At 30.3% G+C, this 57,671-nt stretch carries 61 protein-coding genes and 1 CRISPR repeat array (1 of these 62 only partly in view); of the genes, 19 read left to right on the top strand and 42 right to left on the bottom strand.

What is annotated here, in order from left to right; translation table 11 throughout:
• Positions 1-944 carry the 3' portion of a tyrosine-type recombinase/integrase gene (locus NHF47_RS07210; protein WP_252764293.1) on the top strand. The gene continues 274 nt to the left of window position 1, outside the view, so 944 of the gene's 1,218 nt are visible here — the last part of the coding sequence; its start codon lies beyond the left edge, outside the window; the stop codon is at positions 942-944.
• Here NHF47_RS07210 and NHF47_RS07205 read toward each other — a convergent pair.
• Positions 937-1,218 carry a hypothetical protein gene (locus NHF47_RS07205; protein WP_252764292.1) on the bottom strand — a complete coding sequence of 94 codons (282 nt, stop codon included), beginning with the start codon at positions 1,216-1,218 and terminating at the stop codon, positions 937-939. The two genes, NHF47_RS07210 and NHF47_RS07205, sit on opposite strands and share 8 nt — an antisense overlap.
• A gap of 174 nt (positions 1,219-1,392) precedes the next feature.
• Between NHF47_RS07205 and NHF47_RS07200 the strand changes: the two genes are divergently transcribed.
• Complete coding sequence (locus NHF47_RS07200) at positions 1,393-2,259, top strand: DUF2806 domain-containing protein (protein ID WP_252764291.1); 867 nt, start codon at positions 1,393-1,395, stop codon at positions 2,257-2,259.
• 55 nt (positions 2,260-2,314) lie between these two features.
• Here NHF47_RS07200 and NHF47_RS07195 read toward each other — a convergent pair whose 3' ends face one another.
• The 17 genes from NHF47_RS07195 to NHF47_RS07115 all read right to left on the bottom strand — a co-directional run bounded on the left by NHF47_RS07195 (position 2,315) and on the right by NHF47_RS07115 (position 14,795).
• Positions 2,315-4,501, bottom strand: a complete 2,187-nt coding sequence (locus tag NHF47_RS07195) for an LPD29 domain-containing protein (RefSeq protein WP_252764290.1) — start codon at positions 4,499-4,501, stop codon at positions 2,315-2,317.
• Between the two features lie 21 nt (positions 4,502-4,522).
• Complete coding sequence (locus NHF47_RS07190; RefSeq protein ID WP_252764289.1) at positions 4,523-5,005, bottom strand: hypothetical protein; 483 nt, start codon at positions 5,003-5,005, stop codon at positions 4,523-4,525.
• 2 nt (positions 5,006-5,007) lie between these two features.
• Entirely contained in the window at positions 5,008-5,196 is a 189-nt protein-coding gene (locus tag NHF47_RS07185) for a hypothetical protein (protein WP_252764288.1), read from the bottom strand.
• A gap of 30 nt (positions 5,197-5,226) precedes the next feature.
• Positions 5,227-5,541 carry a hypothetical protein gene (locus NHF47_RS07180; RefSeq protein ID WP_252764287.1) on the bottom strand — a complete coding sequence of 105 codons (315 nt, stop codon included), beginning with the start codon at positions 5,539-5,541 and terminating at the stop codon, positions 5,227-5,229.
• Positions 5,538-5,867 (bottom strand): hypothetical protein, encoded by a 330-nt coding sequence (locus NHF47_RS07175; RefSeq protein WP_252764286.1) that lies wholly within the window; start codon positions 5,865-5,867, stop codon positions 5,538-5,540. The genes NHF47_RS07180 and NHF47_RS07175 overlap by 4 nt, the downstream gene beginning before the upstream one ends.
• A 10-nt stretch (positions 5,868-5,877) precedes the next feature.
• A complete protein-coding gene (locus NHF47_RS07170) occupies positions 5,878-7,605 on the bottom strand; it encodes a hypothetical protein (RefSeq protein ID WP_252764285.1) in 1,728 nt (575 codons plus the stop codon).
• Positions 7,606-7,665: 60 nt separating this feature from the next.
• Entirely contained in the window at positions 7,666-8,205 is a 540-nt protein-coding gene (locus tag NHF47_RS07165) for a glycoside hydrolase family 108 protein (protein ID WP_252764284.1), read from the bottom strand.
• 100 nt (positions 8,206-8,305) lie between these two features.
• Complete coding sequence (locus tag NHF47_RS07160) at positions 8,306-8,680, bottom strand: carboxypeptidase-like regulatory domain-containing protein (RefSeq protein WP_252764283.1); 375 nt, start codon at positions 8,678-8,680, stop codon at positions 8,306-8,308.
• On the bottom strand, positions 8,680-9,429 hold the full coding sequence (locus NHF47_RS07155) for a hypothetical protein (RefSeq protein ID WP_252764282.1): 750 nt from the start codon (positions 9,427-9,429) through the stop codon (positions 8,680-8,682). The genes NHF47_RS07160 and NHF47_RS07155 overlap by 1 nt, the downstream gene beginning before the upstream one ends.
• Before the next feature lies 1 nt (position 9,430).
• Complete coding sequence (locus NHF47_RS07150; RefSeq protein ID WP_252764281.1) at positions 9,431-9,616, bottom strand: hypothetical protein; 186 nt, start codon at positions 9,614-9,616, stop codon at positions 9,431-9,433.
• A 1-nt stretch (position 9,617) separates the two neighbouring features.
• Entirely contained in the window at positions 9,618-10,493 is an 876-nt protein-coding gene (locus tag NHF47_RS07145) for a hypothetical protein (protein WP_252764280.1), read from the bottom strand.
• A 16-nt stretch (positions 10,494-10,509) separates the two neighbouring features.
• On the bottom strand, positions 10,510-10,782 hold the full coding sequence (locus NHF47_RS07140) for a hypothetical protein (protein WP_252764279.1): 273 nt from the start codon (positions 10,780-10,782) through the stop codon (positions 10,510-10,512).
• A gap of 1 nt (position 10,783) precedes the next feature.
• Positions 10,784-11,155: a hypothetical protein gene (locus tag NHF47_RS07135; RefSeq protein WP_252764278.1), complete on the bottom strand. Its 372-nt coding sequence runs from the start codon at positions 11,153-11,155 to the stop codon at positions 10,784-10,786.
• An 81-nt stretch (positions 11,156-11,236) separates the two neighbouring features.
• Positions 11,237-11,824, bottom strand: a complete 588-nt coding sequence (locus NHF47_RS07130) for a hypothetical protein (RefSeq protein ID WP_252764277.1) — start codon at positions 11,822-11,824, stop codon at positions 11,237-11,239.
• Positions 11,825-11,885: 61 nt separating this feature from the next.
• On the bottom strand, positions 11,886-12,353 hold the full coding sequence (locus tag NHF47_RS07125) for a hypothetical protein (RefSeq protein ID WP_252764276.1): 468 nt from the start codon (positions 12,351-12,353) through the stop codon (positions 11,886-11,888).
• A gap of 29 nt (positions 12,354-12,382) precedes the next feature.
• Positions 12,383-13,240 (bottom strand): hypothetical protein, encoded by an 858-nt coding sequence (locus NHF47_RS07120; RefSeq protein ID WP_252764275.1) that lies wholly within the window; start codon positions 13,238-13,240, stop codon positions 12,383-12,385.
• Complete coding sequence (locus NHF47_RS07115; protein ID WP_252764274.1) at positions 13,233-14,795, bottom strand: transglutaminase-like domain-containing protein; 1,563 nt, start codon at positions 14,793-14,795, stop codon at positions 13,233-13,235. Before NHF47_RS07115 ends, NHF47_RS07120 begins: the two co-directional genes overlap by 8 nt.
• A 270-nt stretch (positions 14,796-15,065) precedes the next feature.
• Here NHF47_RS07115 and NHF47_RS07110 point away from each other — a divergent pair, with 270 nt between their 5' ends.
• On the top strand, positions 15,066-15,263 hold the full coding sequence (locus NHF47_RS07110; protein WP_252764273.1) for a hypothetical protein: 198 nt from the start codon (positions 15,066-15,068) through the stop codon (positions 15,261-15,263).
• A 497-nt stretch (positions 15,264-15,760) separates the two neighbouring features.
• On the opposite strand, the gene NHF47_RS07105 is transcribed toward NHF47_RS07110, so the two are convergent.
• From NHF47_RS07105 to NHF47_RS07040, 14 genes are all read right to left on the bottom strand, one after another.
• The gene (locus tag NHF47_RS07105) at positions 15,761-16,012 is read right to left on the bottom strand and encodes a hypothetical protein (protein WP_252764272.1); all 252 of its coding nucleotides are present in this window, start codon (positions 16,010-16,012) and stop codon (positions 15,761-15,763) included.
• Positions 15,987-16,172, bottom strand: coding sequence for a hypothetical protein (locus NHF47_RS07100; RefSeq protein ID WP_252764271.1), 186 nt, complete (start codon positions 16,170-16,172; stop codon positions 15,987-15,989). Before NHF47_RS07100 ends, NHF47_RS07105 begins: the two co-directional genes overlap by 26 nt.
• Positions 16,173-16,177: 5 nt before the next feature.
• Entirely contained in the window at positions 16,178-17,227 is a 1,050-nt protein-coding gene (locus tag NHF47_RS07095) for a hypothetical protein (protein WP_252764270.1), read from the bottom strand.
• Positions 17,224-17,571: a hypothetical protein gene (locus NHF47_RS07090; RefSeq protein ID WP_252764269.1), complete on the bottom strand. Its 348-nt coding sequence runs from the start codon at positions 17,569-17,571 to the stop codon at positions 17,224-17,226. Before NHF47_RS07090 ends, NHF47_RS07095 begins: the two co-directional genes overlap by 4 nt.
• A complete protein-coding gene (locus tag NHF47_RS07085; RefSeq protein ID WP_252764268.1) occupies positions 17,571-17,756 on the bottom strand; it encodes a hypothetical protein in 186 nt (61 codons plus the stop codon). Before NHF47_RS07085 ends, NHF47_RS07090 begins: the two co-directional genes overlap by 1 nt.
• Before the next feature lies 1 nt (position 17,757).
• Entirely contained in the window at positions 17,758-18,033 is a 276-nt protein-coding gene (locus tag NHF47_RS07080; protein ID WP_252764267.1) for a hypothetical protein, read from the bottom strand.
• 23 nt (positions 18,034-18,056) lie between these two features.
• Entirely contained in the window at positions 18,057-18,857 is an 801-nt protein-coding gene (locus tag NHF47_RS07075; RefSeq protein WP_252764266.1) for a DNA adenine methylase, read from the bottom strand.
• A 4-nt stretch (positions 18,858-18,861) separates the two neighbouring features.
• Positions 18,862-20,607: a hypothetical protein gene (locus NHF47_RS07070; RefSeq protein ID WP_252764265.1), complete on the bottom strand. Its 1,746-nt coding sequence runs from the start codon at positions 20,605-20,607 to the stop codon at positions 18,862-18,864.
• A gap of 228 nt (positions 20,608-20,835) precedes the next feature.
• Positions 20,836-21,048 (bottom strand): hypothetical protein, encoded by a 213-nt coding sequence (locus NHF47_RS07065; protein WP_252764264.1) that lies wholly within the window; start codon positions 21,046-21,048, stop codon positions 20,836-20,838.
• 6 nt (positions 21,049-21,054) lie between these two features.
• Positions 21,055-21,300 (bottom strand): hypothetical protein, encoded by a 246-nt coding sequence (locus tag NHF47_RS07060; RefSeq protein ID WP_252764263.1) that lies wholly within the window; start codon positions 21,298-21,300, stop codon positions 21,055-21,057.
• Between the two features lie 107 nt (positions 21,301-21,407).
• Positions 21,408-21,617: a hypothetical protein gene (locus NHF47_RS07055; protein WP_252764262.1), complete on the bottom strand. Its 210-nt coding sequence runs from the start codon at positions 21,615-21,617 to the stop codon at positions 21,408-21,410.
• Between the two features lie 98 nt (positions 21,618-21,715).
• Positions 21,716-21,928, bottom strand: a complete 213-nt coding sequence (locus tag NHF47_RS07050) for a hypothetical protein (protein ID WP_252764261.1) — start codon at positions 21,926-21,928, stop codon at positions 21,716-21,718.
• A 512-nt stretch (positions 21,929-22,440) separates the two neighbouring features.
• Positions 22,441-22,788 (bottom strand): hypothetical protein, encoded by a 348-nt coding sequence (locus tag NHF47_RS07045; RefSeq protein ID WP_252764260.1) that lies wholly within the window; start codon positions 22,786-22,788, stop codon positions 22,441-22,443.
• Positions 22,789-22,928: 140 nt separating this feature from the next.
• Positions 22,929-23,159, bottom strand: a complete 231-nt coding sequence (locus NHF47_RS07040; protein ID WP_252764259.1) for a hypothetical protein — start codon at positions 23,157-23,159, stop codon at positions 22,929-22,931.
• 139 nt (positions 23,160-23,298) lie between these two features.
• Between NHF47_RS07040 and NHF47_RS07035 the strand changes: the two genes are divergently transcribed.
• From NHF47_RS07035 to NHF47_RS07025, 3 genes are all read left to right on the top strand, one after another.
• A complete protein-coding gene (locus NHF47_RS07035) occupies positions 23,299-23,784 on the top strand; it encodes a helix-turn-helix domain-containing protein (RefSeq protein ID WP_252764258.1) in 486 nt (161 codons plus the stop codon).
• Between the two features lie 48 nt (positions 23,785-23,832).
• Positions 23,833-24,708 carry a DUF5677 domain-containing protein gene (locus NHF47_RS07030; protein ID WP_252764257.1) on the top strand — a complete coding sequence of 292 codons (876 nt, stop codon included), beginning with the start codon at positions 23,833-23,835 and terminating at the stop codon, positions 24,706-24,708.
• A 138-nt stretch (positions 24,709-24,846) separates the two neighbouring features.
• Positions 24,847-26,871 (top strand): hypothetical protein, encoded by a 2,025-nt coding sequence (locus NHF47_RS07025; protein WP_252764256.1) that lies wholly within the window; start codon positions 24,847-24,849, stop codon positions 26,869-26,871.
• A gap of 63 nt (positions 26,872-26,934) precedes the next feature.
• Here NHF47_RS07025 and NHF47_RS07020 read toward each other — a convergent pair whose 3' ends face one another.
• Genes NHF47_RS07020 through NHF47_RS07010 form a run of 3 tightly spaced genes read right to left on the bottom strand, consistent with a single transcriptional unit; the run spans position 26,935 to position 27,709 of the window.
• Positions 26,935-27,135 carry a hypothetical protein gene (locus tag NHF47_RS07020; RefSeq protein ID WP_252764255.1) on the bottom strand — a complete coding sequence of 67 codons (201 nt, stop codon included), beginning with the start codon at positions 27,133-27,135 and terminating at the stop codon, positions 26,935-26,937.
• Positions 27,125-27,547 carry a hypothetical protein gene (locus NHF47_RS07015; protein ID WP_252764254.1) on the bottom strand — a complete coding sequence of 141 codons (423 nt, stop codon included), beginning with the start codon at positions 27,545-27,547 and terminating at the stop codon, positions 27,125-27,127. Before NHF47_RS07015 ends, NHF47_RS07020 begins: the two co-directional genes overlap by 11 nt.
• 6 nt (positions 27,548-27,553) lie before the next feature.
• The gene (locus NHF47_RS07010; protein WP_252764253.1) at positions 27,554-27,709 is read right to left on the bottom strand and encodes a hypothetical protein; all 156 of its coding nucleotides are present in this window, start codon (positions 27,707-27,709) and stop codon (positions 27,554-27,556) included.
• Positions 27,710-28,062: 353 nt separating this feature from the next.
• Between NHF47_RS07010 and NHF47_RS07005 the strand changes: the two genes are divergently transcribed.
• The 11 genes from NHF47_RS07005 to cas9 all read left to right on the top strand — a co-directional run bounded on the left by NHF47_RS07005 (position 28,063) and on the right by cas9 (position 44,539).
• Positions 28,063-29,988 carry an AAA family ATPase gene (locus NHF47_RS07005; RefSeq protein WP_252764252.1) on the top strand — a complete coding sequence of 642 codons (1,926 nt, stop codon included), beginning with the start codon at positions 28,063-28,065 and terminating at the stop codon, positions 29,986-29,988.
• Positions 29,989-30,246: 258 nt separating this feature from the next.
• Complete coding sequence (locus NHF47_RS07000) at positions 30,247-30,930, top strand: hypothetical protein (protein ID WP_252764251.1); 684 nt, start codon at positions 30,247-30,249, stop codon at positions 30,928-30,930.
• Positions 30,931-31,151: 221 nt separating this feature from the next.
• Positions 31,152-31,970 (top strand): alpha/beta hydrolase, encoded by an 819-nt coding sequence (locus NHF47_RS06995; RefSeq protein WP_252764250.1) that lies wholly within the window; start codon positions 31,152-31,154, stop codon positions 31,968-31,970.
• Positions 31,971-32,014: 44 nt separating this feature from the next.
• Positions 32,015-32,812: a hypothetical protein gene (locus tag NHF47_RS06990; RefSeq protein ID WP_252764249.1), complete on the top strand. Its 798-nt coding sequence runs from the start codon at positions 32,015-32,017 to the stop codon at positions 32,810-32,812.
• An 11-nt stretch (positions 32,813-32,823) separates the two neighbouring features.
• Positions 32,824-33,318 carry a hypothetical protein gene (locus tag NHF47_RS06985; protein WP_252764248.1) on the top strand — a complete coding sequence of 165 codons (495 nt, stop codon included), beginning with the start codon at positions 32,824-32,826 and terminating at the stop codon, positions 33,316-33,318.
• Positions 33,319-33,518: 200 nt separating this feature from the next.
• The gene (locus NHF47_RS06980; protein WP_252764247.1) at positions 33,519-34,265 is read left to right on the top strand and encodes a phosphatase PAP2 family protein; all 747 of its coding nucleotides are present in this window, start codon (positions 33,519-33,521) and stop codon (positions 34,263-34,265) included.
• Between the two features lie 320 nt (positions 34,266-34,585).
• Positions 34,586-35,230, top strand: a complete 645-nt coding sequence (locus tag NHF47_RS06975) for a VOC family protein (protein ID WP_252764246.1) — start codon at positions 34,586-34,588, stop codon at positions 35,228-35,230.
• A gap of 93 nt (positions 35,231-35,323) precedes the next feature.
• On the top strand, positions 35,324-35,776 hold the full coding sequence (locus tag NHF47_RS06970; RefSeq protein ID WP_252764245.1) for a hypothetical protein: 453 nt from the start codon (positions 35,324-35,326) through the stop codon (positions 35,774-35,776).
• A gap of 340 nt (positions 35,777-36,116) precedes the next feature.
• Entirely contained in the window at positions 36,117-38,333 is a 2,217-nt protein-coding gene (locus NHF47_RS06965) for a TonB-dependent receptor (protein ID WP_252764244.1), read from the top strand.
• A 215-nt stretch (positions 38,334-38,548) separates the two neighbouring features.
• Entirely contained in the window at positions 38,549-39,976 is a 1,428-nt protein-coding gene (locus tag NHF47_RS06960; RefSeq protein WP_252764243.1) for a site-specific integrase, read from the top strand.
• 192 nt (positions 39,977-40,168) lie between these two features.
• On the top strand, positions 40,169-44,539 hold the full coding sequence (cas9, locus tag NHF47_RS06955; protein ID WP_252764242.1) for a type II CRISPR RNA-guided endonuclease Cas9: 4,371 nt from the start codon (positions 40,169-40,171) through the stop codon (positions 44,537-44,539).
• Positions 44,540-44,671: 132 nt separating this feature from the next.
• A CRISPR array of direct repeats spans positions 44,672-45,232; the repeat unit is 36 nt; unit sequence GTTGTGGTTTGATTAAAGTTTGGAAAACACGATATT.
• 112 nt (positions 45,233-45,344) lie between these two features.
• Here cas9 and cas2 read toward each other — a convergent pair.
• A complete protein-coding gene (gene cas2 / locus NHF47_RS06950) occupies positions 45,345-45,674 on the bottom strand; it encodes a CRISPR-associated endonuclease Cas2 (protein WP_252764241.1) in 330 nt (109 codons plus the stop codon).
• The gene (gene cas1 / locus NHF47_RS06945) at positions 45,665-46,600 is read right to left on the bottom strand and encodes a type II CRISPR-associated endonuclease Cas1 (protein WP_252764240.1); all 936 of its coding nucleotides are present in this window, start codon (positions 46,598-46,600) and stop codon (positions 45,665-45,667) included. The genes cas2 and cas1 overlap by 10 nt, the downstream gene beginning before the upstream one ends.
• A 431-nt stretch (positions 46,601-47,031) precedes the next feature.
• On the opposite strand from cas1, the gene NHF47_RS06940 reads away from it, so the two are divergent.
• On the top strand, positions 47,032-47,505 hold the full coding sequence (locus NHF47_RS06940; protein WP_252764239.1) for a hypothetical protein: 474 nt from the start codon (positions 47,032-47,034) through the stop codon (positions 47,503-47,505).
• A 163-nt stretch (positions 47,506-47,668) separates the two neighbouring features.
• Here the strand turns inward: NHF47_RS06940 and NHF47_RS06935 are convergent, their stop codons facing one another.
• Positions 47,669-48,376 (bottom strand): IS1 family transposase, encoded by a 708-nt coding sequence (locus tag NHF47_RS06935; RefSeq protein ID WP_308219259.1) that lies wholly within the window; start codon positions 48,374-48,376, stop codon positions 47,669-47,671.
• Between the two features lie 275 nt (positions 48,377-48,651).
• Between NHF47_RS06935 and NHF47_RS06930 the strand changes: the two genes are divergently transcribed.
• Positions 48,652-48,789, top strand: coding sequence for a hypothetical protein (locus NHF47_RS06930; RefSeq protein ID WP_252764238.1), 138 nt, complete (start codon positions 48,652-48,654; stop codon positions 48,787-48,789).
• Positions 48,790-48,856: 67 nt separating this feature from the next.
• Here NHF47_RS06930 and NHF47_RS06925 read toward each other — a convergent pair whose 3' ends face one another.
• From NHF47_RS06925 to NHF47_RS06910, 4 genes are all read right to left on the bottom strand, one after another.
• On the bottom strand, positions 48,857-49,408 hold the full coding sequence (locus tag NHF47_RS06925; RefSeq protein ID WP_252764237.1) for a hypothetical protein: 552 nt from the start codon (positions 49,406-49,408) through the stop codon (positions 48,857-48,859).
• 10 nt (positions 49,409-49,418) lie between these two features.
• Positions 49,419-52,787, bottom strand: a complete 3,369-nt coding sequence (locus NHF47_RS06920) for a DUF6443 domain-containing protein (protein ID WP_252764236.1) — start codon at positions 52,785-52,787, stop codon at positions 49,419-49,421.
• Between the two features lie 11 nt (positions 52,788-52,798).
• Positions 52,799-56,182, bottom strand: coding sequence for a hypothetical protein (locus NHF47_RS06915; RefSeq protein WP_252764235.1), 3,384 nt, complete (start codon positions 56,180-56,182; stop codon positions 52,799-52,801).
• A 12-nt stretch (positions 56,183-56,194) separates the two neighbouring features.
• Positions 56,195-57,671, bottom strand: a 1,477-nt coding sequence (locus NHF47_RS06910; RefSeq protein WP_252764234.1) for a T9SS type A sorting domain-containing protein, incomplete at its 5' end; no start/stop codon positions are given.

The raw sequence follows: 57,671 nt of genomic DNA, 5'->3' as shown, positions 1-57,671 counted from the left end.
GTTTCAATCCTTATGAGAAAAGTCTTTTAGACGAAGAAATCAAACAATATACTATAAAAGAAGCTGTAGACTACGCTTTAAAAAATAAGAAAAACACACTTTCTGAAAACTCCTACAGTGATTTTAAAATTAGAATTAACAAATTTGTTAGGTGGCTAAATGATAATCAAATCCATGAATTATTATCTATTGAGCATATCAATAAGAAGATTGTAACCATCTATCTAAATGAAATTTTAGAAAAAACGAGTGCTAGAAATAGAAATAATACTCGTAGTAATTTATCTGCTTTATTTCAGCTTCTTGAAGATGATGAAATTATCAAAACAAATTTTGTTTCTAAAATTCCAATTTTAAAGACAAAAACCGAACGAAATAAAACCTATTCAAAAAAGCAAGAAGAAGCCATTTTTGAAAAACTAAATCAAGATTTGATTTTAAAATTATTCGTTCAGTTTATATCCTATAATTTTTTAAGACCAGTGGAAGTCGTAAGATTGAAAATAAAAGATATAAACATTGAAGAAAGAAAACTATTTGTTCGTGCTAAAAACAAAATTGACAAAGTAAAAATTATTCCTGATGTTCTGATCCAGGAACTACCTGAATTAAATACTATAAATCAAGAATATTTTTTATTTACACCCAACTCTATTGGTGGTGATTGGGCAACTAAAGAAACTAATAAAAGAGATTATTTTTCAAAACGTTTTAACGAGGTCATTAAAAAACCTCTTAAACTAGGCGAAGATTATGGTTTGTATAGTTTTCGACATACATACATTACAAAATTGTACAACGAATTAATTAAAAATTCAACTCCATTTGAAGCGAAAAGTAAATTGATGCTAATTACTGGCCATACAACCATGACAGCTTTAGAAAAGTATTTAAGAGATATAGACGCTACGCTTCCTGAAGATTATAGCGATTTAATCAAATAGCCTTCCACCCTATTCTATAAAAATCATTTACTTGCTTTATAAAAAATTGGTGGGGTACTTCTTTATGGCGTTTAAAGAGGATTCTTAATTTCCATTCATTAACCGATTCAAAATCCAACCAAACCGCAGTTATCTTTCTGTCTTTTTCAAGTTTTACTATGTCATTAGGCCTATACTTATAAGCTGGATTATATAATTGCACATTTCCATGTAGGTTGGAATTAACCTGCTTAAAAATTGTAAATATTTTATCTAGTTGATCGGGGGTTATCATTTTACAAAATTAGATAAGAAAATTGAATTTGTTTTCTATGTTAATAAGTTATTGGATTTTGAAAAACATTAGATTTAGAAATTTTAAATGATAAAAATGAAACTATTTTTAATTGTGTACGTATAAATAAATATTAAGACTTTATGTACAATTAATTAGTATCAAAAATAAATCATGACAGACCCAAAATCATTGTTAACAGCAATTGAAAGTGCTTCAAGAGTAGCTAATACAAATTTGTTTACAACTATAATAGATAAAGCTGTTGGTTTTCGCTTAAGCAAATGGGCAGCCGAAGGTGAAGTTAGAAAAAAAATAATTCATGACGAATATGAAAAAGCAAAAGATAATGGTATAATTGGAATGCAGTATATTGAATATATGAGAAGTACTGAAAACTTAATAAATATTGCCGTTAAGAGTACTAAATATATAGACGAGAGAAAACCTAATGATATTAAAATTGATAACGATTTTTTTTGGAATACTATTGATCATGCAAAAACAGTTTCAAATGAGGAAATGCAAGAATTAATAGCAAAAATAATAGCTGGTGAGTACAATAAACCAGGAACTTATTCTATGAGAACATTACAAACATTAAAAATGCTTGGAAAATCAGAGTTAGAATTATTTGAAAAAGTTTGCGTATTATGCATTAACGATTACATGATTCCTGAACAAATTTTTTTTAATAGTGAATCTTATTTCAATCAAATTGATTTAGAAGGTATTCATTATGGTATATTTCAAGAATTACAAACATTAGGATTAATTTTACCAAATACTATGTCTCAAGAAATTTCGAATTTAGATAAAAAGAAAGTTTTAGTAAGATATTTTGATAAGAGAATGATTTTTGAAGCACTAACCAATAATTTTAATATTAGATTCCCTGGGTTTTATGAATTATCTACTATTGGAAAACAAATTTCCGAACATTTAAATCCAAAATATAATCCTATGTATTTTCAGTGGCTAAATGAAAATTTTAAAATCTCTAACTACAAATTAGTAGATTCACAACAAATAAAAAAATAACATTTAAAATATTAATAGATTAAATCATATATAAAAATAATTAATCAAAAAATTTTTAAACCAACTCCCTACTAAAAATATTATACTTCAATTCTCCCAGTGGGATAGATTGATATCTATGTTTATCAAAATAGGCGTAACTGTTTTTATAATCGGTTGCGTCTTTTTCAACTTTCATAGTCGCATCCGCATCGAATTGTGAAGCGGAACCACCACGCATTTTTCCATCTTGCGTTCTTTGGTAAATCACAAAGAATAATTTACCATTGTAACGCTTTCTAATATCTTTGTCTAGGTCAATTCCATTATAGAGCTTTCCAAAGCTATCAATAAAAACAATCTCATAGTTTTCTATGATTTCATACAATTTACTAGGCGTATCAGGTAAGGAACCCATTGTGTGTACTTTATTTTTATTTTCTTCGCTAAGGTACTCATCTCTTTTTCCAGTAAACAAACTAGAATCAGGATGCTCTTCTAAGGATAAAAACAAAGGATTATAACCTGCTGAAGTCACCATATTGATGATTTGGAATAACAAACGAGTTTTTCCTGCTCCTTGTGGTGCGTCGATTGTAACGACTATACTTTCTTGTGGTTTTACTTCCAAATCTCCTAAAAACTCACCTAACGGTCCATAAAAATCAAAGTAATTGGCATTACCATTATTGCCACAATCGGCCATGGATTTTACATAGGGATTTGTTGGTTTTGGAGCTGTTACTTTTCGCTCAGGCATACTAACATTTCTTACTTCTGAAGTAGTTGGTGTATTTTCGATTGGTAATTCTCCTTTTACTTCTTGAGTTGGTAAAGATTGAACAACTGGAGCTGAAGGCTGCACCACAATTGGATTAAAACTCGTAGCCGTTTTTACGTTACTATTTGGAATAACAATCGTTTCCACTGGAGCATTTTCAATTTCAAAATGAGTTGGTAAAGAAGAATTTAAAGAACTTACTTCATCTTGTTTGGCATAATCAATTAAAACATCAATAACCTGGTTCGATTTGGATTTATTGAAAATATAACCCGAATGCTCTTTTCCATCGTGCTTGATTGTATGACTATGTTGTCCTCCAAGCTCTTCTAATTCTCTTTCGATTTCTCCTAAATGACCGATAACAGCCACCGTATTTTTTCCATGATCAAAAAAGACAATCTTATTTTTTACAATCGTCTTTTCTTTAACCATTTTAGTTGGATAGATTTTTGGCTTTTTGGTATTGTATTCTTTGCCTTCAAAAGTATAGGTAAAATAAAACTTATTGCCTTCTTCATCACGAACTGCTTTCAAATTTTGAATGGACTCTTCGTTTTGAGTTACAAAATTCTTATTTCCTTTAGTTAAATAATAAAACAATTCACTCCAGGAACTGTAATGCATAAAAGAAGTTCCAAAGTACTTGTAATAGCTTTCTTTGGTACCATCCATAACAGGAACATCCGCATAATTGGCTACTTTACTTACCTCAGTAGCTAAACGTATTTTAAAGCTCTCGGATAAATTCTGATCTACAAAAACATATTTGTATTCATACAAGCGATATCCATCCAAAACAATGCCATTGAAAGCTTCATCATGATAGTTATACATATCTGTCATTCCATCAAAACGGCCATACTGCAAACGCTTTAATTCGCTTTCTATCATATCCGATTCAGGTCCCATAACATAACTTACATGCAAACTGCTTCCACCTGAATAAAAATCACTTCTAACAGTAGCTTTGATGTTGTATTTTTCTTTCAAGTACTTTTTAATCAAACTCGTTGATTTTCTAACACCTGCTTTTATCCACTCTTCAGGTTTAATGATATCTTTTTCAAAAGTTTGTTCCTGGATCTTCTTTGGCTCCACTTTGGCTGCAACTTGTTTTTTGACACTTGCTTTTTTAACAACCGGACTTTTTACTTTTACAGGTTTTGATTTCTTCACCTTTGGCTTTTCGACTTTAACCACGTTTCCGTTTTCAAACTTCCAACCTTTCTTTAATCTGCCACATTCATCTAAAGCTAATTTATAATTCCCAACATGTCTTGGAGCATTTAAAGCACCGCCATCATATTGATTAACCGTTAAAGTAAAATAATCCGATTCAGGATATTGGTTCAATAACCTGGATAATCTGTAAACAATATTCACTTCGTTTTCTTCTTTGGCTTGAAGTAATATCGATTCGATGTGTTTTCTTTTAACTGTGTTTGCGTTTAAATTATTAAATTTCTCTATTAGTGTCATGGTAAAGTGGTTAAATGGTTTTTATTGTAAAGGTTGTTCTAATATGTAAGTTTGTCCAAGTGCTTCGACTACTATTTCAGTTTTCCACTTGCTGATATCGGTGAATTGTTCAAAATCCAATAGTTCATTTACAAGGTGTAAATAGTTGGTTTCAATGGTAATATCTTTAATGATGGAAGAATTAAAAGCTAGTATTTCAATTTGTGTAATATCCGAATTGGCTTCTCCAATCAATACATTTTCGCGATATACTTTTATCTTTTTAACTGCAACTAAGCCCAAAGTATTTACTGTAAAATCGTATTGCGTGGTATTGGTAAACTTCACCGAAATATCAAAAAGTAACTTGGTTCCTTTAACTCTAACATTATAAATGCTATTGATATTGAATAGTAAATTATTAATCACCGTTTGATAGTCGGCAATCTTTTTGGAGCCATAAGCAGTGATTAATCCGAAAGCTGCTAAACCAATGGCAATTTTTGTTTTTGTAGTTAGTTTCATAATCAAGGTTTAAAAATTAAACTGAATCGATACCCTAAGAAAATCACAAACAAAACACCCAGAAAAGCAAAAACTAAAAGCCATTTGGGATAGACTTTCTTTTCTACGACTCTTACAACTTCTTTTGTGGAATGCTGCTTTTTTTGAAGTTTAGAAATACTATCGGTTTTGGTATTGATGGTTTCTTGCATATTGGCAATGGTGTACAGCAATTGTGTCTTTTAATCATAAAACATTTTATAGCTGTTTTCTCCGCTTTTCTTATAAAAATTAATTGACTTTAAAGCGTTTCTATATTTCTCATTACACAAACTATCACAATCTTTGCCTTGGCCTGTTTCTAAATTGGGTAAATACATTGCGCTACTATCACTGACCGCCTTAGAAATTTCTACTACTTTATTTACATATGTGTCCTGGACTAAACTATCTGATTTTATCTCTATAGTTTTAGTCTCAGTCACTTTTTTGGAACGACAAGATATTGTCAAGCCAACAGTAAATAATACCATTAGAGATGCAATTATAGTTTTCATGATTTTCCTATTTTGTTATTACTGCATTTTGAACATTGGTTTTTATATAGAAAAAGTTCTCTTTCTACTTTGTCTAATTTGGCTTCAAGCTTTGCTATTACGCTATTGCTTTTCTCCATTTCCTGATCCATTCGGAGCGTTAACTTATTGATTAACTCAAGTGCTTTATCGGCTGTGATAATCTTTTCCTGTTCACTTTTTGAAACTTCCTGATTGGATAAAGCTTCCATCTTTTTTATTTCTGCTTTTCGAGTTTTCCAAGCAATGAAAATGGCAACTAAGGTGGTTGAACCAAATAGATAGTTAAGTATTTCTGATAAGGGCATATGCTAAATTTTAAAAAGGGGTTTCTGCTATTTTTTTCCAGTTATTCGTTGCAAAACAGATATAAATAAATCCATCACCAGGAACTCGTATTTCACCTTTTGTTCCAACAGCTGTAGCGCTTGTTGGAGCAGCAACTGTGCTAACTTTCGTTATATTGTCCAATCCCATTATATTCCCTGAAGTATCACGACCTAAAACTTGAGCCGAATTATCAGTAGTTGGTTGAACATGAATTTTTAAGGTTCCGTTTGAGAAAATGGTAAACTTTTCAGTAAGAGCTGCAAAGGATGCTCCTGTTCTAAAAATGATGTTGTTATTGTTCCATGTAGCAATATTCAAGGTTTTATCAGAATAAACTAATCCGCTTGACTTTAACCAGGCTACAGAATATCCAGCACCATAATGACTAATTCCACTATTATTAGAATACAATGGTCCTGGACCTTTTACCGTAATATTAGCTTGAGCCGAATTCCCTAAATCATCATCATTAAATACTGAAAAACCAATATTTTTATTGACACTTCTTTGCACATGATATCCTGTAATAGTATCATTTGACGGTTGTAACCTAGTTCCATTATAGGCATCCAAAGTAAATTCTTCAAGAACTATTTCTTTTGATTTAGGCTGTTTATTTCCAGTGTAATTGTAATTGATAGAACCAACTGATCCATTTCCATTAAAAAACTTTTGAGTTGGAATTTCTTCCGTTAGATCGGTAAAATTATCGTACTTGATTTTTAATAATTTGGGTAAATAATCTGGATCATAAATATTCGCTTCTCCATTGAGATAAATATATCCGTTTGGCATCATCGAATTATCATCGGTTACAGTCATTCCGATATTAATACAATCTTCCAATACTAAAGTTATACAATCAATACGACAAATGAATTTATTGTAAAGGGAAGTAATTACAATCTTACCGTTGAAAATGGTCATCCAATGCGGATGCGGTCTTTGGGTTCCATCTAAGGTTGTAATGAGTTCCCCTGAATTTCTGACTTCTGTACCATCTAAATTCAAAACATCAATACCAATTCGATTATAAACTCCTGTAGATCGGTTTACCCAAACAATGAAAATTTCATCATTGTAGATGTAAAAAGGATACGGTGAATTGATTCTTTTGGCAGCTGTGGTTCCAGTAGTGTAAATAATTTGAACTGAAGTAAAGGATAAATCGACTTTTACAAGATATGCTCCTAAGTTACCGTTAGAAATTAGCGTATAAATATAACCTCTGTACACTTTTAAAGTATCGGTTGAACCAATGTAACCCGCTGCATTAGGTAATTGAAAATAGGTTTGCTCTTCTAAATTATAGGGATTGATTTTTCCTAAAATAACAGGTTGACCTGTTACTCGATTCGACAAATACAAATAGTCTTCATAGAAAACCATACTGTGAACAAAAGTAATTCCAGTTAAAGCTTTGTAATTAATCGCTTCATAGACTAACTTATTAGATTTAATTTGGCAATTAATTAGTGAAACAATGATATTATCTTCTCCAAAATTACACGTCAAAAAGAGGTCATTACCATTTCTGACAATCTCGTTAATGTTAGTAATAGTTGTTCCTGGTATCGATAGAACAAAAGTTCGATAGGTATTGGTTTTATAAATAAGTTCATTCCCCTGAGCAGAACCAGCGATATAAAAATCCGAAGGTAAGTCTTTGGTTGTATTATTGAATATTTTGCCAATAGGTATAAATAAATTATTCATTTCTTATCTTTTTAATAGTTAGGGCTGTAAGGGTTATAAGTGCTACACTTCCAAAGGTGATTACGCTTTTTTTTTAAATACAAAGGATTTTAAACGGGTCATCCATGATCTGTAAAAAGAACTTCCTAAGCTTTTATAATAGGCGATTCTTGCTTGCATATACAACTCATGCAATCTTTCTTGACTTACCGAATTGACAGCAGTTAAAGTTTGGTTTCCAATGACCCCATCTTCTGACAAATGAAATCCGAAATAATCATTTAGTACACTTTGGGCTATCATTGCTGCGGTTCCAGTTCCTGCGTTTACTCCATGATCGATAATAATGTTTGCAATGGATTGATTACTAAAAGAACTCCCTTTCATTACATTCCAGTACCATTGTTTGTAAATTTCAACTGCTACTGATTTTGGCATATTCATCATATCGGTTTTACTCGGTGGTCTTTTAATCCAACGCTCATAAGTTTTTGCAGAAATACCCCAATTAGTACCTACTAATTGACCTAAACTATTGTAATTACCTGAATCGTTTTCAAGCTCTTGGTAACCACCTTCCACATTGTGAAGTATTTTTAAAAAATCATTAAAATTTGCCATAATCATTATACTTTTAAAATTGAAGCAAAGGGCATTGCTGCCCTGTGCTGTCAACCTCGCTACTAATACAACTACTAAAAAAGAAGTATCTTAAATATTTTTATTTCGAATACACACTATACCCAAAAAGAGCCGTTAGAACTGCAATGCACAACCAACAAGGTTTCTTTTTATAGGTTCCCGTATAACCAGGTAAATTCGTAAATGCATCTTTCATTACAATGGTTTTGTAATTTAGATTCAGGACTATGTCTGTAACCTGCTCTTTCCCTACATAGCTAATGGCTACCTTAGAGTAATTATTGATACTAAAATCCGATATAGAAAAATCACCTTTTGCATCGGTTAGAACTCCGTAAGGCACTCCATTAAAACTTGGATAATCTAAAATGCTCACGTGTGCTCCCTCGAGCGCTTCCCCAGACTCATCTACAACTTTGCCCTTAAAACCAACTGTATTTGTTTTTGTTTCCATTATATCTCTATATTAACTTCTTTGTGTGCTACCCAACCATAACCGTAAAAGGTATCTAGTGACCAGGCTACATCGACCACATAATAATACTGTCCGCTTGTAACTCCTCTATACACTTTGATAATTTCTCCAATGGTTTGTGAGTACTTCATAAAGTCTCGTTTTACACCACTATTTTGATACTCACCGTTTGCTTCACTAGCTTTATAGATAGTAGTGCCGTTTGGGTTTAAAACCTGAATAGTGGTACCAACTGAAAAGGGTATTTGTGGTTTAATACTTCCATCAGGATTAAACTGACCTTCATACTCCGATTTAGCTCCCAATGAATCAAAGAACTTTTGTAGCTCTCTATTGTTTAATTCGCTTAGAACATCAGTTAGTAAATTGCTATCGAAAAGCACTTTGTAGGCTTTTATTACGTTTTCCAAAGAAGAAACTTTTAAAGCTAGGCTATTGAGTTGCGCCTCATCGGTTCCATCAGGAATGGTAATGGAGCCAAACGGCCACGCATCAATTTTGTCAATGGAAAACATGGCTTTGTACATCACCATAGCTGCTTGCACATCAGGTAGATGCGCATATTTCTCCACAAACTTTTGCTTTTGCCACTCTTTATATTTTTTCCAACCATAATACCCCGCAAAGGCAATACCACCACCAATAACTAATGTTTTTGTGGTTCTAATCACATCGGGATTTGTGGCTACGGCAGCAACTGCTAAAGGGTTTGATAGTTGTTTTTTCATTTTATAAGAAGGTTTTTAACATAGTAAATTTGGTAGCCGAACTTAAATAAGCTCTTGCTTTACTATTGTCTGATAAAGAAGTCAATCGCTCTAATTCTTCGGTTGATAAAGCTTTTAATTTCTCAATTGCTTTTACTCTTTTGAGTTCGTCAATCGAGTTTTTTCCTGTTATAATTACATTAGCCATTTTAGATATTGTATTTGGTTATTAATTGTTGTAATTCTGTTTTAAATTGCTCATTACCCATGAAGTTTAAAGTTGCTCCCACAAAGTTTACATCTTGATCAGTAACTTCATTTGCAGAAATGTAATCCACAAAATCCCGTTTTACTTCAGACAAATTACTTTGAGGACTATTTAATCCTGGAGTGGGTATTTGTCCGCTTTTCATAGCAGCCATATTGGCAAATACTTCAGGTGCTTTTTCAATAAGTTTCTCAAAGGCAGGAGAATCCAAAAAGGATTTGTTTTCCATTTTTGCAAGTGTGATTGCCATGGTTTTTTCCTGCTCTGATATCGCTAGTTTACTTTTGAGTTCTCGGTTTTCAATTTCTTGTAAATCAAAATCCTTTTTAATTTTTCTAAGTTCTTCTGTGCGCTCTTCCAAGGTTTCTTTCATCGCTTCGTACTTATCAGCTTTACGAACCATTTCTTTGGTTTCAGGTGCCGATAATCCAAAAGGATTGCCAAGAGCTCCATAATCCACTGGACTAGGATTTGGATAAGAAAAAGCTTGTGGCATGGCTTGGGTACTGGGTAAAGAATTGTTTGGTGTTACAGCTGGCAGATTTTGAGATTTATCACTTTCAACATCAAATTTTATGGTGTAACCCATACCATTTACTTTCACATTGGTATTGCCTTGCTTTTTGCGATGCTCGATCCAGGCTCTTGTTTTGGTACTTGGATTTAAAGACAAAATGTATTGTTCTAAATCTTCGTTTGGAATGTCTTTATAATACACATTTTGACCAATGCGTGTGTCGTTATTTAGATTGGTAATCCAAATAAAATTCTCTGGATTCTCTTTTAAAAAATTAATTGTATTTTGAATTGAACTCATAATATGTAGCGTTATATTATTGATTGCATGAATTTTCAGATACTCTAAGGCATCTAAAGTGTAGGTTTTTGCCTGTTTCTGATAGAAAAGTAATAGAGACGTTATTGCCTTTGTCGATTGCTAATCCATTGGTATGAATGGGAAAGCTTTCCTCTTTTTCATACGTAATACCATCAATAATAACGGCTGCATCTCCTAAGTTTTGGAATACAGGATTGATGCATCCATCTAGTGGAAAGGCATCCGTACTTTGATTAATGGTTGCTCTAACGTAGTTTACTTTTTTCATCTTAACAGCTGCTTAATTCTTGGTTAGGTACTACGGCAAATAATACTTGCACAGTAACATCATTGGCTCTATTAGGCGTGTAAGCGGTAAGCCTAACATTGTACTCATAGCCTCCTGAGAAATCCACAGGACGTAATGAGTTTAAAAATCCTCCTCCTGGTTGTTGTTTGGAAAAAGATAAATCACTCGGACTTAAAACTTCATTTCCATTGTTCAGAATCGATAGATTGATTAATTCACCTGTTGCATTTCCAGTATTTACTTGCGCAATACCAATTACTTTTCCATCAGGTAATTTTATCGAGGTAGAATCTACGGTAGAGTTTGCAGCAGGAAGTGTAACCTTAATGATTTTGGTTTCAAACTTTTTCATAAAACTTTAAATTAAAAAAGCCTTACCTTACAATAAGACAAGGCTTTTTAGTTATGGTTGTGGTAAAATGGTTCGGGAATATTATGCGTCTGACTTTTTAGAAGTCTGAGCACCATTGATTCGTAAATACACGTAGTGTTTTACACCTGAATCTAAAGTTACTCCTGGAGGGAATTTAATCTTTAAAGTGATCTCTCTATTATCCGCGAAATAATGTAAGGTTCTAAGTTCTTTGTAAGCATCAGCTACTTTTAAACCGTTTACATTGTTTAAATCTTTAACCGGCATACGGAATACTTCACGTCCTTCTTGTTCGGCAATAAAGATGGCATTTTTCAACTCTTTTGGAGCAGCTGTCACATAATCAATGCTTCCTTCTAATCCTGAAGCAGCATTGGTTGCATAACCTAAAGAAACTTCATCAAAGACAAAAGCTCTACCTGTTTTTAAACGGTTTTTATCAAAAGAATTGATGCCATCAATCCTTTCTGCTGTTGCATCTAAAAGATCAATTGTTCCTCCTCCTGAAATCTCTTTTTTAAGTTCTAAAACTTGGTCTTGCAAGGCCACATTTTTATTAGCAAAATCGGATTGCAATTGATTTGATAATCTATTTTGAATTAACATTAAGAAGTTAATCGCAATATTGAAAAATACTTTGTTATTCATGGTTTTGTGGTATTAAATGGTTTTTGTTTTTACTTTTTTTTTAAATGATTACGTGATTGAATTAAACTCCTAGCGGTGCTTTACTTGGTAATGAAACGGGAACTGCTCTTTCCGTTGAAGAAGTTCCTGCATTCCAAGAATACGAGCTATTCAACATTTTTGCGCTTACTGGAGCAGGTTGTGTGATGGTTTCTGCATTGTGTCCTACAACGGCATTGATAAACTTGCCAGTAGTTTTACTGTTGTCTTGTTGATCAATTGCAGGAACTAACAAATCGGTAACCGCATCGGTTCCTTGTTTGATGGCCATTCCTACTAATGCCGATTGAGCAACTTCTCCTGCGGTTGTTTTTGTGTCAATACACGCAGCTCCAACTAAGGCAGCTACTGCAATTGCACCTTTTTTGTAAGAGTTAGTGCTTTCAGGCATAACTGCCGCCACACCGTCTGAAAGCTTTGCTCCAATAACTCCTGCACCAATTTTAGTAGCTTGACCTACTACTGTTTTTTGTGTCGGTTTCTTAAACATGGTTTTTGTGGTTTAAATGGTTTTTAAAATTATTTAAGGAGTTTTCTGACTATTAGGCCAACTCCAAAGCCTATTACGAATTTCTTTAAAATGTTTTTAGTATTTTGTGTTGTCGATGGTTGCGAACTATTTCCAGTGGTATCTGTTGGATTAGTATTTCCATCTGCATCAACATTGGTACTCGTATCATTATTTCCAATAGTAATTTGTTTGGGTACATACACTTCAATGTTTGCATTAAAAGTGTTGTAAATTCTTTTCAGTACTGGTTGTAATTCGGTTAAAACACCACCTGAAGAAATTAATAATTTTACTATTGCTTTTTCATAATTAGTTTGCGCTTGCATTTGTGAACTAACTACTTTTAAAATAGGAATTACCATGGTTTCAATTAGTAAATCTCTAAGCTCTAAAGCAGGTTTTGAAAGTCCTTTGAGCTCGTTGTATTTGTGATACTCTTTTAAAAGAGAAACTCTTTTTAAAATGGTATTTATTTTTTCCAATTTCTCTTCACTAAAAGCTTGGTTTTCGATTGCCAAAACTTCATTTGTGATGTCTTGAATAATCAAACTCAAATCATTTGAAAAATCATCAAGTACTATTTCTTCATTCAAAGTAGGTTCGTACAAACCTCTAGGATCATTCTGTAGATTAGACAAAATCTCATCATACTCGTTGAACGTTCCTCTTTGCCAAAATTCACTTCCTCCTGATCCAATGTCTTGAGCCAAATTGGCAAAACTTCCAATTTCTGAGGATATCCCAAAAGTGGCCGTATTTACCGAACTATCCACAAAACTCGCTACTTTAACAATGAGTCTTTTTAAAGCTCTACCCAGCCATCCGTTAAGTTGTTCCTGGTTGTGTATGTAGTTGTAATTATACATTGGCAACGGTTTTAGTTTTATCATCTCCTTTTAGCATATAGGCGCCTGCTGCCAAAACCATAACTACTCCTGCGGCAGTTCCAAATCCTGCTTTACTTACTTTGGGAGTGTTTGGATAATCGATGTTTCCAGAACCTCCAGTATTCTCAAAATCTCCAGTAGTATTGCCTGATGTGCCATCACCAGCTCCAAGAATTGAAAAGATAATCGGTGCAGTAGTTAACAGGGTTTGCATTACACTAGCTAAATTGATACTTGATGAGGCTACATCGCTATTTAAAGCGCTTTCGATTTCAGGTGTTATAATAAAAGCAGGGATTTCTTCCGTTTTTGGTTTGTTGTTTACAGAATAACTATGTTCAGAAGCGACTATGTTTACTCCTAAATTCGTTCCCCATAAATACACTCCATCAAAATAATCTTGTGAATTGGCATAATGCGTGAAATTATAAGGGATTCTATCAGGGCCAATTTCAAAATACGTTACAATGTGTTTTTCAAAAGCCAGTCCTAAAACTTTCCAAATTTTATTGTCTAAAAATGAAAGCAAAAACTCAAAGGATGCATTGGAACAAGGATTCCATCCTTCACGAAATTTTGTGATATACGTTAGTATTAAAGCATTTCTTTTTAACCAATATTCTGAATAGATTTTATGGACTTCTTCAAAGCGTTTTTCTTCAATAGCTTTGTTGTATTTAGCTATGATAGATAAAAAGTATTTTGTGATTTCAGGGATTAATGCTTGTAAACGGTTAGCATCAAAAGCGGTTCCGCCCCAACATTTAATAGAATTAAATAGTTTAGAAAGGTTTAAGTCTTTGAATAATTTGGATATCCAATCAAAATTAACATCGCTTCCTTCTTCACTAGCTGCTAAATAATGAATCGGGTTTTGATCCTGGCAACTACATGCTAACATTTGGTAATCGTATGTATTGTCCAAATACATTTGATTTTGGTTTTCTTCGAGTGGACTAGCAAGTCCTATGTGTGTTAATCCTGACATACTTAAATCGTATTTTTCATTATAATTAACTTCTTTGTCATCATGTGTTGTAGCGTCAATCACATAGTAGCTTGAATTTGTGGGTACAATTACATAAACATGGCCCCAATTGTTTGAACCTCGTAGTTTTACCTTTCTAAAATAATGCGGTATATCCAAATTCAGTAAAAGACAGGATGCTAAAACACTATACGATTTGCAGTCTATTCCTTTCTTTCTGTAATACCAGGCACTACTTGGAGCAAATAATTTTTGAACGTTAGTATCTATGTTATACTGAAAATGGGAATACAACCATTTATAAATATTAGATACTGTTTCTTGGAGTGTAGCTCCTTTTAAAAGTGGAGCAACTTTTTCCAATTGTTTGTAATACTTTACGGTCCATTGTTGCATAAATTGGAGTGTATCATAGGTATTGCTATCATCATTTTCTTTGTCAAAATGATGCACGCTATTTTGAAACTTAGGTATCAATTTATCATACTGATAACCGTTTTTCAGTGGCCTGTATAATGCCTTATTTACTTCTGATATGATATCCATAATTTAAAAACCTATTACATTAATAGTAACTACGCCTGTAATAGGCTTGTTTAATCTAACTAACCAATTTATTTATGTCAACGAATCTGAGTTCAAAAGTATAGCGGTAAAAAATAACGAAGTCAGGATTTTCTAGGATTTACCAAGATTTTACAGGATTATCTAACATTTTCCACGATTTTCTACGATTTTACAGGATTTTCTACGATTTTTAATTTTATGGAATTGATAATTTTGGTTATTTTTGGAGAACCATTTAACCACCTAGTTATGAATATGAAAGAAGAGTATACTTACAAAAGAAAGCAGGAAATTTTTAAAGAGTTTCCTAAAGTTCCCGAAAAGTTTTTACGCAATTTGATTAACGAAACTATTTCTAAAGTTAGTGGTGTGCCGTTAAAAGAAGCAAAGGATCGTAAGGTGGTATTTCCTAAAGAAGTTGAAATTATTTATAAGGAGTTGGTATAATTTTTTAAAAAAATGGTTGTTTTTTTAAAAAATTATTACCACATTTGTTACGTAATAAAAAAACCGCAAAGTGCGCCAACACTTTACGGATTTTTTAAATCACCGATTGATAACTCTTTCGATGACAACTTTAATAATGACGGATAGAAAAACTTTAAGGATTTCCGTCTTCCAATTTACATTTGGTCTTTGGTTTCTCAAACGTCTAGACCGCTTTTTAAAAAAACTCATTGTATATGAAATTATAAATTACTTATTTATATATTCCATAATTTTTATTTAAGTCATTTACAAACTTAATAAATCTTTATAAGAACTCTATAATTTTCAAATGTTTTGTTTTGAACAATTTAATCAACAATTATCTAATTCCTAAATATTTATTATTAAGTTATTTTTATCGAATTTTACATTTAAGCCGCTTTTGTAACATTACCTTAAATTGATACTACATCATTAAAAAATTAGTTTAAAACGGCTTATTTTAAGTCAAAAAGTTATTTTGAGTAAAAAATGATTTTAAGCCTATTTCTTATCAAACGTGTCGTTTTATACTTGCCATTACCTAAAACTTCTTTAAAAAGCTTTGTTTTGATTTCTTCGTCTTGTAAAAAGTTAGAAAGCTTGTTTGCAGAAGTAATTTTGGTATTTTTAACGTGATTCTCTTTTGGATTTTCTAAAACCAAAATGATAAAGTTCTTATTAATTTTTGCGTTCAATGGCTTATCGGATTTTAGTGCTTTTGCCATGATATTCTATTTTAAGTTCATTATTTTTTTGCTGTTCATTTTCATATCTTATTTTGTAATAAATTAGTAAAACCGATAAAGAAATAAATAACATAAGCCACATCGTAACTACAAAACCAATTGCAATGGCTTGCAGTTTTTTTAATTGATTTTCGTTCATGATAATTAAAAGATTTTTGATTTAATTCCGATAAATTCAAAGACAAAGCGAAATCCTGTCTTATCCATTAAGTGGTTGTAGATTTTCTGATGTGTATACTTTAACCTATCAAATCTTTTTTCGATTTGTTTTGGTGAACCTATTAAACAAAAAATACATCCTGAACGTTTCTCAGGTTCAACTCTTATTTTTGATAGTGTTCCATCATTTTCAATAAACTCGACTTCTCTCGAATAATAAATTGGTGCAAAATTTAAATTGAATTTATTGTGATAAGCCCAAATATCATTTTCAGTCCAAATTGATATAGGCCTACTCATTGGATTTTCTCCAAATGAATTACAACCTGTTTTTAAGTAAGATATTCTACGCATATCTCCTTCTTCAGTAGTAGTTGCTGTAATTGGTTTTCTTTTGGATATTTTTTCATACCTTCTAAAAGGCTCTTTCTTAAAAATATCGCAACATTTATCACTAACTTTAAAAGGAGCATTAATAAGAGGTTTCCATCTATTTGCTAATTTGAATGAATTAGAGATTGTTCCATCTGATTTAATTCCTGAAAGGTATAATGTTCTACTTTTTTTATTTCTATCAGTAGGGTTTCTTAAATCTTTAATCATTCTTGAAGTCTTTTTACTTCCGATCAGAAAACCCACATTGTTTATTACATCAGTCCATTTCATTTTTGGTTTTAACCAAATAACATTTTTAAACCCTTTAACATGTTTTCTAATATCTGGAAACTCTAAACCTGTATCACAAAAAACTTTAGGTGGCTTAGATAATGAATTAATCTTTAAATAGTTTTTAAGAAATAAATATTCAAAGTTTAAATATTTATCAAGTAAACCATCATGTAGATTAGTGATAATATCATCCAATACTTGACTATCTTTTCCTCCACTGAAAGATAAATAAACACATCCTTTGTATGCTTCAAAATAGTCGATGTATCTTTCTAATGTCCAAGTAATCTTTTCATCTAAAGACAAGGATTTTCTGCGTTTAAGCTCATCATTTGTTACTAATAATTTCAATTTACTTTCACTCATAATTGCAAACTTTTTAATTGTTGATCCAGGGTAAATGAGTATTTGGTTTTAACGTGGCGTTCAAACGTGGCGTTACTTTTGTTTTGCCAAAGACAAACTTTCAATAAAACGGCTGCTTCTGAAGCTTTTAACGTGATAGAATAACCTTTTTTAGGCTCTTGATTTTCAATCTTATTTCTAAAATTGAACCATAATCGCAACGCTAAATCAACGTAGATAATCGCATTGAGAAAATCGGATTGCGAACGTAAATTGGATGCTAACGAATTTTGATATTCGTGTAATTCATTTTGTAATACATGAATTTCTTCTTGTGTTACATTTTGTATTTTTATTGTTTTCATTATTCGTAGATGTATTTAAGCGAATTACTGGCTACATCATAAATCTGAATTTTAGTGTAACCATTGATTTTTTTAGACAACCTTTGAACCATGGAATAAATGATGGTTTCATCGGGTTTACTGTTATGCTTAATGGGTGAATACCAAACTTGGTTAGGCGTTCCTTTGGGAAACAAAACCACCATTTTAAGCTTGCTTTCTGTTTTGCTCCAAAATGGCATGGTGTCTCTTTTTTAAGTTCGACTTCATCTTTTTGTACTTCGCATTGGCTTGTTTCTGAGTGTGCGCAAAGACAATGACTTTGTTTTTCTCAAAATAGAATTTCTTATTTCCTTTTTTCAAGAGCTGCTTCTCTTTGCAGTTGTAAAGCCATTGTCTTACTTTTGGAAGAATGACACTTCTAACGAATAATGAAACGAGGTAAAGGGTTGCTAAATAGCAAATGATGTTAATTGTTTTCATGTGGTTAAATGGTTTTTTAAATGTTAATAATTCATCCAAATAATTTCTAATTGTTTTTCTTTTTTCATCGAATGGCCGATTGGCTTTAATCTCACCATTCTCCAATCTTTGTATAATTCAGAATAAAGTTTTGATTCATACATTGATACCATGGCCTTGCCTTTTATAGAATTGAGTTTTTGTGATAAATCGTAATGATTTTCATCCGTAAATTCATGAGTGTACATCTTTTTGTAATTTCTTTCACGGAGTTCGTAAGGTGGATCTACATAGAAAAATGTTTCTTCAGTATCATATTTTTCTAAAACCTTAGAATAGTCCAAACTTTCAAACTGAATCTTTCTTAATCTTTCCACTATTTCTGGCAACTTATCTATTGCATTAGTGAACTTTGCTACATTTTGAGAAACGCCACCATAACTGCTAGTAATACAAGCATTAAATCCAGTGTGTTCTTTTAAACCTGAACCTTGAAAACTCATTCTACATCGAACAAAAAAGCGTCTTGCTATTTCAACATCGTTTGAATTATCATTTATGGGATAACATTTCTTATATTCTTCTCTGTGGACCGGAGTCATTTTTAATGCATAAAATAACTCTTCAGGTTTATCTCTTAGAACTTTAAAAAAGTTCATAACATCACCTGAAACATCGTTAGCGGTGTCTAGTTTTGAAGGTTTTTTGTTGAGCGTTACAACCATGGACCCGCACATTAAATCAACAAAAGAAGTATGCTCAGGAAAATGGGAGTATAATTCGTTGATAAAGTTGTACTTACCTCCAAAATAATTGAATGCTAAAAGTTTTTTTTCTTTAATCATGTGGTTAAATGGTTTTAATTTTCTTTGGTGAATAATTCAATAATTTCTCTGTAAATTTTAATCGGTATTGTTCAGGAAGATTGTTTTTGATGTAATCAAACGTATCGTTTAACGAGAGTCGGTTATTCATAAAGCGACTGATCACTAAATCGAATTTCTTAGCAAAATTGATTCGTTCTTTACGTTTCTTTGCGTTTAAAATGATGACGCTTTCGTTGCTAATACGTTCCTGAATGTCTTTTTTATGCTTTAAAAAAGCCTTTTTGGTATACACAAAACCAATTTCTTTTGCTGTGGTTCTCGTTGGATCTAGGTATTCATGTGGAAATAATGGTCGCACTCCTGTTTTGGCAAACCATTTGTTGGCATGGTTGATTCTCCAACGGTATTCTTGCAGTTTATCGACCATCAAATCTTTGTGATACAAATGACCGTTAGGATTTAAAAATTCTTTGCTGAGCAATAAATCGTACGCTTTAAGCCAGGAACCAAAATAAGGCTTGTTATTTTTGTACAACTTGGCCAAGCTTTTTAAAATTTCTTGGATTTCGAGTTCTCTAAACTCTTCTCGAGTGATGGTTCCTTCTTTGGATTCCAAATACATCGTTCGGATATCAATAGGAACCCAGTTGTTGTAGTTGCCTTTCGTTAAATTATTACAAAATTCAATCTTGGTTTCGATTAATTTTTCGAGATTTTCCGAAACTTTAACAGTTTTCGCGGCCGCCCTAGTTTGTTTATTTTCTAACTGTGAAGTGGTGTTATTGTAAAAAGCAAATGAAGTATCAGGCGAAGCCGTTCCTTTCTCCAGAGAATTGTTATCAACATTCTCTTTTATGTTATTATTATTTACTTTTGTTACAGTAATCTCTTTGGTATTGCAAAAACTTTTAGCGGTTCTCGTTGTAACGCATTGATTTTCAAGGGTGGTTAATTTTTCGGTTTTGAGGTCTAAAACGACCAAAATTTCGGGGTTGATATGCACTTTTACACCTCTTTTGTGGCCACAAAAAGTATAATCAAAAAATACACCTGCATCAATTAAATGCTTTCTGTGGTTCTTAATCGTTTCATTGGTTACTGGAATACTCTTCACACCATTTCGTTCCAACTGCGCTATCTTAACGGAGTTAATCTCGAGCATCTTTAACGGTCTTTCTTGGGTAATACCTAAATCTTGGATTACTTTAGTATGTTGTTTTAATTGCTGTGCGTATTCGTGTAGAATGTTTTGGAAAACAAGTTCGGTAGCATACTTAATAATGTGCAGCTTCTTTTTAGGTAACTGTATGCCTTTTTCAGCGAAAAGCTTATCCACTTCTTCGTTATAGAAGGAAGCGGAATAGCTTTTGAATTTCTTTACAAAAACACGTTTAAACGTTTCTTGTATTTGATCAAGTTGTATGGCTTTGCAGCTTTCGTTGTATTTGTCTATGGATTCATTTTCAATTTTACGTTTTGCATTGATTGCATCTACAAACACTCGGAACTTATCCATAGTGGCTGCAAAGGATTCGCTCTCTATAATGGGCCAAATTGCTTTTAACGGTCGTTCGTTAAACGCAGAAGCAACGTAGATTTTCTTTTTTTCTAACGTGGGTTTAACGTCTTTAAACGTTTCGATAACGTCACGTTGTATGACGTTAACGGGAACGTTATTTTGCGTTACAGGAGTTATTTTACCAAAAACATTGATATGAAATAACTCTCCAACTTTCATTGGATTGCTATTTTGATTGGAGGATCTCATATCAATTTTTATTTTCTAATTTGATATAGATGCTAGCGCTAAAAACAATTATGGCAAACACTGCTAAACAGGTTACAAATGAATCAATATCTTCTTTGAGAGTGGCTTCGTTAGATTTTCCTGTTATCCAAAAATAAAGGAATAGTACAAGTAGAAATACTATGTAGTATAGTATGCTTTTAAGTGGTGAAAATTTCATGGTACGTGTGGTTTAAATGGTTAAATGGTTTATAAAATTTCGGGTTCCTGGACCTGAATGTTATAAGCTTGTTTGAATTGATTTTTTTGAACCTCTTTTCGTTGTTCTTTGAGGTACAGACTTACATGTCTTACAGCATCAATTTCGTTGTCTTTTTCTAAAAGTTCTTGCAAGCTTTCAATAGCTGTGGTGTAGCGCGCTTCTTTTTCGTTTAAATGCTGAATGATTTTTGAATTACTCATAATTATTTACTTTTTTAAAATTAATTGATGTAAATTAGACTCTAGGTACTCTCTAGGAATTGAAATAATTGATTGTCTTAGGTATTCAGAGGTAAACAAAAGAACTATTCCTTTGTATTCATATACAATTTTGGAATATTCATGAGGGTTAAATAAGCAGTTATTCAAACCAATTATAAACTTTTTAATTTCGTGTTTATCAAATTTCAAAGTGATAGTATTAACACCGTTAATGATTACAATTTTCTTCATAAGTTTTAAATTTTAACCTTTCAGAAGAGAGCGATGTTAACCCGCATTCGCTCTCAACGTCAAGGATTCACACGTTTTGTAACGTGAAGTGGTATTTTTAAAATTGGTTAAATGGTCGAGAGTAGCTCTGTAATTACGTTTTTCCTGAAGGCATCAGGATTATACTTTTGTAAGTAGCTTTCTAAACCAATGGTATTGGCTACTTGAAACTCACGTTTAACGTTATCCATCATTTGTTTTTTGCGGTAAATGGCTTGTGCTACTTTGTCCAATTTTTTAAAAGCAGCTGTTGCTTCTATTAATTTATTATTTATCATAATTTTTACTTAATTTTGGACCGTTAAGCTGTGGTGGCTTAACAATCTGCACCGTTCATGGTGTGGTTAAATGGTTGAGAGTGGAGTGGTATCCACTCTCATTTTTTATTGGCATTTCGTTTTCTACTACTCATAAGTTGCAAAGCGATATCCATATATTCTTCTTTACTTTTTACTCTTGATTTCTTTTCCTTTTTTGGTTTACTAGGTTGTTGCAACGCTTTAATTTCTTGCTGTATAATATCTATAAATCGCTCTTTCTCAACTTGTGAGAGCGAATTAAAGACGGTATATACAGTTTCTGCGTACATTTTCTAATTATTACTTCTTTATTAAAAACACAACCCATATATTTGTAATTCAAAAGATTAATATTGACAGTATTAATCCTTTTTTAAAACCATTTAACCACAAATACCAGTTACACTATGAAAAGACCAGTATCTCGATTTTAATAGCATTTTATTACAAAATAGGTAATGAACTTACCTTTAGAGAGTTTGCAATGCCTACTCTTTAGGGTTGTGTTTATATAGCATTAAATCAATATTGTTAAGCTTTTAGCTTACTTCATTTTTATTTCTATTCTTAAAACAGCCCTTATACTTGTAATTAACGATTACGATTTCAAACATTTTTTAACCATTTAACCGCGCCTATAAGGGCTTTTATTTTATGAAAAATCAGTATTCATTCCTTTTTGATTGTGAAAACATCTACAACAAAATCACGTTTTATCTTAAAATTTCAACCTCATATACTGAGGAAAACAACACATTATCTTACGATGATTTAATAACTTTTAATGATTTATTAAATTCACTTAGGACGGAACTTCATATGCAAATAGCCGAGCATATGGAAGTATATCAAAATCCAATTGACTTATATATTTGCCAAGCGATTGTTGATGGATATACTGCAAGTTTTGTAAACTTAATAAACTTGGAAATTCTTCCATCTTCTTGATGATATGAATATGTGTTACTAAATAATTTCGCAAATACATTTCAAAATTGCATTCATTAACAACATTAATGATTTGCTTGTATGACAATTGAAGGTTTTTGAATTGATTTAAAAAGATTGAAATTAAAATCTCATTCTCAAAATCATTTCTTAAAATGCTGTTCTCATTAAGCATTTTATTTCTTTTTGAAACGTTTATCATTTTATTTAGTTTTAAAAAAAACACAACCCATTTAGTTGATCACGGATTAATGTTACCGCATTAATCCTATAGTTAAACCATTTAAACCACATTGACCATGGACAAACTACAATTTTCAAGTGTTGTGATTTAAGGTTCATTTATGGGTTGTGTTTATCATTTATAGTATTTATTTCTACTTCTTCCTCGTTTGGCACAGTTTTAGTTTTGGTTCTAGGATAAATAATTTTATCTATTGCATGAACGCTTAAACCAAACTCCGTAGCAGTTACTGAAAGAGCCTCATTCCCTCTTCCAGTAATCTTTTTCAGTTCCTCATAACGAGATTTAATTTTCTCATCCCTCTCTTTTTTAAAATCTGCTACAGTCATTATTTTTTCGTATTTTGATACGACAATATTACGTATATTTTTTGATACATCGCATTTTTTACGATAAAAATATCATAAAAAATACGTTAATATTTTTAAGTAATTGATAATCAGAATTTTAAATAATCGTATTTTTTACATGAAAAACTATATTTCTGAAAATATTTCTTATTTAGTTACAAAAATGAGAGGTTCTCAAGATGATTTAGGTTCTATTTTTGACCTAAAAAGAGGAACTATTAACACATATATTTCTAAAAAAGCGCAACCTAAAATTGAAACAATTCAAAAAATTTGCGATTACTTTGAAATCTCAATTGATGCTTTCATAAATACATCTTTAGAAGAAAATGATGGTGGTAAAATCACTAAAAAAGATACAACGTTAAACGATGTAAATACAGGTGGTAATGAGCAATTCGCTAAAGAATTACAATTACGTGATGATTTAATTGCATTCTATAAAGAAAAAGTAGAACGATTAGAAAAAAGTAATTCGGAAAATGAAAATGAGGATATGTTGTTTAAAATGGTAAAAGAAATTCACCACATTACACTAAGAAACGATATCAAACAATCGATAAGCGATTCGACAAAAAAGGATTTACCCGAGAAATCTGTCTAAAGATTAATTTAGAAATATAAAAAAAAAAACTTCGTATATACTCCCAAAATGGGGTTGATTGGTGCTAGTTGTAGCGCAAATATACTAGTTACCAGTAATTTGACAAAACCGATGACAAATGAAAAAAATAATGAACTTTTAGAGTTAACTGAATCTTATAAACGGTTCACCAAATTTGTTATTTTGACATTTGACCAGAGTAGTTTAGATACAAAAAATCAAATCTTAAGAAATTTTATAGCTAAATCACATTCTCTGATTAACAGCATTTCTCTTTTATTAAAAGAAGAACAAGAAGGAGAAGCAATGGCTCTATACAGACTTTTAATCGAAAGATATTTTTATCTTGAATATTTACATAAAACCAATTCTTATCAGGCATTTAAAGATTGGTCTTTTATTAAAACATTTGAGTCGAGGAATAAAATGAGAAGTAACTCGGAATTTAACAGTCCAAAAACCAAAGAATATTTAGTTGATAGCAAAGAACAAGTAAAAAAATATCAAGCTCTGAAAAAGGAAAAAAACCAATGGATTGAGCCCAAAATAGAAAACTTTGCAAAGGAAATTGACTTTTCTTTTCTATACAGTTTAGGCTATGATTTAGGTTCATCTTTCGTTCATCCAAGAGCTGATGAAGGATATTGGGACGCTTTAAGAATAGTGAAAAACGAAAGAATGGTTGAATTCAAAAAAAATAATATTCTTCGGAACTCAATATTATTAGCAAATGGAATGTTAATCAACGCATCTAATCGCTCTGATTTTGAGTTTGGAGAATATTTAAATTTTTACTGTAATTCAATTTTTGATTATTTAGTTGAGGACAAAGAATTACCGAACTTAAAAGATATAGAAAAAATTTTCTTTGCGAATATGATTGCGAAAATAAAAAAAACTACTGTTAACAATGGTTACAAGTAATAGCTAGTTCAGTGTTATTCCTAAAATTTTCCGAATTTTCTAAAATAAGTTTATATTTGTTATGGTTTGGTATTTGTTTACACCACTTCTTGTAGCGAAAAAACGTTGCCCACAATACTGAAAAAAGAACTATAAATAATGATTGTACCTGTTGAAAATATTGTTGAAACTGTTGATTTAACAGCTGATGATGTTCTATTACCAATGATGGAATGTATAGTAAATTCTGTTATTAGCTTGCAACAATCGGACAAACCAAATGATGAAAAAAATATTCAAGTAAAAATCATTCGTGGTAGTTCACCAAAACAAGCAAACTTCGAAAATATAAGAACTATTGATAGCATTGTCATTACTGATAATGGAATTGGATTCAACGAGAAGAATTACAAATCATTTGAAACACCTTTCTCAAAAATAAATAAAGAATTCGGCTGTAAAGGCATTGGTAGATTTACAGTTTTAGCCGCATTTGAAAATTTAAAAGTAAAAAGTAACTATTTTGAAAATGGAGGTTGGCATTATAGAGAATTTGAATTTAACTCAAATGACGAACTCAAACCAATAAAATCCGAGATTTCTGACAAACAAGAATCAAAAACAACTGTTGAATTAAGTAATTGCTTTAATGAAATTATTAAAGAAAAATCTTCTTTATCATTAATTCAGATATCAGAAAAAATTATGGAACATTGTTTAATTTATTATCTCAATGATTCCTTACCAAGTATTGTCGTTTATGATGAAGAAGGCAGAGAAGCAGAATATATAAATGACCTTTTTGCAAGAGTTTCAAAAGAAAAAGAAAGAACATTTACTGTAAAAAATCATCCTTTTAAAATTTACATTACTAAAACGCCAAAAGAAGGAAACAGAAAGAACAATTACGTTTATTATTGTGCTAATTCACGAGTAGTTGGTAATCCAAAAAACATTAAAAATTTCAATAGCCTATTCAATTATCCAATTTCTAAAAACGGTAGTTTATATTTTTTAGATGTATATGTAGTGTCGGAATTTTTAAATCAAAAAGCGTTTAGCGCTAGAAACGGGTTTAATATTCCAAAAGAAAACGAAAATCTACTTTTTAACAATTCAGAACAGGTTACATTTCAAGATATTGAAGAAAAACTAACAGAAGTTTTAGAAGATGAATATGATCAATTTGTAAAAGACTCTAAAATTAAAAGTCAAAAGCAAATAGAAAATTACATAATTGACAATGCACCTAGATACAGGAGTTTTTTAAAAAATCCTGCAATTTTAGATTCTATTCCACCAAATCTTTCAGAAGATAAACTTGAGGAACATCTATATAGGATTTCATATTCGGCACGTAAAAAAGTTGAAAATCATATTGAAAAATTCATTTCAGAAAAACACATTAGTGAAGAATCAATTGAGAAAATAAAAGATGATATAAGAGAAAAAACTGCATACGACATTGACAGTTTAGCAGATTATATGACAAGACGTAAAGCAATAATCCAATTGTTCGAGAAATTTTTAGATGCTGATGAAGAAGGTAGATATAAACTTGAGGAAGATGTTCACAACATAATTTTTCCAATGGGTTTAACCAATGACCAAACCTCATACGAGAACCATAATCTATGGTTATTGGACGAAAGGTTTATTAATTATAAGTTTATCGCTTCAGATAAATCAATAACATCATTTTCACAAAAGAAAAGTAGTAAAGAACCTGATTTACTTTTGACTGATAATCCTGGAATGTTTGATAATCCAATTAGTTTTGGAAATAGAAGTGCAGGAGAAGTCAATTCAATGGTGATTTTTGAGTTTAAGCGTCCAGGAGAAATTGCTCATCAGAAAAGCAAAGGAGATTATAGATGGCAATTCTCTGATTTAGTGGAACCCTATTTTGATGAATTTCTTTACAAACAAGACAAAAAAAATTATAAAGGAAATCACGTAATAATAACGGAAAATACTCCAAAATTTGGATTCATAGTTTTAGACGTAATTCCACCACTTTTAGCGAAATTTAACGAAGGAAAAGGATGGAAGAAAACGCCATTTGGGACTTATTACAAAATTCAGTCTGAATTGAATATGCATATTGAAGTTATGACGTTTAGAAAATTATTAGATATAGCCCAAAACAGACATAGTGCTTTTTTTGACAAACTTTTCGCATAAAAAGAAAAGTACTGTAGGTAACAACCTATATAAAAAAAGCTGTTTTACAACAGCCTTTTCCATTTAAAATTCAATCTTAGTAATAAAGTCATCTAGAAAATCATTTGGTCTCTTAGAGTCCAATTCATCTAGTTTGTTTTTAATTTCAAAAAATATTTTATCCGCTTCAATTTTAGATATAACACCATCCTTTAAATCTCTTATTGTACTAAGAGTTAAAGAGTGTAAAATCGACAATTCAGCATTGATGTTTTTATTTTTCATCTTTGTGAATTGCAATTTTTAAATCAAGTAAAGCTTCAAGAACATTCACCTTGTTTTTATAATAATTTTCCTTTTTGATAAATCGATCTACAAAAATGATAAATACAACAAAACTGATACAAACTGCTGCTGCATAGTACCAGGAATAACCCATGTCATCTTTATCTGAGCTTAACACCCAAAAAAGGTTTGCAGAATAGACAAAAATTGGAAAAATATAACTAGATCTTAAAGGTTTGAAATTAGCACCAATTGCTAGGATAATTGGAGACAAGGTTGTGGTAAATGCATAAATAAAATTAGTGGTAGAATTGTATTCAAAATTATAATCCAATTCAATTCCTAATTTATCAGTATATGTTATTAATGCAGATAGGATCACTAAAATGGTTCCAAATGATCTTTCTTTCATAGATTTCTAATTTCTTGGAGGAACGATAGTACCATCTTTTGTTCTTGGTGTACCGTCCTCATTTAAAGATTCATCAATAACTGTTGAATCTTCACCGCCTTTAACTGTTTTTAAATGTTTGTTGATTAACTTTTGAGACTGAAAAGTGTCCAATTTTTTCATAATAAAATGTTTTTAAATTAATTATACCATAAAAGTACTTAATTCGTAAAAACAAGAAACAAACACCAACAAAGTAAAAGAATTTATTTGTTAAAATGTTTACATAAAAAATATAGATTTTGTTAAAATATACGTATAAATACGTACATAATATAGGTAAAAATACGTATTTATACGTATTGCAGAGTTAAATAAAATAGGTTAGATTTGAAAGGAAGAAAAAAAGTTAAAAAACACATTTTACTAGACTCATCTAAAATTTGTGTATAGGCATAACGATTTCATACTTATACACAAATTAGCAGACACATTACCTCGAATAAGTATTCTAACATTAAAAACATACTATATAAATGATAATAGGAGTAATATTAAAATACATAAAAACATATCAAGGAATTAATTATATTCCTATTACATCAAAAGATAAATTCTGTGGTTTAGTCGGTAATAATGGAATTGGTAAAAGTACTGTTTTAGAAGCTTTTGACTGTTTGTTTAATGATAAAACATGGAATTTAAATGTAACAACAAAAAGAAGTGGACTCATTGTTACTAATCCTTCTATAGTACCTATTTTTTTAATTCATAAATCAAAAATAACTGTAAATTCTGAAATAGCTGAAACATATAGTAATGTAATTTGGAATATCCCAGAAACTGAAATTGCAAATATTAATAGACCTCATTTTAAAGAATTTACAAACCAAAGAACAGCTTTAATTCAAAATTTTAATATTGATGAATATTACTTATTACCGTTAGGTGTTGATTACAATTTAAATGTTAATATTAGTTTTTTCAATTCAAACATAATTACTAGAACATTATTTCCTGAATTAGATCATGAAAAAACTACATTAGATGAAACTGAACTAAATATTTTGAAGCCATTATTTTTAGAAATTAAGGCTCTTTACCAATATATTTACATTCCAAAAGATATTGATCCAACAACATTTACAAAACTTGAAACTAAAGAAATTCAAGCTTTAATGGGCGAAACCCTATTACAAGTTTTAGAAGAAAGAGTCCCAAATAAACAAATTACTGAGATTAATAAAAGTCTTAATGATTTTTTAGGTGGATTATCACATGAATTAGAAGATTATTCATTTCGAACACCAACAGACAGACAACAAAACTTAAGAAAAACTGACATATATAATTTAATAATAGAAGCTTTTTTCAACATTCGAAAACTACATAAAAAGCAAGGAGACAATTGGCTTGAAATTGGAGACTTAAGTAGTGGAGAAAAGCAAAAAGCAATTATAGAAGTTACACATAACTTAATAAAAAATCATAGAGATAATAGTGATAACCTAATTATTGCAGTAGATGAACCTGAAAGTTCACTACATATTTCTGCATGTTTTGACCATTTTATGAAAATGTATGAAATTGCAGAATCAACACATCAATTTTTATTCTCAACTCATTGGTATGGTTTTTTGCCAATAATAGAAAAATGTAGTGTAACTGCAATAACAAAAAAAGATGGTGACCATCTTTTTGATTTAGTAAGTTTAGAAAATTATAGAGAAGCTATAAAACAACAGAACAGAACATCAAAAGGGAAACTTCCATATGATTTAAGACTTAAAAGTTTAAATGATTTTATCCAATCGATTGTCTCTTCAATACTTGATGAAGAACCTTTCAATTGGATAATTTGTGAAGGTAGCTCAGAAAAAATATATTTCGACTTTTATTTTCATGAATTAAAAGTTTATAACAGACTGAGAATTATTCCTGTAGGTGGTGCTAATGAAATAAAACGTATATATGAACATTTAAGTGTTTCTATTGATGAATTTAAAAAAGACTTAAATGGGAAAATAGCATTTATTTGTGATACCGACTCTGAATTAGTAGAATTTGAATCAACAAATACAAAAAATGTTTTAGTAAAAAGATTGGTTAATATTAATAATGACACAAAACTTATCAATATTAGTTCAAACCCAAAAGCACCACCTACTGAAATTGAAGATTCTTTAAATGGCAAAGCCTTTAACAATACTTTGAAATTATATAAGGAATATTATCCTGAATTATTAGATTTTGTTAATCTGGAAGAAGACAAACAAGAAATTCCTTCTTATTTTGCAATGGATTTGGCACCTAGCTTATATAAAAATTTATTAGCTTTTTTTGATTCAGATAACAATAAATATGATTTTGCTAATAGTTATATAAAGGAACTAGAAAAAGAAGAATATGCAATACCGAATTGGATTATCGAAATACAAGAATTTTTCTTAAATGAAAAATAGCAACGTATGAAAACAGTGGTTAAAGCAAATGACTTGGTCAAGAATTTCCCGATTACGAATTCTATGATAAAAAACAAGTAAAATTAATTAAAAATCATTACTGTAAACTGTATTTAAAAAGCAAGCATGTATTGTATTTTAGCGTAAAACAAAATTCATAGTTGCGGATTACCTGTTTATGAAATCAGGGATTATCAAATATTGAAGTGAGCACTGAAAAATAATAGATATTTTTTTAAAGAAATCTAAAATTAAACTATGAAATATAAACTTATAATATCGACTATAATATACTTAATAATAATATCTTTATTGATAAATCAAAGCTATTTTAATAATAATGCTATTAAAGATGTTGCTTTAATAACAAGTTCTTTTGTAACATTAGTAATAGCTCTTTTACTTTATGATAGATATAATTACAGAAAACTTATTTTTGAGAAAAAACTAGATATTGTTTTACAATTGCTGTTAACTTTAAAAAATACAAGAATTCAAATAAGTTATAGAAATTTTGAAAAAGAGTCAAGATTTCTTGGTAATATTTCTGTTGATAGAATTGAAATAAATAGATTTTTAAACAATCAATATTTCAATATTCAATCTAAAGTTATTTTTGAAGCATTAGAAATACAAAATTATCTTGATGAAATTATGAGATTTAAAACAAATCCATTCATGCCAAAAGAAATAGTGGAAAGGCTAGAATTTTTATCAATAATATACTTTGAAGGTGTTGAAAATAAACTTGATTATCAAAATGAATATGTTAAACTATCTATAAATAAAAATGCTAAAAACTTTAAAGATTTAAAAGATTGGTATAAACCTGCAAAAGATATATCTTTTGCAGAATTTATTAGCAATTACCTTAAAGTTCTTATTGAAATAGAAAAGTGGATAAATAAACATTCAAATACTGAATCAAAATTAAATCTATAAATGTGGTAATTATTTAAAATATAAAGTAAAGGCGGATTTGCAATCCGTGCCTAATTAAAAACGTATTGCAATCCAAAAATGAAAAGATTATATTTGAGGAATAATAAACTTCTTATGTATTTACATTTGTTAGACTGGTGCTACTTTAAGATATATCAACCTAAGTTCAACTTCAGCTTAAAACAAAAGCGTTCAAAACAGTAACAGATAAAACAAAAAACATGAAATTCATTTATTACAACTTATTTTTTATACTTGTAACACTTTCAAGTTGTTCCAATGCATCACAACCAAACGACCCAATACCAGAACATGAAACTTTTAAAATTCAATCTAAACAGGTTGGAGAAGAAAGAATAATCAATGTTTGGACACCCAAAAATTACAAAACAAATACAGATTCGTTACCTGTAATGTATATGGCAGATGGTGGAATAAATGAAGACTTTCCACATATTGCAAATACTTTGGCTAAACTGATAAAAGAGAAAAAAATTAAACCGTTACTTCTTGTAGGAATTGAAAACACACAAAGAAGAAGAGATTTGACAGGTTTTACGGAAGTAGAAAAAGATAAAGAAATCGCACCAATTGTGGGTGGTTCAGAAAAATTTAGAGCATTCATTAAAGAAGAACTTTTTCCTGAAATTGAGAAAAGATACAGAGTAACATCTGAAAAAAGTATTATTGGAGAATCTGCATCGGGACTTTTTGTAATGGAAACGTTTTTTTTAACACCTGAAATGTTTGACAATTACATTGCTTTTGACCCTTCTTTGTGGTGGAACAACCATTATTTAGTAAGAACTGCAAAAGAGCATTTAGCAAAATTTCCACCAACTGAAAAGCGTATATGGTTTGCAGGTTCAAACGCAGAAGATATTGCACCATTCACCAAAGAACTGGCTGACATTTTTAAAGCTACAAACATAGTAAACTTGAAATGGAAATTTTCTGACGAACCAAAAGAAAAACATACGACAATTTTTAGAGCTACAAAGGAAAAAGCAATTATTTGGACACTAAACAAAAGGGAATAAAAGTAACCTAATTATAACTAGATTATAATAACTATTAATTTAAAATGATAGGATTAGAAGAAGTTGAGATTTGGAAGAAATTGAGTAGTCCGTTTGGCAACTCTGAAGAGATACCACAACTACTACTCCAACTTTCCAAAACACTTGATAAAAAAATTGCAGATGAAATTATATGGGAATATGTATACCATCAAGGTTCAGTATATGAAAACACACTTGCCACAGTTCCTCATTTACTAAAAATAATTGAAAGTTCGAATAATCTTGAATTTAACCTCGATGTCATAGCGTCTCTTGGAGTGGTCTTAATAGATCTTGACAACGATTCCTATTTAAAACAAATATTTCAAGATAATAGTCTGGATGAAAATGAAAAAAATAGAATCCAATCGGCATTCATGAACTCAATAGAGACATTTAAAAAGTTAGTAATTCATAATTTACAAAACACTAATGTTTTAGATGAGGAGTCTAAGAGATTTTATTTAATATCATTTTTGGTTACAGAAAAGAGGCATAAAGAAGCTGATATATTTAAAACATTTAGTTCAAATGACGAATATATTTTTGTTTGTCCAAATTGCGAAGAGGAAACTTTTTTATGGAATGAAGAAGGTATTTTAAATGCATATAGTCAAGATCCAGTTACTAACAAAAATCAGAAAAAATTAAAAATCGATTTAAATACATCTAATATAAATCTTGAATGGCTTGAAAAACCAATTAAAACTATAAATATAAATTCTTTAAAACCATTAGTTCCTTATTTTAAAGGCGATATAGAATGTCACAATTGTAATAAAAAATCTAATGTATTAGACGGAATAATGAATAGTATATAAAAAATTAGAATATGAAATCCTTTGCTTTACTTCTATTTATGAGTTTATCCTTTATTTGTTTTAGTCAAACTAAAGATGAAACCTACCTAGCCAAATATGAAATTAAAAAAGAATCAATCTCAGAATTAACTTTTAAAAATAAAGCTGCTTTCGATAATTTTATTCAAGCCTTTGAGGATAAAAAAGGGTTTGAGTTACCCAAGTTTTTAATTATTGATCATTCAGGCAAATTACTAAAACACAATCTTGATGTGTTAATTAGCGAATGTGGAAAAGGAGATGTAAATAATTTAAAAAAACGATATCAAAAAAATCTACCTGATTTAGAAAAATTAAATGAATATTTTAATGAGCGACTAGAAATCCCAAATGGAAATGATTTCATTGTAGTATTTATTTGGCATGAAGCAATGGATAAATACAATAAACATACTTTTGAAACTTATAAAACTTGGAAAGAAAACGAAAACATTACATTTTATTTTTTAAATCTTGAATATAAATAGTAGATTCAACAATATAAATACCACCTCCTATTCTTTACATTTTATTAGTATTATACGTATAAATACGTACAAAAGACAGCTAAAAATACGTATAAATACGTATTGCATTTAAAAATGAAATAATTTATATTTGAGAAAATAATCAGTTACGATCAATTAGTTTTGGCTATTTAAAAATCAATATATTTAATAGAAATTCAGTGAAAAAAACAGTCTTATTTATACTCTTATTCTTTAACCTCTTTATTAATGCTCAAATAAATCAAAATGATACAATTCCAAAAAACAAGAATGTAAAGTTTAAATATGATGCTTTAATAATTCCTTCAGTGTTAATTGGGTTTGGTTTTGTAGGTTTGGAGAGTCATTCTATTAAAGACTTAAATTCCGACACAAAAAATGAACTTGGAGAACATATTGATGAAAAAATAACTATTGATGATTTTTCACAATATCTGCCTTTTGTTTCAGTTTATGCTCTTAATGCTGCAGGCATTAAAGGCAAAAATAATTTTAAAGATAGAACCATAATTTTAGCCACTTCTTATCTAATTATGGGTGGAACAGTTAACCTAGTAAAGATGACTGGAAATGAAATGAGACCAGATGGAACTTCAAATAATTCATTTCCTTCAGGACATACTGCTACTGCGTTTATGGGTGCTGAATTTTTATATCAGGAATATAAAGATGTTTCTGTTTGGTATGGAATAACTGGATATGTTGTTGCGACAGGAACAGGCTTGTTTAGAATGTATAATAATAGACATTGGCTTACTGATGTTTCTGCTGGAGCAGGAATAGGTATTCTAAGCACCAAAATTGCTTATTGGCTACATCCAATCATAAAAAGGCACATATTTAAAGATTCAGATAAATTAAGCGGTGTTATTGTTCCAACATATAATGGGGGAAAGATTGGTATGGGAATGGCAATAAGGTTTTAATAAATAAGGCTCCAAAAGGAGCCTTAATAAAAGTGAATTATCTAACCACAATGATAATCTTGGTCTCGTTATTTGGTTAACAGCCTAAATTAGCATCTATTTAAATAGTCTCGTCTAAAAATCTATAAACTTATTCCCTTTTTATTGCCCTAAATATTTTTAAGGAATAAGTATGGTTAAGATATGGGACACTTTTTAAATCAAACTTCAACTATCTGCTTATCAAATATATAAAAAAAATTAATTTGATGTTGTAAAATAAAATTTATATTTGTTAGAATAGCAAATGAATATCATTTTCAAAACGATAATATAAAAACATGAATGTAGATCATATCTTTATTTTTACAGATGATAATGGAAAAGTTGCTGATGAATTAGTAGCGTTTGGTTTCATCGAAGGCAGTAGTAGAGTTCATGTTGGCCAAGGGACTACAAATCGTAAATTTTATTTTGAAAATTTCTTTTTGGAAATTCTATGGGTACATAGTAAAGAAGAATTAAACAGTAAAAACACTAAAACAACTGGACTTTGGCAACGAGCTGAATTCAAAAATAATGATTTTTCACCGTTTGGACTTTGCATTGTTAATTCAGATGAAACTGATACTCTCTTTGAAAATTCATTCGTATACCAACCTGATTATTTTCCAGTTGGAATGGGGATAGATATTATTAAAAACGAAGACCAACCTAGCTTACCATGGACTTTTAGATTGCCTTTTAAAGGATTTAAGAAAAATGAAAACGAACCAATAAATCATAAAAATAAAATTGGTATTCTGACTAAAATAGTTTTTGAATATCTAGGAAATCCTGAAAATCCTTTTTTAGACTATTTCAAAAATGAAAATAAAATAGAATTCATTCATTCTTCTAAACTATGGCTAAAACTAATTTTTGATAATGGAAAGCAAGGTAAAAAACAAGTTTTTGACAAAATCAGTTTAACAATTGAATATTAGCATAAAAAAACGAATTACATATAACTAAACTTTAACAGTTGTATAGCCACCTTTTTAATTACTTTTATCTCAGTTAATTTTTTATAGATTATTATGAAAAAACTGTACCCAATTTTAATTATAATTCTATTAATAACTTGCTCTTGCAACAAAACACCTGAGAATAAAAAAGTATACAAATTTGAAATTATTGGAAAGAGTGATACTATTTTATTTAAAGTAAATAAATCGGGAGAAATATTTTCAAAAGAACTATTAATTGGGAAATTTGAAAACAACAATACTTTAAAAGATAACAGCAATTTTATCCTATTTAATGTAGAGGATGGTTTTCTTTACGATTACAACCATAACCAAATTGGAGAAATTGATAAAAATGGTAAATTAGAAAACAAAAATTACACTTTAGAGTGGAATAAAAAAGGTGAATTTATAAAAGACGGTAAAAAATCAGGGATTTTTTTAAAACCGGCACATAAAATTCTTTTTAAACCTGCGACTATGCTTCTTTATAGTTACTTAGAGTATGATGTAACTAAAAACTAAATTGTATTAAAATATTACGTTTTTATCAAATTAAACTTATTTTGTCCTTTATTACGTATAAATACGTACAAAAAATTGTTCAAAATACGTATTTATACGTATTGAATATTTATCTAATTGGTAGTACTTTTGTATTCACTAACCTACTAAATATTTACCATGAAGAAACAATACCGTCTTGTACTATTGTTAGTACTCATATTGCTATTGATTATCATATTACTTATTTTGAATTGAAAAATAAATATCCATTTTTTTCTAAATTAATCTTAATTCAACTCTAAAACTAAAGTTTCATGTATCTTTGTCCGATTTTTAAAAATTATAAACTCAATACCCTATGAAACTTGCTTTCTATATCTTTTTCTTTCTTTTTGGATACTCCATAAATGCACAAACAATCACAGGAAAAATTGTAGACGAAAAACAAAAACCAATTCAGGAAGCTTATATTCTTAATAAAAGCACTGATAAACATTCACATTCTAATGAAAATGGAGATTTTACTTTAGAAAATGTTAGCATAGGAGATATTATTCAAATTTCATTTGTAGGTTATCAAACTCAACAAATCGAAATAAAGAACCTTAGCAATACTTTATATATTATTCTAATAGAAAAAGCAATTAACTTAGATGAAATTGTTATTTCTCCCAAAATAAATGCATTACATATTATAACTGATATCGACATCCAAACAAATCCTGTAAACTCTTCTCAAGATGTTTTAAGAAAACTACCTGGATTATTTATTGGCCAACATGCTGGTGGTGGAAAAGCAGAACAAATATTCCTTAGAGGTTTTGACATCGATCATGGTACAGATATAAATATAACTGTTGATGGCCTTCCTGTAAATATGGCTTCACATGCCCATGGACAAGGATATGCGGATTTACATTTTGTTATACCTGAAACCATCGAAAAAATAGATTTTGGAAAAGGACCTTACTATCAAAATAAAGGTAATTTTACAACTGCTGGTTACGTTGATTTTATGACTAAAGAGCGATTAGATCAAAGTTTCATAAAACTAGAGTCCGGACAATTTGATACGTATCGATTATTAGGTATGTTCAATCTAATAAATAGCAATAAACATAATGCTTATATTGCTACGGAATTTTTATCTTCTGACGGTCCTTTCGAAAGTCCTCAAAACTTTAATAGAACCAATCTTTTTGGAAAATATTCAGGCTATTTAACAAGTAAAGATAGATTAGGCGTTACAATTTCTCATTTTGATAGCAAGTGGGATGCATCGGGTCAAGTACCACAAAGAGCTGTAGATAGTGGTTTAATTTCGCGATTTGGCTCCATAGACGATACTGAAGGTGGTAATACATCAAGAAATAATGTTTTGGTTAATTATGACAAAACAATTGATGAGAATACAACAATTAGAAATAAAGTTTATATGAGTCAGTATGATTTTGAGCTGTATTCTAATTTTACTTTTTTCTTGGAAGACCCAATCAATGGAGATCAAATAAAACAAAAGGAAAATCGAATCATTTATGGCTTCAATTCGGATTATGAGGAATCTTTCCTAAAAGAAAAATTTAAAGGAAGTTGGCAAGCTGGAATAAGTTTACGTAACGATCAAAGCAAAAAAGTTGAATTATCACATACTTTAAACAGGACTGAAGTTTTAGAACAAATTCAATTAGGAAATATTAATGAAACTAATTTAGGTGCTTATCTAGGAACAACAATAGATGTTAACAAATGGACTTTTAATCCTTCCGTAAGATTAGATTATTTCAATTTCCAATACAATGATGCTTTGCTTACTACATATAAAACACAAGAAGAAACGAAGGCAATTGTAAGCCCAAAATTTAATATTCTTTATAACCCATCAGAACAATTACAATTGTACTTAAAAACAGGAAAAGGATTCCATTCAAACGATACTCGAGTTGTAGTTACTGAACAAGACAAAAAGACATTACCAGCCGCATATGGATTTGATTTAGGTTATATTTGGAAACCAACACCAAAAATGGTAGTAAACATGGCATATTGGTATTTATATTTAGATCAAGAATTTGTATATGTTGGAGATGCAGGAGTTGTAGAACCAAGTGGAAAAACACATCGTCAAGGAATTGATTTAAGCTATCGTTACCAACCCACCAATTGGTTATTTTGGAATTTAGATGCCAATTATACCTATGCTAGATCTATCGACGAACCAAAAGGAGAAGATTACATTCCATTAGCTCCCGATTTTACTCTAGTAAGTGGTTTGAATTTCATTTTCAAATCAGGTTTATATGGAAGTATAAACGCACGCCATTTAGCTGATAGACCTGCAAACGAAGACAATTCAATTGTAGCAAAAGGATATACGGTTACTGATTTTAATGCAGGTTACAAATGGGAAAAAATAAGTTTAGGAATTCAGATTCAAAATCTTTTTGATGTAGAATGGAATGAAACACAATTTGCTACCGAATCAAGATTACAATCTGAATCGCAACCAGTAGAAGAAATACATTTTACTCCTGGAACACCATTTTTTATAAAAGCAATGATTCAATATAATTTTTAATAAAAAAGAAAATAATAACCCAATTTCGGAATACAAAAACGCATACGATTTGGTGTTTTTTAAGGCAAATTTCAAAATATAAGTTACTGAATATCAATAGTAAAATTTTAACTATCTGATTTCATAACCCTGAGGTCACGGGTTCAACTCCCGTCTTCGCTACTAGATTTTATCTATTGAAAATAAACGGTTTAGGTTTCTAAATCGTTTTTTTTATGTCCAATTTTTTACCAGCATTACACAAGGTATACGATTTAGTATACGATTCAGTATACGGTTTTGACAAAAAATTAAATTATATTGCAATGAATTTTAGCAATAGTTCTAAAGAAAAAATAATGTCAAAGCCTAATTTTTCTATCCCAAAAATTTATACAGGTGGTGTTTCTATTACCGATTGGAAACTACTTTCTAAACAAGAACAACAGAATGCATTGAAAAAAGACTGGTATGTGTATTATAGCTTTCGGTCTCCTGAAACAGATAAATTAGTTCGACAAACTCCTATAAAAGGTTACGCTAACTCTTATAAAACAAAAAGAGAACGTATTATGTATTTAACTGTTATGCGAGATGCTTTAGAATTATTATTAAAAAATGGAGCAAATCCTTATACCGATAATGATTTTTCCTACTTATATCAAAATGATGATGAAAAACCAGCTAAAAAAGACTCTTTAAAAGTTGAAAAAGAGATAAAACGAAAAAAAACGGACACAAAAGAGAACATCATAATTGATTCTAAAGAAAAAATTATAACTATACAAGAAGCTTTTGAAACGGTTTTAAAATTAAAAAAGAATGTAATGAACACTACTTCTTTTAATAGTTATCAATTACGAATTCATAAATTCCTAAATAGTTTACCAAATACTTCTGACGACATCAAAAGTATTACAAAAAAAGATGTAATACAGTTTTTAAACACCATTCTTCAAAACACAAGTCCAAGAAACCGAAACAACTATAGAACCGATTTAAATTCATTTTTTAATGAACTAGAAAACAATGAGTATATTTCTAATAACTTTATAACAAAGATTAATGTTTTAAAAGCAGTACCTGAAAGAAACAAAACTTTCAGTGATAAAACCCAAGAAGATATATATACATTTTTAGAGAATAGAAACCCTACTCTACTCCTATTTATTAAATTTATTTCTTATAATTTTTTACGTCCAGTAGAAGTTTGTAGATTAAAAGTAAAAGATATTGATGTAAACGAACGAAAAATTTATGTACGAGCAAAAAATCAACCTATAAAAATTAAAATCATTCCTGATATTTTAATAAAAGATTTACCCAATTTAAAACTACTTGAATTAGATAACTATTTATTCACCCCTTATGGTTATGGGCAAGAATGGGAAGCTGAAGAAAATAATAGAAGAGATTATTTTAGCAAACTATTTAATAAAGAGGTTAAAAAAGAATTCAATTTAAATCAAGACTATGGTTTATATAGTTTCAGACATACTTTCATTACACGACTTTATAGAAAATTACGTGAAAACAATCCTCAACATGTTGCCAAAAGTAATTTAATGCTAATTACAGGTCACAGTACGATGACTGCATTAGAAAAATATTTAAGAGATATTGATGCAGAATTACCTACTGATTATTCTAATTTGTTAGAATAAAAAAAAGTCCCACCGAAGCAGGACTAAAGATTTTCATCTACGGCATATAGCCTTATTGTGATAAGATTAAAGTTTGGAAATTTTAATCTAAAACAAATATAAGTAAAAGTTTTCTAGTTGATTTACGTTTTTTCGTAATGTTCTTAATTTTCTTTTCTTTATTTTTAAGAAATGATTTAAAAAGGATATTCAATGACGAAAATTTTAGGATTAGATTTAGGTACAAACTCAATTGGTTGGGCAATTGTAAATAAAGATGAAAATAACTTTAATCTTTTAGATAAAGGAGTTAGAATATTTTCAGAAGGAGTGAAATCTGAAAAAGGAATCGAAAGTTCACGTGCTGCTGAGAGAACAAGTTACAGAAGCGCAAGAAAATTAAAATATAGAAGAAAATTAAGAAAGTATGAAACATTAAAAGTACTCTCGAAAAATGAGATGTGTCCTTTATCGATTAAAGAAGTGGAGGATTGGAAAAAAAGCGGTTTTAAAAATTATCCTTTAAATCCAGAATTTTTAAAATGGTTGAGAACAAATGAAGATAAAAATATTAATCCTTATTTTTTCAGAGATAAAGCAAGTAAGCAAAAAGTTACGCTTTATGAATTAGGTAGAGCATTATATCATATAGCTCAAAGACGTGGTTTTTTAAGTAATAGGTTAGATCAATCCGCTGAAGGAATTTTAGAAGAACATTGTCCTAAAATTGAAGCAATTGTTGAGGATTTAAATTCTTATGATGAAATTCTTGAAAATTTGAGAGAATATTTTTTTGAGACTGGAATTCTTGACGCTAATGAAAAAAGTGGCTTTGCAAAAGATTTAGATGAAGGTGATAAAAAATTAGTGTCTTTATATAAATCAATTCAAGCAATTATTAAGAAGAATGATACTGATTTTGAAAAAGGGAAAGCAGAAATTACTGAACGATTAAATAAAAAAGATGTTTTAGGAAAAGTAAAAGGTAAAATAAAAGATATTTCCCAAGCTATGACTGATGGAGGTTTTAAAACTTTAGGTCAGTATTTTTTTAGTTTGTACAGTAAAGAAAAAATTAGAAATCAATATACTTCAAGAGAAGAACATTACCTCGAAGAATTTATAACTATTTGTAAAATTCAAGGAATTGATTCTATTAACGAAAAAGAACAATTACCTGAAAAGAAATTCGATGGATTGGCAAAAGATTTATACAAAGCTATTTTTTTTCAAAGACCTTTAAAATCTCAAAAAGGTTCAATAGGCAAATGCTCTTTTGAAACCAGTAAATCTCGCTGCTCTGTTTCACATCCTGATTTTGAAGAATATAGAATGTGGAATTATTTGAATACGATTAAAATTGGAACTCAAAATGAAAAGATATTACGTTTTTTAACTCAAGAAGAAAAACTAAAATTAGTTCCAAAATTCTACAGAAAAAATGATTTTAATTTTGAAGTTTTAGCAAAAGAATTAGTCGAAAAAGGAGCAAGTTTAGGTTTTTATAAATCTTCTAAAAAGAACGAATATTTTTATTGGTTTAATTACAAGCCTACAGATACAGTTTCAGCTTGCCAAGTTTCAGCATCTTTGAAAAATGTAATTGGAGAAGATTGGAAAACAAAAACGTTTAATTATAAAACTTTAAATGCTAAAAAAGAAGAAGTAACAAAAATAGTTGATTATAAAGATTTATGGCATTTATTATCTGTTGCAACTTCGGATGTTTATTTGTATGAATATGCAAAAGAAAAACTAGGTTTTGATGATAAAAGTGCTAAAGCTTTTAGTAAAATTAAATTGAAAAAAGATTTTGCAAGTTTAAGTTTAGCTGCAATTTCAAAAATTCTTCCTTATATAAAAGAAGGATTATTGTATTCTCATGCTGTTTTTATGGCAAATATTGAAAATATTGTAGATAAAAGTATATGGAATGATGTTGAACAAAGAAAATATATTCAAACCAAAATTGCTGAAATTGTAGAAAATTACACTTTTGATAAGAATCAATTAGAAATAATTAACGGACTTATAAAAGAAGCCAAATTAAAAGATGAATATTATTCTAAAGAAGCTGAGAATCTTTATAAAACAGATTTAGTTGGAAAATTAGTTTCATTTTATAAAAACCATTCTATTGAAAACGAAATTGACCAAAAAACTATTATTGATAATTTATTTCCCATTTTTATTGGGCAATTAAAAAAATATGAATTTATAAAAGTTAAAAGATTAGATGAAAAAGTTTTAGATTTTCTCTCTGGTCAAAATGAAGATGGAGAAGTTTTTTGTAGTAATCCAAAACAATTAAAAAAACTATATCATCCATCAGATATTGATGTTTTCAAAAAGAAAATCATTAAAGATGAATTTGGAAATGAAAAAGTAGTTTTAGGAAGTCCCTTAACGCCATCAATAAAAAATCCAATGGCAATGCGAGCTTTACATCAATTACGTAAAGTTTTAAACACATTGATTTTGGAAGGTCAAATTGATAAAAACACAAGAATTCATATAGAAATGGCTCGCGAATTAAACGACGCCAACAAAAGAAAAGGTATTCAAGATTATCAAAATGAAAATAAAAAGTTTAGAGAAGATGCTATTAAAGAAATCAAAAAACTCTATTTTGAAGAATGTAAAAAAGAAGTTGAACCAACAGAAGATGATATTTTAAGATATCAATTGTGGGTTGAACAAGGTAAATGTGAAATTTACGAACAAGGTAAAAATATTAGCATTTGTGATATAATTGGTAATAATCCTGCGTATGATATTGAACATACGATTCCAAGAAGTATTTCTCAAGATAACTCTCAAATGAACAAAACACTTTGTAGTCAACGTTTCAATAGAGAAGTTAAAAGAAATAAAATGCCTATTGAATTATCTAATCATTCCGAAATTTTACCAAGAATTGCTCATTGGAAAGAAGAAGCTGATAATTTATCAAGAGAAATCGAAATTATTAGTCGTTCAATTAAAGCTGCAGCAACCAAAGAAGTTAAAGATAAAAAGATAAGAAGAAGACATTACTTAACCTTAAAGCGAGATTATCTTCAAGGGAAATACGACCGTTTTATTTGGAAAGAACCAAAAGTAGGATTTAAGAATAGTCAAATTCCTGATACTGGAATTATTACTAAGTATTCACAAGCTTATTTAAAGTCCTATTTTAAAAGAGTAGAAAGTGTAAAAGGTGGAATGGTCGCTGAGTTTAGAAAACAATGGGGAATTCAAGAAAGTTATAAAGACGAAAATGGATTCAAACATTATAAAGAAAAAGATAGAAGCAAACATACACATCACACAATTGATGCTATTACAATTGCTTGCATGACAAAAGATAAATATGATGTTTTGGCAAAAGCATGGACATCTGAAGATAAACAAGATAAGCAAAAAGCAAAAGCTCTTATGTCAGAAGCAAAACCATGGAAGACTTTTAAAGAAGATTTAGAAAAAATTGAAAATGAAATATTAGTTTCACATTTTACACCAGACAATGTGAAAAAACAATCAAAAAAGATTTTAAGAGTTAGAGGGAAAAAGCAATATGTAGCAGAAATAGAAAGAGATGTAAATGGGAAAGCAATTCCTAAAAAGGATAGTAATGGCAAAATTATTTACAAACTAGATAAGAAAGGAAAAAAACTTCCAAGATTCCAGCAAGGTGATACCATTAGAGGATCTTTGCATCAAGATAGCATTTATGGAGCCATTAAAAATCCATTGAATACCGAAGAAATTCGCTATGTAATTCGCAAAGATTTAGAAAGTTTAAAAGCTAATGATATTGAAAATATTGTGGATGAAATGGTAAAAGAGAAAGTTAAAGAAGCTGTTGTAAATAAAGTTTTATTGATTTCATCTAACGCGCAACAAAAGAATAAAATGAATGGAGTTGTTTGGATGAATGAAGAAAAACAGGTACCAATAAACAAAGTTAGAATTTATGCTAACTCTGTTAAAAATCCTTTAGAAATAAAAGAACATAGTTTGCTTTCAAAATCAAAACACGAACACAAACAAAAAGTGTACGGTCAAAATGATGAAAACCATGCAATGGCAATTTATGAATTAGACGGTAAAAGAGAATTTGAATTAATCAATAATTTCAACGTCGCCAAACTTTTAAAACAAGGTCAAGGGTTTTATCCTTTACATAAAGAAAAAGAAATAAAAGGTGAAAAAGTTTTAGTTCCAATTGAAAAAAGAAATAATAAAGATGTTGTTTTAAAAAGAGGACAACAAGTTGTTTTTTATGATAAAGATGTTGAAAATCCTAAAGATATCAAAGAAATAATTGATTTTAAAGGAAGGATTTATATTATTGAAGGTTTGTCAATTCAAAGGATTGTAAGACCTTCTGGAAAAGTTGATGAATATGGAGTTATAATGCTAAGATATTTCAAAGAAGCTAGAAAAGCTGATGATATTAAAAAGGATAATTTCAAACCAGATGGAGTTTTTAAATTAGGGGAAATTAAACCAACAAGAAAAATGAATCACAATCAATTTAATGCATTTGTTGTGGGAATTGATTTTAAAGTTTTACCAACAGGAAAATTTGAGAAAATATAAATAATTTCTTTTTGTTCATTGACATAATTTTTCAAGTTCATAAACAGCTCAAACCACAACATATTTTTCACATAATCAATTTGTTGTGGTTTACAAACACCAAATATTTATTTTTAAATAAGCGTGTTTGTGAATTTCATTTGATTAAAGTTTGGAAAACACGATATTTTTTTAATTCAATTAACGACACATTTACAGGTTGTGGTTTGATTAAAGTTTGGAAAACACGATATTAAAAATTATATAGTTTGTTCCTTGATAAAGTTGTGGTTTGATTAAAGTTTGGAAAACACGATATTATAAGAGTAGATATATCAAAAGGAGATGAGGTTGTGGTTTGATTAAAGTTTGGAAAACACGATATTTCTAGTACTGATACAATCCTTTTAGATCAGGTTGTGGTTTGATTAAAGTTTGGAAAACACGATATTCAACCACATGAGTATTACAAGCACTTTGAAGTTGTGGTTTGATTAAAGTTTGGAAAACACGATATTACTGATTCTCCATTTGTTTCTACACCTTGGTTGTGGTTTGATTAAAGTTTGGAAAACACGATATTTTTACGAGAAATCTTAATGTTTCTTCTTGCGTTGTGGTTTGATTAAAGTTTGGAAAACACGATATTTTGATTGATTTATATTATGATTATGCTAAGTTGTGGTTTGATTAAAGTTTGGAAAACACGATATTAGTTGACTCTTTATCTTCTAATTATCAATAAATTAAACTAAAATATCGAAAGAAAAAATGCCTCTTTTTTAAATTGATAAGTTACAATTGAGGCATTTTTTGTTTTCTAAAATTAAAACAATTCTAATTGTGTAGGTTGTGGTTCTTTAGGTACTTCTGCTTTACCCCAAAAATTTAAAATATTTCCAAACTGTTTATCTGTTATTCTTAAAACACTCACTTTTCCTAAAGGTGGTAATAAATTATGGATTCTTTTTTCATGTACATCTGCACTTTCACTACTAGCACAATGTCTTACATAAACAGAATATTGCATCATGGAAAAACCATCTTTTAAAAGATTATTTCTAAATCCAGAAGCATTTTTTCTATCTCTTTTTGTTTCAGTTGGTAAATCAAAAAATACAAATAACCACATAATTCGGTAACCATTTAACTCCATAATTTTGGATATTTTATTTTTTTTCTCTCTCCTGTAAAACATTGTTGTAAGGAACTTGCCGTTTTTTGTAAGGCAACCATTAATGGACTTTTCTCATCCTTGAAATATACTGTTCTTGTTAAAAGCTGTAGTAATTCCGCTTTAATTTGTGTATTAAGTTCTTGTTCCTTATATTGTTTTATTATTTCAGAAACTTTTTCATCTACTAAAGGTCGAAAAGGTTCCATTATATCATCTGCAAGAGCAAAAGCATTATATTTACTCTTATGATGAATTCCTAGCGTATTCAGCAAGCCACTACCTGATAAAGCTCTTGCAGTTGCTGCTCTTAAAATGGCATAACCATAATTGAGAAAGTTATTTGGATATTTTCCAAAACGTTCTCTTCTAAAATCATTTTCTCCTACCGATTGGTCATTATTAAAATCAAAAAATGTTTTCCAGTAAAAATTAGCGGCAACACCTTCCATATTAGAAGTATCTCCACTTAAAACTTTTGAAGCTAAAAACTCAAAATTATTCTTTTTACCACTCACCTTTTCTAAAAGAATTCCTTGGTTTATTATTTTTTCAATTATCGTTTGTTGCCATAGCTGTTTCTTTAATGGTACACTCGCATTAATTTGATTCTTAAAAATCTCTTGTTGAATATGATGACTATTTAAATTTAAAAGCATCCCATTTGGCAAATGATTATTTGTATTACAAAATATTACTGCTGTGTTGTTATCAACTAACTGGTTGATTGCTGGTATACTTATAAATACTTCAGCGTGATCAATTAGTATATAACCGATATCCTCTATTGGAATTACACTTTGTCTGATTTCAGATTGTAATACTAGTTGTAAGTTTTTAGTTGTAATAGATGTTTTATTCTCAATTAAAATCGATTTTTTAAGCATTTTTATTACTAATATACTCATTTTCAATATAATAAATTTACTAAAAACCGTAAAAAGGACATGATTTTAACATTTAAACATCAAGTAATACAAGAAATTTAAAATCCTTGAAAATCTTGGAAAATGTTAGATAATCCTGTAAAATGTTGGAAAATCCTCGCAAATCCTTGCAAATCCTTGCAAATCCTGACAACATTATTTTTTATTGAAATAACTTTTGAAAAAATTTAAGGAAATAAATAGTTGACATCCAATACAGCATATGAAGTTTTTTTAGCTCTTTCTAATGAAGAAAGAGAAAAATTCTTAATGCTGATAACGAAACATCAAGCTAGTATCTCTAAAAAACTTAGTAAAAAAAGAAATACTATTGATTTTAATAAAGAAGATGCTATTAAATACCTAATAGAAACCATTTTCAAAAAAAGTAAAATTAAAAAACACCATTCATTATGAAAAATGAAAGCATTACCCTTCGACTAGAAAAGGATCTTAGAGAAAAACTAGAGTTAATTGCCTTAGAAGAAAATTGCAACTTATCAAAAGTTATAAGAATGCAACTGGTAAAGAATACTAGAGAAAAAAACAATACCGACATGAATGAAATGCATCTTTCTTTTATGTTTAATCCACATTTTAAAATAGCCATTAGTTGCATGTATTTTATTGCTACAAAAAATGTAACTCTGATTAATAATCAGAATTTAAAAGTGCTTCAATATAGTATTAATGAAGTGTTGTCTTTTGAAAATTTACCCGATTATTTATTTTCAGATTTTGAAACTTTAATAAATCTATTAAATTATTGTCTTACAAACAACATTAGCCTAGAGCAAGTTAATTTAGATAGTTACTCTAGTGTTTTTTACTCTGTTTTCAGATATCTTTTTAATATCTCAATGCAAAATATTACTGAAACCCTATAATCTGCTAAAACGTATTACAAAATAAGGTAAAATTTTAAAAATGTATTACAAAATTGTAATACATTTTTTTTATAATAGATAGATTATAAAACTAAGAGTTATAGAGTTAATATAGACATCCACAACTTTATACAATTACAAGATAAGAGTTATAGAAAATAACTCAACTCCAGAAATAAATGCGTAATACACATTGCAACTGTATGTAACTTCTAGAAAAACAAATGGTTTTGCGTTGCAATCGTTTTAAATGGGTTCGCATAGACAAATTATTTCTTTCAATTTGATTCGTACCAAAACGTGTTACTCTATGTATTACTTTATTTATTAAAGATTTATAATGTACTAATCCATCAGTGTAAATGGCTTTTGGTGTTGAAAGTAATAATGAATTAGTTACATATTGAATGGTTCTTTTGGTTCTTCTTCCTAAAGTAAAACTCACCACTCGCTTTGTTTTCCTTTCTATAGCATACACTATCCATATGGGTTTGTCTTTTCTTTTTAAATAGCAACGCATTTCATCAACTTCATAGCTTTTATTTTTGAAGAAAATAGGATTCTGAATCTTTTTAGCAATAGTAATTATTCTTTTTAAAATAGTTGTCGTTGCAATTTGCAACACTCTTGCAATACTTCTTATTCCCAAACCTTCTTTTATAAATTGGATAATTTTAGCATTTGTATTTCCTTTATAAGCATTATAGCTATAATAATCAATACATCTTTTGTTGCAACTTTTACAATAGAACTGTTGCTTGTTGTTTTTAGTAAAACCATTTTTAATTAAATTTTTAGTGTTACAATAAGGGCAAATACCCGTATCACTAATTCTAATACACAAGGTTGTCTTTTTTACCATTTTTTCCATTTTAAGAACTTTAAACATAAAAAAAGATGAACTATATAGTTCATCTTTTTTACAATTATTTTTTAATTCTTATTGATTATCAATCAATTAAATACTCACAAACCATCCATCACTAAATTTGACACATTACCACTAGATACTAATACTTTAAATCGTATCCTAGAAGTACAACAACTGCCCGATGATGTAAAAGATAAACTTTTTTACTTTATTGATATGACTATAAGAGATTATAAAGCTAAACAAGCTTATAAATAAAACCAAACAATATTCCTATGATAGCATTAAAAATGAAAACAGAAATACTTGTACCTAAACATGATTTAAATACTTCTTTCTTTATTGGTTTAGGTATTCTTCTTTTTATTATAGTAGTAGCCATGTATTTAGAAAAGAAAAAACAGAAGATATAGTTAAACCCTATAAAACAACAAAACCACTCTTTTCCAGAGTGGTTTTGTTGTTTCTAATTAAAACTGTTTAATTATCTTCCCATTGTTTTAACACTTTTCGTTGCATGTCTTCTGATTTCCAGATTTCTATTTTATAAAAATCATTATCACTATCATGTGCTAAATCAGTTTCTTTAACACTTGAAAAATTAAGACCATAAACCCTTACTCTATATTTCCCGCATTCTACTTTTATAGAAAGCTCTAAATTATTATCAGGGCAATTTAAAATTTGTAGTTCTCCCGATTTTATATTAATTCCTCCTTCCACAATATGGTCATATAAATCAAAGTTTATGTCTGTTGTTGGCTTATCCAATATTGTTATTTCCCCTTTTATATTTCCATAGCTTTGTGTTCCTACTCCAATTATACCATCATCAAGAGCTAATCTGTTTATAATTGCCTCCTCAGACCAAAACTCAGCTGAGCCTGTATCACCATTACTTCCTTTGTCTTCAATGTAAAATTGATTATACTCTGTATAAAAATTAAACTGGGTTTTATTCATTTTTTCATTTTTATTAATTGAACAAGAAAATAAAATATAAGCTAACAATAATAAAATTAATTTTCTCATAAATCTTTTTTTAAGGCGTAATTAATACACCACAACCTAAACACTCCCAACTTGCCAATGCTACTATCACCTTATATATCACATAACCAGCAACAACTGTACCCGCAGCTGTAGCAACCCCTCTTGGTGTAATTAAAGGAGATATTTTTTCAGGTTCTGGTAATGGATTTCTAAAAGGTGCTGGTACTGGAACTGGATCTGGAATAACATTGTCAGGTTCTTTATCTTTTGGCACAGGAATAACCATAAAAGCATCACCAGTCTTTAAATTCAAACTTTTATACAAAATTCCTAAACTCCCACCTTGAGATCTATTTTCTGCTGAAGGAACATAGGTAACATCTGCTCCTTTACCACCTTCAAATGTTGACGCATAAGGATATTCATCTCTTTGAAATCCAGACTTAATTGGAAGTGACTTTGTTGCTTCATATCTTCTTTTTATTCTTCGTGACATATCAGCATCATAATGCAATATATCTGGTTTCCCATTTCTAAAAGCATTTAATGTATGCTTATATATGTTTGGTGTTTTTGATTCTTCTACAAAATGAAATCCTTTTATACCACCTGTTTCTTGAATTTGTTCCTTTAATGCTCCAAAAGCGATTTGTGCATCTCTACCTGTAAATCTTACACCCCCTTCAATATTTACAATTTCTCTACCATCAGGGTCAATATAACGTAGTGGGTTGTTAATACAGTAATTGTACGGAGACCATCTTCTTGATTTCTCTGCCAGCGGGTCTATATTCATCCAACGTCCAAGAGTTTGGTCATAGTTTCTAAAACCGTAGTCATATAAGTTTAAAGAAAGTTCATCCTGATATTCTTTGGAGTTATAGCGATACTGGTATGCATTCGTAGAAGTATAAGTATTATGTTTTAATCCAAAAGGGTAATATTCATTCTCTTCTACAATTTCATCAATATCAATGGTACCGTTACTATCTGCATCTTTATAGCTTAATCGTATATTGCCTAAATGATCTGTATAATTAAACACATATTTGTAACTACTACTCTCTTTTTTCACATATCCTTCTGCATGGGGAAAGAATTGTAAAACACTGTTTTCATATTGAAAACCTCCTGCTAAATAAGTAGTAGTTGTTACTATTGTATTTTCTGTCACTTTTTTAACTACTTTTTGTCCTGTAGCATTGTAAAGATATTCAATTTTATTGGTTCCAAAAACAATTTCTGTTGGTAAATTTAAATGGTTATATAAAATATTGGTAATGCCTTTATTATCATCACGGGTCATATTACCATTGGCATCATAACCATATTCAGTATTATTATTTGCTCCATCCTTAAATCCTTGTGGCGAGGTGGTTGCATCTGATACTTTAACTAATAAATTTTTGTTATTAGTATCATAGGTATAAACCAATTCATCAATTGGATTGGGCAATCCACCTGTAATGCCTCCATTTCGCTCTAAAGTTTGAATGTTTCCATTTTTATCATATGACAAACTTTCATTGTAAGCCTTCCCATTATTAGTAGTTAAATTAGGCGTTAAATAACTTGCTTCTGTTAAGCGATTCAAATCATCATAGCTATAATTGTATTTTTTGAGGGAACCAAATTTACTTTTCCAATAGGTACCTGAAATATTACCATTATAAAGTGCTTCTGATTGAAAATCATGTGTTCCTAAAGACTGATAATCATTATAATTGATTTTAAAAGCAAATAAATCGCTTCCAGTGCCAACGGTAGTTACATCGTTGATACTTTTCAACCAACCTCTTATGTTATAGGTATAATCAATCGTTTGAAGTCCAGTAGTTCCAGTACCACCTACATTTTTACTCGTTAATTGCCCAAGCTCATCATAGGTGTTTTTAGCAATTAATTGTGCACTCCCACCATTAATTTGTTGGGTATGCAAGTCCAAAAGATCTTGAGCCGTATAAAAGAAATTATCTCTTACCGTAAGTGCTGCAGCATTGGTATCGTACTTGTGGGTTGTTATTGTGTATTCCGTTTTTCCTGCCCAATCCAGTTTGCTATCTACTTGTGTAAAACCACCTAAATGGTTGCTAGCATAAGTGCGTACAGGTCTGTAATATTCATCGTATAACGTATAGCTAGTTTCAGAAGCATTGGGGTTATTCACATCCAATACTTTTGTCCAAGAGCCTGTTGGTAATCCTTTTACATTGGTAATCGTATTTTGTCCTTCTACTTGTGAAGGAATTGGATTAGGCGCTCCTGAATAGGTATACGTATCATAATAATTTTTGGTCAAAACGTCATTGACACTCAATGCAAAAGGAGTACCTCCTGAATTGATACTATTTTGAAAACTGGCTCTATCGGTAGCTGAAACGGCTACTTGTTTCCAACCCGTTTGCGTTACTCTACCCAATACATCGTACTCAGTTATCATCCAACCCACAGTGTTACCACCATAAGGTGTAAAAGCTGGTCCCGTAGCAACAGGTCTGTCTAATTTGTCATATACGATATATTCCCATTGTTTGCCTGGTAGTTTCTTTTCTACCAAACGGTTGCGGTAATCGTATTTGTATTGGTATCCCAAATTATCCAAAGTGCTTTGATCACTAGCTCCTTCCGCTAATGGTGGAATGACGTACGTAAGATTACCAAATTGATCGTATACATAATAGGTATCGTAGGCTTCACTATTATTATAGGTTCGTTTTAAAACCACTTGACCTTCTTTGTTTTTAAATTCTTCAGTCGTATGGTTTTTAGTCGTTCCACTATGATTTTCATCTTTGGTGATGGTTTTATACAATTCATTGTCTGCATAAACACCTAAATTATTCAATACCGGATTGTAAATTTTATTACTCTCCTCACCATTCCAACTTGAGGTAGCTGTAAAGAATTTCACAGCATCAGCACTGGTATTGGTTTGGTAATCAAATTTAATTTCTTTGCCTTCTCCCATTGCCCAATCATTTCCAGGAGCAGCTTGTTTCAGCACACGACCTAAAGGTGAGGGCTCTAACTGTTTCTCGCTAAAAGGGTTGGTAGTTCCTCCATTATAAGAACCATAAAAAGAAGTCAGTTCAGAAGCTACTATAGTTGGATCCGAATAATCTAAGGAAGCTGTACCATTTGCATAAGGCAAATACTCTTTGATTTGACGACCAAAAGCATCGTATTCAATATGGGTAATAATGTCTTTACTCGAGTTGGACTGTTTGTGCGCTACTTGTTGAATAGGACGACCTAATCCATCAAAATAGTTTACTTGAACCACAGCATCAGCAGGATTGGTTACATCTACTGTTTCTATGGTAGATGCTTTTTTATAAGTGGTAGTTTTTATATAATTCTGATCTTGACCTAAAGCAAGAAAAGGAATTAAGGCTATTATAAATAATAATTTCTTCATTTGATTTTGCTTTAGTCTTTATAATGATATTCGTTTTCACTCAGTTTGTTACCATTTTTATCTTCGACATATTTCAATCGGTTAAAGGCATCGTAAAAATATTTAATACGATTTCCTTTAGGATCGGTAATTGTACTTATTCCTATAGAGGGTTTATAGGTATAGGTGGTTACCATAGCATTAGGTAAAGCCGTTCTTAAATTATCTAAAGCGGTGTTTAAATTTGTTTCATTAGTACCATTAGATAGCGTTTGTAAATTCGCTTCATAGGGTTGTACTTGTGCGTACGTAGCATTTTCTATTTTGGCAATGGGTTGGGTTTTATTATAACCCCAAATATAAGTAATCGGTATACCATCTTCTTGTTGCACCTCTATGGGATTACCATTAGTGGAATCTACTAAGTTATATTTTACTCGAGTTTCTAGGATATTGGTTCCTTTTCCAACTTTTATGAATTCTGGAGCCACTAAACCATCTCCCCAATCTTTAAAGGTAGTCTCTTGTAAACCTACTTTCAATCCGTTTTTATAGGTCTTGGTCAGTAGAGGAATACCTGTCATATGTTTATCGATAAGCAACTGATTGTTAGTGTCTTCTGCGTACTCATAAGTCGTTCTTAAAGTAGTATTAGAAGCATGTGTTGTTACTTGTTCGGTTACTTGTTGGTGTGCATCGTTATCATACTTGTATTCAGTCTCCGTAACTACATTACCCGTATCAAAATAATCGGTTGTAGTTGTTTTTCCAATACCAACAAAACCGCCTGTCATAAAGAAGGTTTTGTAATATAGATAATAATCATAACCATCATAGGTAACTAAATCCGAATTAGCTGGCGGAAAGGTTTCATCTGTCCAATATTTATCCACATTAAGATTAGGTTCATCCACATAAGACCGAACAGCAACAAAGTAAGGGATTCTATAAAACCCATTGTCTTTTCTATACCTATACTTGCTATCTGTAATATTATAACTCATTGGTATCGTATACACTGGAGGAAAACCAGTATAATCGGCTTCACCCATTTGCGCTAAATCACTTCCTGGAGGTGCGTCTGTATTGTATTCCGAATCTCTAAAACCATAAGTATATCGATTTTCAATTTGCCTTTTGATTTGGTATTGTTGGTTTACAAAACTGTAATGTCTTTCTTTTAATAAAAGCCCTCTAAGCCACTCGTTATCTGTAGGTATGTTATAAGGGAAAATCCAATAATCGCCTGTGTCTTCTAAATCGGTAAACGTATAGATAGACTTGCCAATATTATCTGTTTTAGTACCTGTATATTCTGTTACCTGATTGTATACAACAGAATTCCCTTGAAAAGCACTAATTGGACTACCATGACCCGAACCATAACGCTCAGTAATATAAGCAGTTGTACCGTTTAAATCCACTTTCTTTTTTATTGCATAAAAATCAGGTAAACCGTTTAAATGTCCTGAAAGTTTACCATCATCTGTTTTGTATTCATATTCCTTTCGAAAAGCCAAAACATTGGTATCGGTATACTTTTCAATCTTCTTAATTCGTTTTCCACCTGCAAAAAAAGCATTGCTACTGTTTTCAACCATTTGAATTTCTTCACTCCATTGGAATATCAAATTGAAACCATTATCCATATCCGTGGGATCATAATTGGCCATCTGTGGATCAACACGCATATAATAATCCCCCGCAGGTAAAGAAGTGGTAATACTTTTATTACTTCCAGGAGATAAAAAGATGGAAACATTCAACTGACGACTAACCGATTTAATCCAAACTCTAAATTTACAATCCATTTCGGTTCCATTCTGACAAGCGGCATTATCTGTAAACCACATGGTATATTTAAAATCCAAAGCATTTTCTCCAATGGTAAATGGTTTTATGTACTTGGTACCATCGTAATAGGCAGCGCTCTCCAAATTAGAAAGTCCTACAACAGTATCTTTTGTAGGATTGGGATAACCTCCAGCTAAAATTACTTCGTCAATTTTATTGGTTCTATTTACTACGTTATCTTCATAAGTATATTTAGTATAACCACCTGTAGGATATGTAATTTTATTTAACAAACCTATTCCGCAAAGACTAGGGTTAACTCTTCTATCACCTGTACCTGATTCTAAAGGAAGAATAAAAAGATTGTTATTAGATCCATTGTAATACCCCCAAATGTCTTTTGAGTTGGAATGTCTATTAGGCATTGGACTACTCAAATCATACTCAAAAGTATAGGTATTTGTATCATTGGCATCCAGAAGATTCACTTCTTCCACACTTGCTAAAAACAATCTTTTTCTAGCGTGAGGATCGGCATTATACAAATAAGGTAATATATTTTGTGAGGCTGTATTATTGGAATAAAAATAATTTAATTTCATCTTTTTGATTATCTTATTTTTATTATTATATACAATAATCCATTCTAATTTTCTACCATAGTCAATATCCTCTCTTGCATTTGGATCGGTACTATATTCAAAAACGATTTTTCCTTTTTCAAAAATGATTTGTTCTATCGCATTTTCATCCGCTCTTGTTTTAGAAAAGTAAGACCTAATAATACCATCTTGTTCTTTATTATCGTAATTTCTTTTATAATAGATTGCACTATTTTGAACATATTTGAATTGTATTACTGATTTATTAGCCGTTTCAATATCGGTTAAATACCAACCACTAATATCATCTGTACCATTACCATTATTTATTTCTATAGACAAACCTTGATCGAACTTGGCAATAAAGTTTTGTAGGGCTGCTTCTTTAGAAAATTTATTTTCTGCTCCAAAAATGTACTTGTTGCCTTTATTATCAGTAATCTTAAAATTCCCAACTAAAGTGGACTCTAATTTTATTCCCTTACTTTGATTTTGAATAACAGGTTTTTTATCTACATAGTCGAACATAAATTTACCACTTCCTCCTGGAAAAGAGTAAAAAAACTGATCTGGTGTATAATAGTCGAAGTTATTATCACCAACAGCTTGAGCTGTAAAAATTTGCAATCTAGTATCTCTACTGTCAAAAGCACCATTTAAAAGGTTGCCTTCAGCTCCTAAAAGGCCATTTTCATCAGGTATGCCTCTCACTTGTCGAGAAATAATTCCTACTCCATTAAGCGCCCAGCCTAATCCTACATTTGAAGCCACTTCATCTACTTTAATTCCTCTGGCATGATAATCTAAACTAATAGGAATACTCACTCCATCTTGTACAATGGTATAAATAGGAATACTTATCGAAGGCAATCCGTTAGAATAATTAACGGGTGTATCAATAAATTTGGTTAATTGGGAGACTTCTGGTGTAGGTGAAACTACTTGCGGTACATCTTGTGCAAATGCAAAGCAAGTGCATAGCAATAGTCCTATTGTTTTTATGGTTTTGATATATTTCATGGTAATGTAGTCTTATTTTTTAATCACTTTTACGCTTCCTTTTTCGGTATTGGTTTTTATTTCAACCAAGTAAATCCCTTGTGGTAGGTTACTTACTTCAATAGGAATCGTACGGTCGCCTTGTAACGTTTGGGTTTGTAAGCTTCTTCCGTTTAAGTCGTATACGGTAGCTGTTCCTGTTTCGTATTCAAAGTTTACGATAATATTGGTAAAACTAATCGCTGGATTTGGCATTGCCTCTACCTTGATTTTTAGTTCTTCTTCTTTTTCTTTATCGCGTAGTTTTACTACCCAAAAGTCACTGCCTCCTTTGGCTGATTTTTTATCTCTTGAAGCGCTTCCTTTGGAAGTTCCTGCTAAAAGATAGCCACCATCTCTAGTTTCTAGGAGTTTCTTCAATACTTCATCCCCTTTACTACCTACCGTTTGACTCCAAATCTCTTCTCCTTTCACATTGATTTTTAAAGCGATATAATCGTTAATCCCTTCTTTATCTGAGCTTTTTAGCTTCCCTCCTTTGGAGGAATTGAGGGAGGCTTCACTTTGCGCATAACCACCAATTAAATAACTACCGTCTTTGTTTTCTACAATAGAGGTAAGCACATCAATTTTACCATAGTTATAGGTTTCTTGCCAATCGATTGCACCTTTCTCATCCAATTTTAAGACCCAAAAATCACTTCCATTTTGACTGGATTTTGATTTGGAATTCGTAGCACCCGAATTGGAATTTCCACCCACGATAAAACCACCATCTTTAGTTTGCGATAAAGCGAATAAGTTATCGTCTTTATCACCACCTAAAGTGCGTTGCCATTCGATAGTTCCCGCTTCATCTAATTTGACTATCCAATAATCGCCTAAACCAAAATTCGCTTCTGTTTTATCTCCAGAAGCAGGGGAATTGGAATAACCACCTAAAATATAACCACCGTCTTTGGTTTGAGAAATACTTTTTAATTCGTCTACATATTGACCACCAATGGTTTTTTGCCATTGCATGCTACCATCGGCTTTTAGTTTTACAATCCAAAAATCTAAATTTCCTCTAGAATCTTCGCTTTTACCAAAAGGATTCTTTTCTAAATCGGCTGAAGTATTTGAGCTAGAAGTACCTCCTAAAATGTAGCCCCCGTCTTTAGTCTGAGTAATACTCAATAGTTTTTCCATACCACTACCGCCAATGGTTTTTTGCCACAATTCCTGACCTTTAGCGTTTAATTTAATCACCCAAAAGTCTTCCTGACCTTTGCAGTCTTCTCGTTTATCGATGCCTTTATTAGAAGAAGAAGTACCTCCTAATATAAAACCACCATCGCTAGTAATGGCAATACTTTGCAACAAATCGACTTGGTTACCTCCAAAGCTTTTCTGCCAATCGAGGTTCCCTTTTTCGTCCATTTTCCAAAGCCAATAATCTAAATCGCCTTTGTTGTGGTCTTCTTTATTTCCGTTTTTACCAGAAATAGAGCATCCTGCCAGAATAAAA

It is taken from the genome of Flavobacterium sp. NRK F7, from assembly GCF_024054195.1.
GTDB lineage: Bacteria > Bacteroidota > Bacteroidia > Flavobacteriales > Flavobacteriaceae > Flavobacterium.
The sequence above is the reverse complement of the archived record's forward strand: the minus strand, read 5'-3'. Positions and strand labels throughout refer to the sequence as shown.

Bases quoted from the DNA above. Each gene is read 5' to 3' on its own strand.
- NHF47_RS06990 (WP_252764249.1), top strand. From the start codon at position 32,015: ATGATAGGATTAGAAGAAGTTGAGATTTGGAAGAAATTGAGTAGTCCG.
- NHF47_RS07170 (WP_252764285.1), bottom strand. From the start codon at position 7,605: ATGAATAATTTATTTATACCTATTGGCAAAATATTCAATAATACAACC.
- NHF47_RS07110 (WP_252764273.1), top strand. From the start codon at position 15,066: ATGAATATGAAAGAAGAGTATACTTACAAAAGAAAGCAGGAAATTTTT.
- NHF47_RS07195 (WP_252764290.1), bottom strand. From the start codon at position 4,501: ATGACACTAATAGAGAAATTTAATAATTTAAACGCAAACACAGTTAAA.
- NHF47_RS07020 (WP_252764255.1), bottom strand. From the start codon at position 27,135: ATGAAAAATAAAAACATCAATGCTGAATTGTCGATTTTACACTCTTTA.
- NHF47_RS06995 (WP_252764250.1), top strand. From the start codon at position 31,152: ATGAAATTCATTTATTACAACTTATTTTTTATACTTGTAACACTTTCA.
- NHF47_RS07175 (WP_252764286.1), bottom strand. From the start codon at position 5,867: ATGCCCTTATCAGAAATACTTAACTATCTATTTGGTTCAACCACCTTA.
- NHF47_RS07105 (WP_252764272.1), bottom strand. From the start codon at position 16,012: ATGGCAAAAGCACTAAAATCCGATAAGCCATTGAACGCAAAAATTAAT.
- NHF47_RS06965 (WP_252764244.1), top strand. From the start codon at position 36,117: ATGAAACTTGCTTTCTATATCTTTTTCTTTCTTTTTGGATACTCCATA.
- NHF47_RS07140 (WP_252764279.1), bottom strand. From the start codon at position 10,782: ATGAAAAAAGTAAACTACGTTAGAGCAACCATTAATCAAAGTACGGAT.
- NHF47_RS07200 (WP_252764291.1), top strand. From the start codon at position 1,393: ATGACAGACCCAAAATCATTGTTAACAGCAATTGAAAGTGCTTCAAGA.
- NHF47_RS07040 (WP_252764259.1), bottom strand. From the start codon at position 23,159: ATGACTGTAGCAGATTTTAAAAAAGAGAGGGATGAGAAAATTAAATCT.
- NHF47_RS06915 (WP_252764235.1), bottom strand. From the start codon at position 56,182: ATGAAATATATCAAAACCATAAAAACAATAGGACTATTGCTATGCACT.
- NHF47_RS07030 (WP_252764257.1), top strand. From the start codon at position 23,833: ATGGGGTTGATTGGTGCTAGTTGTAGCGCAAATATACTAGTTACCAGT.
- NHF47_RS06920 (WP_252764236.1), bottom strand. From the start codon at position 52,787: ATGAAGAAATTATTATTTATAATAGCCTTAATTCCTTTTCTTGCTTTA.
- NHF47_RS06935 (WP_308219259.1), bottom strand. From the start codon at position 48,376: ATGGAAAAAATGGTAAAAAAGACAACCTTGTGTATTAGAATTAGTGAT.
- NHF47_RS06985 (WP_252764248.1), top strand. From the start codon at position 32,824: ATGAAATCCTTTGCTTTACTTCTATTTATGAGTTTATCCTTTATTTGT.
- NHF47_RS07010 (WP_252764253.1), bottom strand. From the start codon at position 27,709: ATGAAAAAATTGGACACTTTTCAGTCTCAAAAGTTAATCAACAAACAT.
- NHF47_RS07095 (WP_252764270.1), bottom strand. From the start codon at position 17,227: ATGAGTGAAAGTAAATTGAAATTATTAGTAACAAATGATGAGCTTAAA.
- NHF47_RS07190 (WP_252764289.1), bottom strand. From the start codon at position 5,005: ATGAAACTAACTACAAAAACAAAAATTGCCATTGGTTTAGCAGCTTTC.
- NHF47_RS07065 (WP_252764264.1), bottom strand. From the start codon at position 21,048: ATGAGTAATTCAAAAATCATTCAGCATTTAAACGAAAAAGAAGCGCGC.
- NHF47_RS07155 (WP_252764282.1), bottom strand. From the start codon at position 9,429: ATGAAAAAACAACTATCAAACCCTTTAGCAGTTGCTGCCGTAGCCACA.
- NHF47_RS07075 (WP_252764266.1), bottom strand. From the start codon at position 18,857: ATGATTAAAGAAAAAAAACTTTTAGCATTCAATTATTTTGGAGGTAAG.
- NHF47_RS06975 (WP_252764246.1), top strand. From the start codon at position 34,586: ATGAATGTAGATCATATCTTTATTTTTACAGATGATAATGGAAAAGTT.
- NHF47_RS06970 (WP_252764245.1), top strand. From the start codon at position 35,324: ATGAAAAAACTGTACCCAATTTTAATTATAATTCTATTAATAACTTGC.
- NHF47_RS07025 (WP_252764256.1), top strand. From the start codon at position 24,847: ATGATTGTACCTGTTGAAAATATTGTTGAAACTGTTGATTTAACAGCT.
- NHF47_RS07060 (WP_252764263.1), bottom strand. From the start codon at position 21,300: ATGAAGAAAATTGTAATCATTAACGGTGTTAATACTATCACTTTGAAA.
- NHF47_RS07160 (WP_252764283.1), bottom strand. From the start codon at position 8,680: ATGGAAACAAAAACAAATACAGTTGGTTTTAAGGGCAAAGTTGTAGAT.
- NHF47_RS07000 (WP_252764251.1), top strand. From the start codon at position 30,247: ATGAAATATAAACTTATAATATCGACTATAATATACTTAATAATAATA.
- NHF47_RS07185 (WP_252764288.1), bottom strand. From the start codon at position 5,196: ATGCAAGAAACCATCAATACCAAAACCGATAGTATTTCTAAACTTCAA.
- NHF47_RS07080 (WP_252764267.1), bottom strand. From the start codon at position 18,033: ATGAAAACAATTAACATCATTTGCTATTTAGCAACCCTTTACCTCGTT.
- NHF47_RS07180 (WP_252764287.1), bottom strand. From the start codon at position 5,541: ATGAAAACTATAATTGCATCTCTAATGGTATTATTTACTGTTGGCTTG.
- NHF47_RS07005 (WP_252764252.1), top strand. From the start codon at position 28,063: ATGATAATAGGAGTAATATTAAAATACATAAAAACATATCAAGGAATT.
- NHF47_RS07050 (WP_252764261.1), bottom strand. From the start codon at position 21,928: ATGTACGCAGAAACTGTATATACCGTCTTTAATTCGCTCTCACAAGTT.
- NHF47_RS07055 (WP_252764262.1), bottom strand. From the start codon at position 21,617: ATGATAAATAATAAATTAATAGAAGCAACAGCTGCTTTTAAAAAATTG.
- NHF47_RS07120 (WP_252764275.1), bottom strand. From the start codon at position 13,240: ATGTATAATTACAACTACATACACAACCAGGAACAACTTAACGGATGG.
- NHF47_RS07145 (WP_252764280.1), bottom strand. From the start codon at position 10,493: ATGAGTTCAATTCAAAATACAATTAATTTTTTAAAAGAGAATCCAGAG.
- NHF47_RS06930 (WP_252764238.1), top strand. From the start codon at position 48,652: ATGATAGCATTAAAAATGAAAACAGAAATACTTGTACCTAAACATGAT.
- NHF47_RS07130 (WP_252764277.1), bottom strand. From the start codon at position 11,824: ATGAATAACAAAGTATTTTTCAATATTGCGATTAACTTCTTAATGTTA.
- NHF47_RS07070 (WP_252764265.1), bottom strand. From the start codon at position 20,607: ATGAGATCCTCCAATCAAAATAGCAATCCAATGAAAGTTGGAGAGTTA.
- NHF47_RS07125 (WP_252764276.1), bottom strand. From the start codon at position 12,353: ATGTTTAAGAAACCGACACAAAAAACAGTAGTAGGTCAAGCTACTAAA.
- cas1 (WP_252764240.1), bottom strand. From the start codon at position 46,600: ATGAGTATATTAGTAATAAAAATGCTTAAAAAATCGATTTTAATTGAG.
- NHF47_RS07045 (WP_252764260.1), bottom strand. From the start codon at position 22,788: ATGATAAACGTTTCAAAAAGAAATAAAATGCTTAATGAGAACAGCATT.
- NHF47_RS07085 (WP_252764268.1), bottom strand. From the start codon at position 17,756: ATGGTGGTTTTGTTTCCCAAAGGAACGCCTAACCAAGTTTGGTATTCA.
- cas9 (WP_252764242.1), top strand. From the start codon at position 40,169: ATGACGAAAATTTTAGGATTAGATTTAGGTACAAACTCAATTGGTTGG.
- cas2 (WP_252764241.1), bottom strand. From the start codon at position 45,674: ATGGAGTTAAATGGTTACCGAATTATGTGGTTATTTGTATTTTTTGAT.
- NHF47_RS07115 (WP_252764274.1), bottom strand. From the start codon at position 14,795: ATGGATATCATATCAGAAGTAAATAAGGCATTATACAGGCCACTGAAA.
- NHF47_RS07205 (WP_252764292.1), bottom strand. From the start codon at position 1,218: ATGATAACCCCCGATCAACTAGATAAAATATTTACAATTTTTAAGCAG.
- NHF47_RS07150 (WP_252764281.1), bottom strand. From the start codon at position 9,616: ATGGCTAATGTAATTATAACAGGAAAAAACTCGATTGACGAACTCAAA.
- NHF47_RS07135 (WP_252764278.1), bottom strand. From the start codon at position 11,155: ATGAAAAAGTTTGAAACCAAAATCATTAAGGTTACACTTCCTGCTGCA.
- NHF47_RS07165 (WP_252764284.1), bottom strand. From the start codon at position 8,205: ATGGCAAATTTTAATGATTTTTTAAAAATACTTCACAATGTGGAAGGT.
- NHF47_RS07100 (WP_252764271.1), bottom strand. From the start codon at position 16,172: ATGAACGAAAATCAATTAAAAAAACTGCAAGCCATTGCAATTGGTTTT.
- NHF47_RS07015 (WP_252764254.1), bottom strand. From the start codon at position 27,547: ATGAAAGAAAGATCATTTGGAACCATTTTAGTGATCCTATCTGCATTA.
- NHF47_RS06960 (WP_252764243.1), top strand. From the start codon at position 38,549: ATGTCCAATTTTTTACCAGCATTACACAAGGTATACGATTTAGTATAC.
- NHF47_RS06940 (WP_252764239.1), top strand. From the start codon at position 47,032: ATGAAAAATGAAAGCATTACCCTTCGACTAGAAAAGGATCTTAGAGAA.
- NHF47_RS06925 (WP_252764237.1), bottom strand. From the start codon at position 49,408: ATGAGAAAATTAATTTTATTATTGTTAGCTTATATTTTATTTTCTTGT.
- NHF47_RS07090 (WP_252764269.1), bottom strand. From the start codon at position 17,571: ATGAAAACAATAAAAATACAAAATGTAACACAAGAAGAAATTCATGTA.
- NHF47_RS07035 (WP_252764258.1), top strand. From the start codon at position 23,299: ATGAAAAACTATATTTCTGAAAATATTTCTTATTTAGTTACAAAAATG.